This is a genomic window from Pantoea sp. LMR881 (assembly GCF_027157825.1).
GTDB lineage: Bacteria > Pseudomonadota > Gammaproteobacteria > Enterobacterales > Enterobacteriaceae > Pantoea > Pantoea haifensis.
Genome location: NZ_JAPVOK010000004.1, coordinates 114,578 through 172,248, shown reverse-complemented (window position 1 = coordinate 172,248; position 57,671 = coordinate 114,578). Strand labels below are relative to the sequence as shown.

General features: G+C 46.8%; 47 protein-coding genes and 8 pseudogenes. 27 read left to right on the top strand and 28 right to left on the bottom strand.

The features are described from left to right. Positions 1 to 382: 382 nt before the first annotated feature. The 9 genes from O3W44_RS21405 to O3W44_RS21365 all read left to right on the top strand — a co-directional run bounded on the left by O3W44_RS21405 (position 383) and on the right by O3W44_RS21365 (position 7,664). Positions 383 to 865, top strand: a complete 483-nt coding sequence (locus O3W44_RS21405) for a DUF2913 family protein (protein ID WP_331283456.1) — start codon at positions 383 to 385, stop codon at positions 863 to 865. Positions 866 to 1,672: 807 nt separating this feature from the next. Next, on the top strand, positions 1,673 to 2,230 hold the full coding sequence (locus tag O3W44_RS21400; RefSeq protein WP_269294754.1) for a hypothetical protein: 558 nt from the start codon (positions 1,673 to 1,675) through the stop codon (positions 2,228 to 2,230). Between the two features lie 8 nt (positions 2,231 to 2,238). Next, positions 2,239 to 2,586 (top strand): hypothetical protein, encoded by a 348-nt coding sequence (locus tag O3W44_RS21395; protein WP_269294753.1) that lies wholly within the window; start codon positions 2,239 to 2,241, stop codon positions 2,584 to 2,586. Positions 2,587 to 2,764: 178 nt separating this feature from the next. Then, positions 2,765 to 3,022, top strand: coding sequence for a hypothetical protein (locus O3W44_RS21390; protein ID WP_269294752.1), 258 nt, complete (start codon positions 2,765 to 2,767; stop codon positions 3,020 to 3,022). 197 nt (positions 3,023 to 3,219) lie between these two features. Next, positions 3,220 to 3,900, top strand: coding sequence for a hypothetical protein (locus O3W44_RS21385; protein WP_269294751.1), 681 nt, complete (start codon positions 3,220 to 3,222; stop codon positions 3,898 to 3,900). A 1,101-nt stretch (positions 3,901 to 5,001) separates the two neighbouring features. Next, positions 5,002 to 5,637 (top strand): RraA family protein, encoded by a 636-nt coding sequence (locus O3W44_RS21380; protein WP_269294750.1) that lies wholly within the window; start codon positions 5,002 to 5,004, stop codon positions 5,635 to 5,637. A 33-nt stretch (positions 5,638 to 5,670) separates the two neighbouring features. Beyond that, positions 5,671 to 6,324, top strand: coding sequence for an RraA family protein (locus O3W44_RS21375; protein ID WP_269294749.1), 654 nt, complete (start codon positions 5,671 to 5,673; stop codon positions 6,322 to 6,324). 10 nt (positions 6,325 to 6,334) lie between these two features. Next, a complete protein-coding gene (locus O3W44_RS21370) occupies positions 6,335 to 6,811 on the top strand; it encodes an MFS transporter (protein WP_269294748.1) in 477 nt (158 codons plus the stop codon). A gap of 37 nt (positions 6,812 to 6,848) precedes the next feature. Beyond that, positions 6,849 to 7,664 (top strand): MFS transporter, encoded by an 816-nt coding sequence (locus O3W44_RS21365; RefSeq protein ID WP_269294747.1) that lies wholly within the window; start codon positions 6,849 to 6,851, stop codon positions 7,662 to 7,664. A gap of 1 nt (position 7,665) precedes the next feature. On the opposite strand, the pseudogene O3W44_RS21360 reads toward O3W44_RS21365, so the two are convergent. Beyond that, positions 7,666 to 8,558, bottom strand: a pseudogene (locus O3W44_RS21360) (LysR family transcriptional regulator). A 328-nt stretch (positions 8,559 to 8,886) separates the two neighbouring features. Between O3W44_RS21360 and O3W44_RS21355 the strand changes: the two are divergent. Further along, a complete protein-coding gene (locus O3W44_RS21355; protein ID WP_269294746.1) occupies positions 8,887 to 9,876 on the top strand; it encodes a tyrosine-type recombinase/integrase in 990 nt (329 codons plus the stop codon). 311 nt (positions 9,877 to 10,187) lie between these two features. Here O3W44_RS21355 and O3W44_RS21350 read toward each other — a convergent pair whose 3' ends face one another. After that, positions 10,188 to 11,102, bottom strand: coding sequence for an Rpn family recombination-promoting nuclease/putative transposase (locus O3W44_RS21350; protein ID WP_269294745.1), 915 nt, complete (start codon positions 11,100 to 11,102; stop codon positions 10,188 to 10,190). A 253-nt stretch (positions 11,103 to 11,355) separates the two neighbouring features. On the opposite strand from O3W44_RS21350, the pseudogene O3W44_RS21345 reads away from it, so the two are divergent. Further along, a pseudogene (locus tag O3W44_RS21345) lies at positions 11,356 to 11,733 on the top strand (citrate-proton symporter); the annotation flags it as partial. A 1,853-nt stretch (positions 11,734 to 13,586) separates the two neighbouring features. Here the strand turns inward: O3W44_RS21345 and O3W44_RS21340 are convergent. Both O3W44_RS21340 and O3W44_RS21335 read right to left on the bottom strand, forming a co-directional pair. After that, the gene (locus O3W44_RS21340) at positions 13,587 to 14,648 is read right to left on the bottom strand and encodes a glycosyltransferase family 9 protein (RefSeq protein ID WP_269294744.1); all 1,062 of its coding nucleotides are present in this window, start codon (positions 14,646 to 14,648) and stop codon (positions 13,587 to 13,589) included. Between the two features lie 352 nt (positions 14,649 to 15,000). After that, positions 15,001 to 17,168: pseudogene (locus O3W44_RS21335) on the bottom strand (TonB-dependent siderophore receptor). Positions 17,169 to 18,295: 1,127 nt separating this feature from the next. Between O3W44_RS21335 and bamA the strand changes: the two are divergent. Both bamA and O3W44_RS25110 read left to right on the top strand, forming a co-directional pair. Then, positions 18,296 to 20,713, top strand: coding sequence for an outer membrane protein assembly factor BamA (bamA, locus tag O3W44_RS21330; protein ID WP_269294743.1), 2,418 nt, complete (start codon positions 18,296 to 18,298; stop codon positions 20,711 to 20,713). A gap of 340 nt (positions 20,714 to 21,053) precedes the next feature. Beyond that, positions 21,054 to 21,203 (top strand): GFA family protein, encoded by a 150-nt coding sequence (locus O3W44_RS25110; RefSeq protein ID WP_442954681.1) that lies wholly within the window; start codon positions 21,054 to 21,056, stop codon positions 21,201 to 21,203. Positions 21,204 to 21,709: 506 nt separating this feature from the next. Here O3W44_RS25110 and O3W44_RS21320 read toward each other — a convergent pair. From O3W44_RS21320 to O3W44_RS21295, 6 genes are all read right to left on the bottom strand, one after another. Further along, entirely contained in the window at positions 21,710 to 22,042 is a 333-nt protein-coding gene (locus O3W44_RS21320) for a hypothetical protein (protein ID WP_269294741.1), read from the bottom strand. Between the two features lie 22 nt (positions 22,043 to 22,064). After that, positions 22,065 to 22,358 (bottom strand): VOC family protein, encoded by a 294-nt coding sequence (locus O3W44_RS21315; RefSeq protein ID WP_269294740.1) that lies wholly within the window; start codon positions 22,356 to 22,358, stop codon positions 22,065 to 22,067. 367 nt (positions 22,359 to 22,725) lie between these two features. Then, positions 22,726 to 23,958, bottom strand: a complete 1,233-nt coding sequence (locus O3W44_RS21310; RefSeq protein WP_269294739.1) for an MFS transporter — start codon at positions 23,956 to 23,958, stop codon at positions 22,726 to 22,728. Between the two features lie 499 nt (positions 23,959 to 24,457). Then, complete coding sequence (locus O3W44_RS21305) at positions 24,458 to 24,628, bottom strand: hypothetical protein (RefSeq protein ID WP_269294738.1); 171 nt, start codon at positions 24,626 to 24,628, stop codon at positions 24,458 to 24,460. Next, positions 24,625 to 25,155 (bottom strand): tannase/feruloyl esterase family alpha/beta hydrolase, encoded by a 531-nt coding sequence (locus tag O3W44_RS21300; RefSeq protein WP_269294737.1) that lies wholly within the window; start codon positions 25,153 to 25,155, stop codon positions 24,625 to 24,627. Before O3W44_RS21300 ends, O3W44_RS21305 begins: the two co-directional genes overlap by 4 nt. A 490-nt stretch (positions 25,156 to 25,645) precedes the next feature. Next, positions 25,646 to 26,665: a LacI family DNA-binding transcriptional regulator gene (locus O3W44_RS21295; RefSeq protein ID WP_269294736.1), complete on the bottom strand. Its 1,020-nt coding sequence runs from the start codon at positions 26,663 to 26,665 to the stop codon at positions 25,646 to 25,648. A 701-nt stretch (positions 26,666 to 27,366) separates the two neighbouring features. On the opposite strand from O3W44_RS21295, the pseudogene O3W44_RS21290 reads away from it, so the two are divergent. From O3W44_RS21290 to O3W44_RS21275, 4 genes and pseudogenes are all read left to right on the top strand, one after another. Continuing rightward, positions 27,367 to 28,081, top strand: a pseudogene (locus tag O3W44_RS21290) (gluconate 2-dehydrogenase subunit 3 family protein). Between the two features lie 41 nt (positions 28,082 to 28,122). Further along, a pseudogene (locus O3W44_RS21285) lies at positions 28,123 to 29,894 on the top strand (GMC family oxidoreductase). A gap of 1 nt (position 29,895) precedes the next feature. Then, positions 29,896 to 31,206, top strand: a complete 1,311-nt coding sequence (locus O3W44_RS21280; RefSeq protein WP_269294735.1) for a c-type cytochrome — start codon at positions 29,896 to 29,898, stop codon at positions 31,204 to 31,206. Positions 31,207 to 31,532: 326 nt separating this feature from the next. Then, positions 31,533 to 32,057, top strand: a complete 525-nt coding sequence (locus tag O3W44_RS21275) for a VOC family protein (protein WP_269294734.1) — start codon at positions 31,533 to 31,535, stop codon at positions 32,055 to 32,057. Positions 32,058 to 32,471: 414 nt separating this feature from the next. Here the strand turns inward: O3W44_RS21275 and O3W44_RS21270 are convergent, their stop codons facing one another. Further along, positions 32,472 to 33,293 carry a flavin monoamine oxidase family protein gene (locus O3W44_RS21270; protein WP_331283455.1) on the bottom strand — a complete coding sequence of 274 codons (822 nt, stop codon included), beginning with the start codon at positions 33,291 to 33,293 and terminating at the stop codon, positions 32,472 to 32,474. A 30-nt stretch (positions 33,294 to 33,323) separates the two neighbouring features. Continuing rightward, positions 33,324 to 33,577 (bottom strand): annotated as a pseudogene (locus O3W44_RS24725) (NAD(P)-binding protein); the annotation flags it as partial. Between the two features lie 195 nt (positions 33,578 to 33,772). Here O3W44_RS24725 and O3W44_RS21260 point away from each other — a divergent pair. Together O3W44_RS21260 and O3W44_RS21255 are read left to right on the top strand one after the other, a co-directional pair. Then, complete coding sequence (locus tag O3W44_RS21260; RefSeq protein ID WP_269294731.1) at positions 33,773 to 34,243, top strand: GntR family transcriptional regulator; 471 nt, start codon at positions 33,773 to 33,775, stop codon at positions 34,241 to 34,243. After that, the gene (locus O3W44_RS21255; RefSeq protein WP_269294730.1) at positions 34,197 to 34,667 is read left to right on the top strand and encodes an FCD domain-containing protein; all 471 of its coding nucleotides are present in this window, start codon (positions 34,197 to 34,199) and stop codon (positions 34,665 to 34,667) included. Before O3W44_RS21260 ends, O3W44_RS21255 begins: the two co-directional genes overlap by 47 nt. Positions 34,668 to 34,713: 46 nt before the next feature. Here O3W44_RS21255 and O3W44_RS21250 read toward each other — a convergent pair whose 3' ends face one another. Together O3W44_RS21250 and phbB are read right to left on the bottom strand one after the other, a co-directional pair. Further along, positions 34,714 to 36,051, bottom strand: coding sequence for a CitMHS family transporter (locus O3W44_RS21250; protein ID WP_269294729.1), 1,338 nt, complete (start codon positions 36,049 to 36,051; stop codon positions 34,714 to 34,716). Positions 36,052 to 36,127: 76 nt separating this feature from the next. Next, complete coding sequence (gene phbB / locus O3W44_RS21245; RefSeq protein ID WP_269294728.1) at positions 36,128 to 36,871, bottom strand: acetoacetyl-CoA reductase; 744 nt, start codon at positions 36,869 to 36,871, stop codon at positions 36,128 to 36,130. 306 nt (positions 36,872 to 37,177) lie between these two features. Here phbB and O3W44_RS21240 point away from each other — a divergent pair, with 306 nt between their 5' ends. Both O3W44_RS21240 and O3W44_RS21235 read left to right on the top strand, forming a co-directional pair. Next, a complete protein-coding gene (locus tag O3W44_RS21240) occupies positions 37,178 to 37,783 on the top strand; it encodes a lactonase family protein (protein WP_269294727.1) in 606 nt (201 codons plus the stop codon). Beyond that, complete coding sequence (locus tag O3W44_RS21235) at positions 37,741 to 38,277, top strand: lactonase family protein (RefSeq protein ID WP_269294726.1); 537 nt, start codon at positions 37,741 to 37,743, stop codon at positions 38,275 to 38,277. Before O3W44_RS21240 ends, O3W44_RS21235 begins: the two co-directional genes overlap by 43 nt. On the opposite strand, the gene O3W44_RS21230 is transcribed toward O3W44_RS21235, so the two are convergent. From O3W44_RS21230 to O3W44_RS21210, 5 genes are all read right to left on the bottom strand, one after another. Further along, complete coding sequence (locus O3W44_RS21230) at positions 38,278 to 39,234, bottom strand: LysR family transcriptional regulator (protein ID WP_269294725.1); 957 nt, start codon at positions 39,232 to 39,234, stop codon at positions 38,278 to 38,280. A 12-nt stretch (positions 39,235 to 39,246) separates the two neighbouring features. After that, positions 39,247 to 41,895: an aconitate hydratase gene (locus O3W44_RS21225; RefSeq protein ID WP_269294724.1), complete on the bottom strand. Its 2,649-nt coding sequence runs from the start codon at positions 41,893 to 41,895 to the stop codon at positions 39,247 to 39,249. A 125-nt stretch (positions 41,896 to 42,020) separates the two neighbouring features. Next, positions 42,021 to 42,701, bottom strand: coding sequence for a transporter substrate-binding domain-containing protein (locus O3W44_RS21220; protein ID WP_269294723.1), 681 nt, complete (start codon positions 42,699 to 42,701; stop codon positions 42,021 to 42,023). Positions 42,702 to 43,207: 506 nt separating this feature from the next. Next, positions 43,208 to 43,861, bottom strand: a complete 654-nt coding sequence (locus O3W44_RS21215) for an arylsulfatase (RefSeq protein WP_269294722.1) — start codon at positions 43,859 to 43,861, stop codon at positions 43,208 to 43,210. Positions 43,862 to 43,915: 54 nt separating this feature from the next. Then, complete coding sequence (locus O3W44_RS21210) at positions 43,916 to 44,986, bottom strand: isocitrate/isopropylmalate dehydrogenase family protein (RefSeq protein ID WP_269294721.1); 1,071 nt, start codon at positions 44,984 to 44,986, stop codon at positions 43,916 to 43,918. 664 nt (positions 44,987 to 45,650) lie between these two features. Here O3W44_RS21210 and O3W44_RS21205 point away from each other — a divergent pair. Continuing rightward, positions 45,651 to 45,998, top strand: a complete 348-nt coding sequence (locus O3W44_RS21205; RefSeq protein WP_269294720.1) for a nucleotide-binding domain containing protein — start codon at positions 45,651 to 45,653, stop codon at positions 45,996 to 45,998. A 409-nt stretch (positions 45,999 to 46,407) separates the two neighbouring features. Here the strand turns inward: O3W44_RS21205 and O3W44_RS21200 are convergent, their stop codons facing one another. Beyond that, positions 46,408 to 47,289: a RepB family plasmid replication initiator protein gene (locus O3W44_RS21200; RefSeq protein WP_269294719.1), complete on the bottom strand. Its 882-nt coding sequence runs from the start codon at positions 47,287 to 47,289 to the stop codon at positions 46,408 to 46,410. Positions 47,290 to 48,004: 715 nt separating this feature from the next. On the opposite strand from O3W44_RS21200, the pseudogene sopA reads away from it, so the two are divergent. Both sopA and O3W44_RS21190 read left to right on the top strand, forming a co-directional pair. Further along, positions 48,005 to 49,170: pseudogene (gene sopA / locus O3W44_RS21195) on the top strand (plasmid-partitioning protein SopA). Beyond that, entirely contained in the window at positions 49,170 to 50,138 is a 969-nt protein-coding gene (locus O3W44_RS21190) for a ParB/RepB/Spo0J family plasmid partition protein (protein ID WP_269294718.1), read from the top strand. The pseudogene sopA and the gene O3W44_RS21190 overlap by 1 nt, the downstream one beginning before the upstream one ends. An 868-nt stretch (positions 50,139 to 51,006) precedes the next feature. Here O3W44_RS21190 and O3W44_RS21185 read toward each other — a convergent pair. Next, complete coding sequence (locus O3W44_RS21185; protein WP_269294717.1) at positions 51,007 to 51,408, bottom strand: VOC family protein; 402 nt, start codon at positions 51,406 to 51,408, stop codon at positions 51,007 to 51,009. A gap of 207 nt (positions 51,409 to 51,615) precedes the next feature. On the opposite strand from O3W44_RS21185, the gene O3W44_RS21180 reads away from it, so the two are divergent. Further along, positions 51,616 to 52,137 carry an SDR family NAD(P)-dependent oxidoreductase gene (locus O3W44_RS21180; protein WP_269294716.1) on the top strand — a complete coding sequence of 174 codons (522 nt, stop codon included), beginning with the start codon at positions 51,616 to 51,618 and terminating at the stop codon, positions 52,135 to 52,137. 45 nt (positions 52,138 to 52,182) lie between these two features. On the opposite strand, the gene O3W44_RS21175 is transcribed toward O3W44_RS21180, so the two are convergent. The 6 genes and pseudogenes from O3W44_RS21175 to O3W44_RS21150 form a co-directional block, all read right to left on the bottom strand. Next, positions 52,183 to 52,890, bottom strand: a complete 708-nt coding sequence (locus O3W44_RS21175; RefSeq protein WP_269294715.1) for an EamA family transporter RarD — start codon at positions 52,888 to 52,890, stop codon at positions 52,183 to 52,185. A gap of 300 nt (positions 52,891 to 53,190) precedes the next feature. After that, positions 53,191 to 53,835 carry a hypothetical protein gene (locus O3W44_RS21170; RefSeq protein WP_269294714.1) on the bottom strand — a complete coding sequence of 215 codons (645 nt, stop codon included), beginning with the start codon at positions 53,833 to 53,835 and terminating at the stop codon, positions 53,191 to 53,193. After that, positions 53,808 to 54,173 carry a saccharopine dehydrogenase NADP-binding domain-containing protein gene (locus O3W44_RS21165; protein WP_269294713.1) on the bottom strand — a complete coding sequence of 122 codons (366 nt, stop codon included), beginning with the start codon at positions 54,171 to 54,173 and terminating at the stop codon, positions 53,808 to 53,810. The genes O3W44_RS21170 and O3W44_RS21165 overlap by 28 nt, the downstream gene beginning before the upstream one ends. After that, the gene (locus O3W44_RS21160; RefSeq protein ID WP_269294712.1) at positions 54,170 to 54,574 is read right to left on the bottom strand and encodes a VOC family protein; all 405 of its coding nucleotides are present in this window, start codon (positions 54,572 to 54,574) and stop codon (positions 54,170 to 54,172) included. Before O3W44_RS21160 ends, O3W44_RS21165 begins: the two co-directional genes overlap by 4 nt. Before the next feature lie 17 nt (positions 54,575 to 54,591). Then, a pseudogene (locus O3W44_RS21155) lies at positions 54,592 to 54,732 on the bottom strand (3-oxoacyl-ACP reductase); the annotation flags it as partial. 238 nt (positions 54,733 to 54,970) lie between these two features. Continuing rightward, the gene (locus tag O3W44_RS21150; protein ID WP_269294711.1) at positions 54,971 to 55,180 is read right to left on the bottom strand and encodes a DUF2554 family protein; all 210 of its coding nucleotides are present in this window, start codon (positions 55,178 to 55,180) and stop codon (positions 54,971 to 54,973) included. Positions 55,181 to 55,770: 590 nt separating this feature from the next. Here O3W44_RS21150 and O3W44_RS21145 point away from each other — a divergent pair. Continuing rightward, a complete protein-coding gene (locus O3W44_RS21145) occupies positions 55,771 to 56,268 on the top strand; it encodes a DUF6790 family protein (protein WP_269294710.1) in 498 nt (165 codons plus the stop codon). A gap of 33 nt (positions 56,269 to 56,301) precedes the next feature. Next, on the top strand, positions 56,302 to 56,802 hold the full coding sequence (locus O3W44_RS21140; protein ID WP_269294709.1) for a hypothetical protein: 501 nt from the start codon (positions 56,302 to 56,304) through the stop codon (positions 56,800 to 56,802). Positions 56,803 to 57,475: 673 nt separating this feature from the next. Here the strand turns inward: O3W44_RS21140 and O3W44_RS21135 are convergent. Continuing rightward, entirely contained in the window at positions 57,476 to 57,670 is a 195-nt protein-coding gene (locus tag O3W44_RS21135) for a general stress protein (RefSeq protein ID WP_269294708.1), read from the bottom strand. Position 57,671 lies beyond the last annotated feature (1 nt).

Genomic DNA, 57,671 nt, shown 5'->3' with positions numbered 1-57,671 from the left:
GAACCTGACTATAAGCTAAAAATAGTTTGTTGCATATGCGATACGTTAGTCAGAGCGAGACAGACAGAAGGACCGCAACAGCGATGCACCTTTAAGCCAAAAAACCGTTTCCCTGGGTGCGCCGCACTGAATGACCGAGGCGCTTCGGCAGGCGATATTCTGTTAAATCTGAATGTAATAAATAACGGTTTCAGGGCTTTTCCCTTCAGCGAGGTGGTGGCTACCGGAGATGGCTACTGCCTCGTATGGCCTCGGAAACTGCGTAACAGAAGCATAATAAACAGATTCTGAACTGACTCAGGTTTAATGTTCGTGGCTTTCTCGAAAACTCACTCAATCATTTGAAATTATTTAAATTTAACGCGGAATAACCTGATCCTACATCTCTTGTAAGGTATGCAGAATAGCAGCATCGCTTCCCCGGGAAGTCGCTCCAGACATTGAGTGGCTACTTAAGCAAGGCCATCAATATGGCACTGGCGCAAAGCTGGCCGGCAAGCTCGACTATCTGTGGCAATCCTGCTCCGGCATACTTACTGAACAAAACGATCTCCAGCGCCTCATCTGTATAATTGAAGCCTCGAAGGACATGGACTGGATATACTGGTTGCTCTCTGACAAAGAACGGTCAGGACGTGATGCCATAAGCCTGAATCCCGGTGTTAACGGTATTTATATCCCGCAAACAAGCCTGGCCGCGGCGTTTGATGCTGAGAGCTGTCTGGTAAATCCGCTGATGGCGCGCCTTACAGGAAGCGTAGCTGGTCTTAAACAGCTTTTTGACCGCTGTGGATGGAAGTTTGTCACAGAGCGTAATGATGAGCTGAAAAACCTTTTTACGCTAATTACTGAAAATAAAAGATAAATCAGTGTCTGCACAAAATAAGTCGGGCTGAAAAATATCTGGAACTGGTCAATAAAACATCATTTGCTGATTGCAGTGGATATCATATAAATAAGAGAGCAGCGCACATGGATAGCCGAAGCAACCGTTTTCTGTTACGGCGTAACATTTGTATGAAAATAAGGTGCGCATAAAGTAGCAGTTAAACGCACTGATACCTTTAGCCACTGCTCACCGGCGGGCAAAATGGCATTTGCCGCCACAGACATGCTTTAGGGTCCCCGCTAAGTAGCCACCGCTACATATTTTTTTTCAGTCGCTGGCATTAAGTTGTCAGAGAACCTTATGGTCCTGAAAAAACATCTGAAGCCAGACGATATTGCTCATTTCCGGGTTCCTGGCCAGTAGCCACTGTCCTGGCGCACAAATTTGGCTGAGTTCAGCCAAAACTCACAGACGACGCTACGTAAATTCTGAGAGAAAAACAGAGGATTACCCCGCCAGAATTCACGTATCGCTGCCCGTTTTGCGTACAGAGATTGTCAGACTGGACAGAATTCTTCTACTGCAAGGATCCTGCAGTAAATCCTGACTTTATATAAACATAATTATATAAAGTTGGAAAAATTTCAAGTCTGCTAAATCGCTAAGTGTCATTGAGAGTCAATACCTTATGTTCATGAATTTCAATGAAAAAGGAATTTGAAATAGAAAAGAATATCGATTTGAGTTTAAAAAATATCTTTAACATTCCTAATCATTTTTTTGTTAACATTATCAGTATTTTATATAAGATAAGTCTGAATTATCTTACTTTTAGAGACCAAAATGTCTGATAAAACCATTGAATTTTTATATGAATCTATTAATGATACACAAGCAACAATTAGAGCCATTGACGTAAAAATTGGATTTTTGTTTGTTATAGTTTTTTTACCTCTAGCTGCTATAAGTGAAATAACTGCTGGAGCAAAACAACTTTGGGCATTAAACGTTTATTATGACTTTGCTCTGATTGCTACTACATTAGCATGGGTGCTTTCTATAGCTTTTCTTTTTAGTTGTGTTAAGGCACTTAACAAGATTGACAAACATATTACTGGAAACCAGCCTCTAGATATCTTTTATTCAGGAGGTGTTGAACCAATTTACTTTTTATCTCTTATGAAATCAAAAGATATACGTTCTAAATTAAAAATTGAGGAGTATATTTCACAACTCCCCAAAACAGATAGTGACTTGATAAATCATTTATCTTTTGAAAAAATGAAAGTGTCATTAATTAGAGAATTTAAATCTTGCAAGTCACGGATGTGCACTAATTTAATCCTTATATGGCTTAGCTTGGGGGTTGTATTATCAATATGTCTTAAATATGGAGTTTAATAAAAAATATGACCAGCGATGAAATTAAAAAAATATCCTTACTTATTAATGGCTCTTTAGATAAGGCAGAGTATCATTGGCAGAATGGTGGTTATCAGTTAATGTTAGAAAGCAGCGAGAGCCGCGATTTAATAAAAGCAAACGCACAGGATGAAGCCATATCCAGAATACCCGGGCATAACATTGTAAGATCTAATGAAACGATAATTGATGAATTTGTAGCTATGGTCGTAGATATGAGGGATTCAACTCAGCATTTAATGTGTGCGACAGCAAAAGATAGGGGGATATTTCCGAGTTACAACGAGTTTTTTATGAAACATCAGCACTTTTACCAGCACTTGAAGCAACTGTAAATTTGTCTAAAGGCTCAGTAACAGAGTACTTAGGAGATGGCATATTAGCTTTTTTCGCTGTGATAAAGATAATCCTGAACAAGCAATCTATTCCGCACATGCTGCGGCAAAAAACTGTTTAGAAAAGACTCGGGAATTAGTAAACGCGGCTCTAAAAGAAAGATATAATCTTGAACCCATGGATATTGGGATTGGATTAGCTAAAAGTCAGGCAATTATATCCTTAGCAGGATTAAAGGATGCACCACATCCTAAAGCTTTCGGAAAATGCGTCTTCAGAGCAACTAAGCTTTCAAGTGGTCGCAATATAATTTACATAGATGAAAACTTAGAGGCTTCATGGCCAACAGCAAAAGGTGGGAAATTAAAGTTCATCAAAAAAGCCACAGATATTAAAGGCGTGACCGCATTTTCAATTGAAAGAAATAAATTTTAATTTATTAAAAATGGATAATATGGAGTTCCTATGAGGAGTGGTAAAAGAAGCATAATTGAGCCTTTATCCCCGATTATTATCCCAGAAGTTAGATCTTACTGGGCCACACACTCTTCTACAGCATTTTGAAATGTATAGACCAGCATAAAAACCTTCAATACTCTCCTATTAAATTAACGGGATATCCGGACTGGTCTATGGCAATATTGAGAGGATCTCTTCCCGTTAATTTTTTTAGTATAATACAGAATCATATAAATAACTGGGGTGTACAATACTTCTTTACTAGCTTTTTTAATCAAAAATTAGGTGGCCATATAATAGTTGAACTTTTAGAAAGACTTGAAGATTCATATGGGGTGTGCTTTAGTAAAAACCTTGATGAATTCAGTTTCTTTGTTTCAGGGAATGATAGCACTCTCAGCTATAAATTGAGAGAAAGGTTCAGTACAACCTTTCCAGAATTCACTAAGCAGTATGATCCCACCTCATTGATAAATTATTCAGATTTATGCCTTATTGTTGAAAGTTCAATAGCAGAAGAAAAGGTTGCTATTTTCGGTGAGGTTGAAGGATTGCATGGCAACCAACTAAATTTAAGCTCGTACTGGAATAAGAAAAATGACTTGTGTGTTTTTGGCATAGGTGTTGTCGATGGAGAAGGTAGTGGCGTTTTTTTTAAAGAGTTAGAACACAAAGGTGTACATAAAGTTGTATTGCAATTTGAACGCTCGCATTATGTAGTCAAAGACTTCACTACAGTTTTAAATTACTACAATCATTTATTTCTTAATGGGCCTCGTGCTTATTTTCAACAGGTTAATGAAGAATTCGATTACTTCCTCAACTATCTTAGAAATAATTGGGGACCCCAATAGACTTGGTGTTTTCCTATCTCGAAAAATATATCGATGGGGGGATCTTGTTGGATACAACGATGGAGGCATTGCAATAATTACAGATTTGCACGCCTAAACATCTTAAAAGAATTTACGGGATGTTTACTTCTTAACTCAGTATCAACTTATGACATATTTTCAAAAGCTTGAGATAATGTCCATAAGAGGCAAACTAATGCCAAGAGTTAAGCCAAAAATGGTCAAGCCTAGGGACTGTTCAGTGCGCACTCACGCCTTTAATTTAACATAAATAGCAAAATGCGATTTTACAGTAGTAACCCTTCTGAACTCCTTTCACAAAACCTGACGAAAATTCATTATACTGAGCCGGACCGACATACAAGGTTATGGTTTGGGTTGTGCAAGATTTGGAAGCCTTGAGGCGGCTGCGCGGCATCAACGGAGATCCGGTCACGGCCTCATTCAGTGCGTTCATGCTCTTCTGCTACAGCATAAAGCTGTACGCCTTTTCAAACCTACTTTGCACCAGGTGCAGCCAGTTCTGTGGCATTATCGCGGACGTGGCGCAAGATATTTATATTTGCTGGGGCCCTGGCATGGACGCTACCAAGCCAATCAGTGGTCAATCATGCGCGTGAAAACGAGATCGACGTTGGAGAATTATCTGACAATAGCAGAGGACTGGAACATGATCCCTGCAAGTTCTATCCGGTTGTTGCAACACAACCAGCGTCTGGTCTGCTATACCCCCTTCACCAGCCGTTTTTTCTGCTATCAAATTACCCTCGATCTCCAAAACAAAAGTTATTGCAACAATCAGCACATATTAATATAGAGTTTCTCATTGCATCCCAAAATGGGTAGACGGTGAGCGGGGCCTTTTCTTTTGAGTCCTGTCGCAAAAAACATAATACATTAAGCCGTCTGGCTTCCTTAATTTTATAATACTTTCATAGCATTATAAATAATGGTAATTAAAGTTTTCAATCTCAACACCAGATTCAATTTTTTTGAATTTAGATTCATATTTAACCCATTGTCTCCTTACTCCTAATGAGAAAACATGGAAAAAAAGGAGACAATGATGACACTCACTAACTTCACATTCATTATCGAAAAATGCCGCCAGTTAACTACGCCAGAGCTTTCGGATGCACTGGATTACTTTTCTCTTCCGGGCTCACTACTGGGCATAAAACACGTAGCGGGAAAAAAACCATTGTTGGTCGTGCATGGACTGTGCGCTACGTCACAATTGATAACGATCAACCGGGCACCGTTGGCGATTTTATCGATCAGGTCAGTCCGGGAGACGTTGTCGTTATTGATAACGCTGGCCGTCAGGATTGCACCGTCTGGGGCGGAATTTTGAGCCAGTTAGCAATGCATAAAGGGATTGCCGGCACGGTAATCAATGGTGTCTGCCGAGATACTGCACAAGCGAACGATGCCGGTTATCCGCTGTATGCCTTGGGTAACTATATGCGCACAGGTAAAGATCGCGTACAGGTCGCCGCTTTATGCGAACCTATCTCTGTCGGCGGTGTGCTGATTAAACCAGGCGATCTGGTGGTTGCTGATATTGATGGCGTGGTGGTTATCGCTGAGAAACATATTGACGCAGTGGTGGACCGGGCTTTTTCAATGCAAAAAATTGAGCATGAAATTATCAAAGATGTCTTAAATGGAATGACGATCACCGAGGCGCGTAAAAAGCACAATTATCACCTGCTGCAGCGCAACCCGAGTAAATAAAACCACCTTAGCCAAAACTATGAGCATTTAATCATGAATAATACTGTTCCTTTGTCTTCAGAAACTATCGATCTATTAAAACAACTTGGGGCAGCCACAATATATGAAGCACAAGGTGCGTTTGGCGCCCTTGATTCAGGAGTTAAACCGCTCAGCCCGACGATGAAATTAGTAGGTCCGGCATTTACCCTCGATATGCGTCCTGGCGACAATCTTCTGATCCATTACGCTCTGCTGCATGCCCGGCCCGGAGACGTGCTGGTCATTGACTGCAAGGGCTTTATGGAAGCAGGTGTCTGGGGTGATGTTCTCACCACACAGGCCATGACGCTGGGGCTGGCGGGAATACTGGTAAACGGTGCTGTAAGGGACGCACAGGCAATAATTGATCTACAATTCCCGACTTTTGCCCGAGGTTTGTCTATTAAAGGCACGGGTAAACATCAGCCGGGCGTAATCAATGTTCCGGTGACCATCGACGGTTGCGTTATTCACCCCGGCGATATTGTAATTGGTGACAGAGATGGCGTCGTTATTGTACCGCCTGCCAATCTGGAAAATGCGCTTGTCCAATCTTTAGCCCGCGAAGAAAAAGAAACCACCTTCAAAGCTGCAATTAAAGATGGCGCTACCACCGCAGAATTAATGCAATTAGCCGAAACTTTCCAGCGTTTTCATTTAAATTAAGGAAAAATAAATGAGTGCACCTGTAGAACTCACTTCAGTTCAGCATAAATCGACCCACCATCGTTGGTGGGTCGCTGCCCTGTTTTTCCTGATCTACACGGTTGCAGCAGCAGACCGTGCGAATCTGGGTGTGGCGTTACCCTTTATCCGTAAAGAGTTCACCATGAGCAATGCGGAAGCAGGCGCGCTGGCCAGTCTGTTTCTTATCGCCTATGCACTGGTGCAGATACCTTCTGCCTGGCTAATTTCTCGATTTGGCGTGCGTAACGTCTTTACCACCTCCATGGTGTTGACCTCAGTGGCAACCGCCTTGACCGGCATGGTAGGTTCCATTTTGCATCTGAAAATGTGTAGAATGTTGCTGGGCGTTGCTGAAGGCCCGCTGCCAATTGGCGTGACGTCTACCATTAATAGCTGGTTTCCTTCGCGTGAGAAAGGCATCGCATCGGGCATTTTCTCTCTTCAGTTAAACTCGGTCCGGTGCTGACGCCAATCATTGGCTCACTGATAATTACCCACTGGGGGTGGAAAGAAATTTTTTATTCTTCGCCCTGCCTGGCCTCCTTTTGCCGGTACTGTGGTATTTCTTCGTAGCTGACAAACCAGAAAATTCACGCTTTACCAATGCAGCGGAAGTCGATCTGATTAATGAAAAAATAGAGGATGGAAATCATAAAAATGTGCCTGACAAGTATAAAAGAATCGCCTTGCTGGATACCTTTATTCGTGTTCGACCGGTCAAATCGCTGGTGAGCAGCAGACAGATCTACCGCTCCTGGAATGTATGGGGATGTAGCCTCGGCTATTGTTTTCAGCTCGGTATTTCCAGCCTGTTGCTGGCATGGATACCAACCTATCTGCTGACCGAAAAACAGTTCTCGATAATGGGCATGGGCTTTGTCGCAGCAGCACCATGGGTCGGCGCGGTATTAGGTAATATCTTGGGCGGTATCCTTTCCGATAAAGTTCTCAGAAAACGTCGAAAACCCGGCATGCTTATATCAGCTGTTTCGACCTCGTTAATGATGCTGTTTCTGATTTATATTCCTGCGAACCCCATTATTTGCGCATTACTATTGTTTCTTACCGGCTTGCTGTTGAGCATTGGTTTCTCAGCATATATGGTCTATCCGATGTCATTTATTGAAAGGAAGCATTTCCCCACCGCCAACGCCATCGTGAATATGGGCGGGCAACTTGGCGGAGCGGCGACGCCCTTTATTGGTGGTTTGATTCTGGACTATAATGGCTGGAATTCTGTTTTTGTCTTTATGTCTGTCATATCTATTCTCACATTTATTATTGTGCTAACTATTGATGAGCCGATGAAAACGACATGAATTAAGCCACAACGTTCTTTAATACCTCAATAAATTCTTTAATATAATTACCGCTGCTGTCTGGATTGCTGATGGCGTAAATATAGCTATTGACTTTAAAGTCCTCTATAGGGACAAAGAGAATATCCTTGCGATTATCAGGGATGGCTGACTTTCCAATTAACGTCACGCCTAACCCTGCGCCTACCAGCGCCAGTGCGGTATGGATTTCTATCGCGCGATGTGAAATTATCGGCCTACACTGATGAGAGGTAAAATAATGCAGTATTTTCTGAGAAAAACTGCTCCTGTCGTCTTTTGGATAACTGATAAACGGAGAATGGCAGAAATCCTGTAGCGTTAAAAAGGACTTCTTCGCCAAATAATGATCGCGGGGATCGCGGCAAATAAAGGATCAATCAAAATAAGTTGATGGTTTAAATTTTCCGGTACGATACAATCACCACTGAACTCGCGTGTAATACCTATATCAATGGTTTGATCAAGTATCATCTCCGGCTGATATTCTGACAATACTTCTGTAAGGTTCAGCGTAATATGATTATAATTTTCCGAAAATGTTTTTATAGATTCCGGTAATATATTAATCATAATCGAACGCGTAAAGGCAATGTTTAATACCGTGTCGGCGCGGGACATAAACGACTTGGTTTCATTTTGTAGTTTATGAAAATCATAGAGCAACTGCTGGGCTCGCGGATAAAAAAAATTACCTAGCTTGGTGAGTGACATTGGACGGGAGCTACGGTTCAGCAGTTCACCTCCCAGCTCTTGCTCCAGCGCTGCTAGTTGCATACTGATTGCCGTAGGCGCAATAAACAGCTGTTTCGCCGCCGCACTAGCGCTGCCGGATTCAACAATTTGACAAAAATAACTAAGCTGTTTGATATTCATTGTTTTACTCACGTAAAGTTAAGAGTTATTCATCTAATGATATGTGCCTGTTATTAAGTCCAGTTCTCTGTCCGCCTTGCGACGGAAATATTCAATTTCCTGCAAAGCCCATGCATTAAAACCAGCTTCAGTCCATTCTTTTAAATGCCGGGTTACTACAGTTTACCATCGCTATCAGTGAGATAACGCGACAAAGGTTCATTTTACTTATTAAAATGATGATTTGAAAAAGTAGCTTTACGCAAAGTGCATCGTCAGGGGATAATCCCGCCAGATTTCAGCACAGCGCGCCGGCACGGCGGCTTCACTTACGGCGACAAGGAACCACATGACTGACCCGGCTGATGACCATTTTTTGCCGCACAGGCTACAGCTTTCTTCTTTTGAAGAGCAGGATGCGTCGGCGCTGGCCGCGATTAATAACAGCCAGCCGCTGAACCCGGCGCAGTCTTACCTTATCGGACTGTCATCCGCCGCCAGCAGAAAGACGATGAGCTCTTTTCTCAATATCGTGGCAAAAATGCTCGGCTTCAGCGCCCTGCAGAGTTGCGCCTGGGGCAGCCTGCGTCGCCACCACATCCGCGGGCTGCTGGAAATGCTCTCGGCCAGCGGCCGGGCGCCTGCGACCATCAATACCTATCTCTCTGCGCTGAAAGGCACCGCCCGCGAGGCGTGGATGATGAAGCTGATGGATACGGAAAGTTATCAGCGAATCCAGGCGGTACGCGCAGTAAGGGGAAGCCGGCTGGCCCGCGGCCGTGCGCTGGCCGCCGGCGAAATTCATGCGCTGTTCCGCTGCTGTGAAGAAGACTCCGCCTGCAGAGGCCCGCGTGATGCGGCCATGCTGGCGGTCATGCTCGGCTGCGGCCTGCGCCGTTCAGAAGTGACTGACCTCGACTACGCCAGCATTCTGCTTCAGGAGCAGGCGCTGCTGGTACGCGGAAAAGGGAACAAAGAGCGGCTGGCCTTTATGCCGGAGTCGGTCTGGCGGCGCATCCATATCTGGACGGCGACGATTCGCGGCGAGCAGGACGGGCCGCTGTTTACCCGTATACGCGCAGGTGACAGTGTCACTTACGAACGCATGACACCGCAGGCGGTTTATCACATTCTCAGTGAGCGGCGTATGCAAAGTGGGATCGATGAATGCGCCCCGCACGATTTACGCCGCACATTCGCTTCCATGATGCTGGATAACGGGGAAGACCTGATAACCGTCCGCGATGCGATGGGCCACGCAAGCGTTACCACCACGCAGAAGTACGACCGCCGGGGTGATGAGCGTTTGCGTAAGGCTGCGGATAAACTGACGTTTTAAGGGCATCCTCAGCACGGCTTACAGCTCATGCTGTCAAACCACCTGCCGTCGCCTTTTTATACTGAATCGTACACAGGCTATCCCCGTTTTCTGTGGATAAAAAAGGTCAGCGACTGCAAAAACAACTGAGTCCTTTTATGAACGGGCCAGTTCTTTGACTCAGAAATGGCAGACAGGCAGGCAACAGGTTCTTCCGATGGTTACTGGCGTACGCCGGACATATTATGGGCGTTTGAGTCTTTAACAGACCGGCAGACGGGACTTCAGTTCAGTGTTGAACGGAAGCAAGATTTTCGTGACCGCGATGTCAGTCAGTGACGAGCCTGTTTCAGGTCTTCCTCAGTCAGACCGGTCACATTCATAACGGACTGGATGTCCATACCGTTCTCCAGCAAATTGCGGGCAATCTTTAAACTGGCTTCCTGCACGCCCTCACGTAACCCTTCAAGACGGCCTTCCTGTCGGCCTTTCTGTTCAAGCTGCTGCGCAATCGTCATCAGTTCATCCTCATGTTGTGGTACCCGCTGTGCCAGCTCACGAATAAAGGCTCCTGCGTCAGCTGTTTCACCCGCCTGAAGTATATAGTTTACCAGCGCATGCAGCTGCTGTCCGGTCATAAATTCTGAAGCCATCAACAGGGCCAGCTGATCCAGCACCTCTTTAAGGTCCTGCTGCCGGATATGCTTCTGCAGCAGAGTCAGCGCAGCCATGCTATGGTGCTGCATAATTTCCTCATCGGGAATGATTGTCACATCCACCAGTGGAAACCCGTCGCTGTAGAGCGTAGCGGCCGTTTCTGGTTTACTGAACAGTTGCAGCCAGTTCATGCTGTAAGGATAGGGGCTACGCTTGCCCTGGTAAAACAGTACAGGAATTACCAGTGGCAGGGTCTGGTGCCCGGCATCAAGATGGCGCTGCATCGCGGCCACGGCATAGCGCATCATGCGGAACGCCATATGCCTGTCCGGTGAGCTCTGGTGCTCAATCAGGACATGAACGTACCCGTCGCCTTTATTAGTTTTCAGAGAGTAGAGTACATCGCTGTAATATGGACGTAAGTCATCTTCAACGAAGCTGCCAGACTCCAGCCTCAGTGTCGATAAGTCGCAGATTGTCAGCAGCGCGGGCGGCAGATGCAGCGCCATAAAATCGCGCGCGGTCTGAGGGTGCGAGAGGAATGTTTTGAACACCGCATCATGCGGAGTTGGCGTGCTGTTGCTCTTCATTGGGGCATCATGGTTTATTCTTTTGCTGTATGTTATGACAGACACCTGAGCTAAAACAAACCCTGTTTAGATTAAGTTGTAGCATGCCTTCGGTAGAGAAGTAAGACAAAAATTCATACAACCGTGCGTAGTTTGCAGGTAATGCACATTTCATTAAGCAAATACGGAGGGCTGATTTAAGGCAGATTTATTGTTTGCCGGGACTTATCAACCTGTCAGGTAATTTTTAGACATAAATTACATACGTCGTTGAATACTGATGGGGATAACCTTACTGGCGCTTGCTATCACCCGGCCAGCGATGACGTGGCTGACGTCAGCTCCTGATTTTACCTGTATAACACTGGTGCTGTTGTGGTTTTCGTTTTTCCTCGGTATGTACAACAGTGCTATGGTGGCGGCCCTTACTGAGGTGATGCCAGTCTACGTGCGTACCGTTGCGTTTAGTCTGGCGACGGCGCTTTTCGGCGGCCTGACGCCGGTGATTTCAACGGCGCTGGAACAGATGACGGGCAGCAAGAGCGCGCCGGGCTGGTGATTGATGTGAGCCGCCTTCTGCGGGCTGGCTGCCACTGCTATGCTGTTTTTGCGTCTGAGCCGCGGTTATCAGGCAGCGGAGCAAAAAATCTGAGCCATCGAGACAGGTTCGGTTAGGCTACTCTGGACCATTCAGAGTTTTGCGGGGGTATCGTCTTTAGCCGTTTTATACGTTACGTAACATAACTGGTTATATAAATTACCTGCTCTTCGTCCGTTCAATTCTGATTAGCCAACAGGCGAGCATTTGCTCGCCTTCCATTAAATATTAGATGACATCATTTATCCCGCCATCAATCCTATCGCCGAGCCACTGATATAGCTGGTCACTTCACTGGCGAGAGTTTTCGGCCAGTCAGGCAACCTCATAAGTAGCGCGTTAATGAAAATGACATTGTTGAATTATAATTTATAAAACAGTTTTATGAATGTTTGAACAGTCAGATATCTCGCACGTCGGCCAGATTTCAGACTGATATTTTACCGTTTGGCCGAAGCGATCATCCAAAGAATGAGTTTATACATCCTGCATCAACTCTTGCGGCTAGCTTATTGCGATACAATGGAGCACCCGGGCATGGTGTTACGTCAAATGTTAGTATTGAAGGATCATACCTAGCCAACAGCGTTGGTGATAGCGCGAAATCGGTGCTGTATCAGGCGAATTTAACCAGTGAATAAGGGGCCGGTTCATAAGGCCTGTTTTTGGAGTTTCAGGCGTTATTACTGAGGTAAGGGACCATATTTGTCCGAATTGTCAAGTGAACTGTTTGTCATGCAAATATTTGATGAAAAAAGCAATGACTGATTAAAAAGAATTAACACAGGCAGACTATAAACTCTTTTAATGCTAAAGATTAGAATAAAACTCAGCCTTTAAAATCGCGACCGTTAATCACCAAAATTTTTTAAGGCTGATATACAGAACCATAAAGCCAACGACAATTAAAGGGAACCATAAAGGCGGGCGATCTTTTAACCATTTACTTTTATCATCTCTTTTCATAGCCGACTCTACTGATAAAATGAAGATATATTTCTTTGCCGAACTCCCCGTAAATAATAAAAAATTATTACAGGATTTCTTTTTTATTTCTCTTATTAGCTCTAATTTTAAATTTAGCAAGAGTAGTGCAGCCGTTCAAGTTATATAATAAAAATTCAAACTGGCATATTACGCCCCTGCTCTTTTTTACAAAAAACTTCCCATTCCATATGTATCCACACAACAATCATAATGCTATCCAGCACGGTCTGATAAGCAGGAGATATATATCCAAACGGAATGGACAAGAGAGAAGCTATAGACATGCTCACAGCAATCCTGACGCCCCATTTTATCATGACTTGCATATACCCCCATCATTAACTTGAATTTACTGGAAGCCCATACTGGCTGTTGCATTCAAACTAATCAAGGGTCAAAACAACCTCCATAAAGGATATTTTCAAAAAACTGCGTTTCTTTACGAATAATATTTATCTTTATGCTTCGCCTTTCTTACTCCCCGAAAGAATTTATAAAAAACTACCTCAGTGTTGTCGCTAATCTATATATTCCATTAAGTTTTACCCACTGCCTTAATTTTTTATACTATCCTTTCCAGAAATTAATACTTTCCTTAAAGTGCATGAAAAACTTCTTGTGTATGATTTACCTGCTGGAGAAAACCCCAGCGTTCCCTGTATTGAGGATACATTTCCTCTCAGCCAGATGTAAAGATACATCTGGCGCTTTTTTTGAGGATAATTTCAATTATTGAATCAACAACCAAACAAAACTCACCTGCTTTTATTTTTACAGTGAGTGATAAAGTGAAACTTAGTCATTTTCCTTCCTGCTCACTGTCAATTAAGAAACAGCCAATTCATTATATAACGCGATTAATATTTTTTCCGCGGACTGGTTCAAATATATTAATGGTTACTGTCTGTCCAATGATTTACTTACTTATCTAAACGACTTTCTTCAATCGCATGCCGGAAAGCAGAAAAAACGCGGGTAATTTCAAAGTCATCCAGAGAGTTACGTCGAACAGTAATGGTACGATGAAAACCCAGGTCCTGGATAGGCATACGTTCTACCTTTTCATATCCGTTTTGCAGAATGACTGTGCGTATCCGCGCCGCAATTGCTACCTGCAACAGGCAGCTATCCCCAGTTATGAGCACAGTCTGTGATCGGATCAGCGATACGAGACTAGCAACATCTGTGATGCCTGTGGCAATACAAAAGTAACCTGTCATGTCAGAATATAAACTATTGGCCAGCTTTATCGCTGTAATCTCGTCTGCCCTGTTTCCTATAAGGACAATGCGTATGCCCGGAAAATTGAGCATAAGAGCTTTAGCGAGTTCATGAAATCTTTTAAGAGGCCACTGTTCTTTTGTGCGCATTTCTGTCAAATGAAATGCAACGCTAAATGTTTTTCCAGTTTTGTCTCTGATAAATGCTTTCGGGAGGAACATTCTTACATCGCCTGTTATAGCACCTAAAGTGGCTGTTAATGCTAATTGTCGCTGTATGATATGTCCTGAGAACGAACCGGTATGGCGGCTGGCAAAACGCTTCAAAGTCACCGATTCGTCAGAACCAGAGTCCATATATATTTCCTTGCTGCCCGCTAATGCTGCGCATACCACATCAACAGGGGCATGCGGGCCAAGGGTTATTGTTATCTGTGGCCTGAATTTTTTCATAATCATATAAAAACGCAGAATCCCAGCTACATTAGTATGCCTGACGAGAACATGGCTGAACCAACCGTAACTTTTTACCAGTTGAACTATTTCTCGCGTTGTAATCATCAAAATTTTGGCTGAAGGAAATCTTTTCCGGACTGCTCTTAATGCGGGTGTACTAATTACAAAATCACCCACAGAGCCAACGCAAAAAACAGCGATTCGCTCAGGTTCATAAAATTGCTCCTCAGAACAATCAACACGGGAACGATAATCCGCTGTGAATTCGAGTAATTTTTCTGCCAAAAGGAGTTTCCAGCGTTTCATGAGATTTCCAGTAAACTGCCTGAGAAAAGACAACACTATGCATATTGTCATTAAGTAGTGTTTATAAGACAAATAAATAAAAAGAAGTTTCGTCCATGAGCAGGTGCTTACCTTATATTTACGCATTCCTGACGAAGAAGGGAAATCTAAAATCAAAATCAACCCTTACTTTTGTAAAAGCGATTGAATTCAATCCTGAATACTTTAAATCACAGCTTTTTCAATAAAGAGTTAAATCCGCACATAACAATTTCAGGCGTATACTGATGATGCCTGTAGCAGTGAGAATGGCAGCTTAAAGATAAAGGCACGTTCATTATCGAACGCGCCTGCATTATAATTTAAAAAACTATTAAAACTTTAAACCCAACTCCATATAATAAGTCCGGCCTGATTCATTATAAGTTTGAGCTCCTGCACCATAAAGGTATGCGCCCGTACTGGAATTGCCTGTAGTAGATGCATTTCCTGCACGATAGTGACGTTTGTCCAGCAGATTGTCAATTCCGGCTGTAAAAACAACATTTTTCGTCAGATTGTAAGTTGTGCTGGTACCAAATAGGGCATAAGGTGCGACCCCCCACTTTTCGCTGCCTGTTGCTTCCTCTCCTTTATAATTATATTTCTTCGGCTTTTGCCTCCCGTACCATGTCATGGTTCCCTGAACAGATAAATCATTCGTGGCTTGCCACTCCAGCGTTGAATTAATCGTGTACTCAGGTATAACTGACAGATAATCACCGGTTTTCTTATTTTTATTTTCAATGATATAGGTGAAGTTGTTTTTTATACTAATATTTTCGCTGACAGAAAAATTAAGTGTCCCTTCAAGCCCCTGAACAACAGCCTCAGGTATATTTTCCCATTTATAAACATCTGAAGTGCCGTTCGAATAATCAGCTGAATAACCCGCCTCTATTTTATTATGGTAGTCATTGCGATACCAGGTTATACCCGCCTGAGTCTTATTATGATGATACTCTATCCCTATTTCTTTATTTACGCTGGTTTCGGCCTTTAGATCGGCATTTCCCTGAAGGTAACAACTGCCTGAACTGGCGTAACAGCCCTGTCCGTTGCTGTAAAGAAGATAGTTAGGGTTGGTCTGGTAAAGATTAGGGGCTTTCCAGGCACGTGCAATGCCGACTTTCAGCGTAAAATCGTCGCCCAGCTCCTGAGAAATGTTAAATGAAGGGCTAAAGTTCGCTCCGGTGATGGTCTGGTAATTAAAACGCAGACCTGGAGTAAGGCGCGTTGAGTCAGTCAGGTCGATATTATCTTCAGTATAAAGTCCGTAAATATCAGCCGAGCTGTAGGGGCTGCGGTTAGTAGATGAAATACTCGATACGCTTCCACCGCTTGACGTTGTTTGTGTGTTGGACTCAGGATCTTTCATAGACTGGTGATTCATCTCAGCGCCGAACGTCAGCGTCTGGCTTAGCCAGGTTTCTACTGGAATGTTGATATCCGAATGCAGATTAGTGTCATTCAGGTAGATTGTTGAGAAACCTTCATCCGTTGTGCTGAAAATGCCTTCTGTGCCGCCCGCCAGACCTTCATTAAGGCGGGTGTTTCGGGTTTTTTCAAACTGTATATAATTGCTGGTCGTTATGCCATTATCCCATGCTCCACTATATTTCAGGCTTAAAGTCTGACGATAGAGTACATTCGTTTCTTTGCCGTAATATTTTTTAACCAGTGAGTTAGTATTTGTATTTTGGGTGTCACCTGCATACAAATTCCCTTGTCTGCTGTAACCCGAGTTGAGTTCAAGTGCCTGCATAGGCATAAACTCCCAACGCAGCGAGGCATTGATATCTTTATCAGTCACACCTTCACGTCCGGCCGGAACCGATCCGGCATAGCTTCCGGTGCGGGCAGCCGCGTGCCCGCTGTTAATGTCCTGCGCATCAGCCTGCGTTTTACTCCAGTTGCCGTACAGACGAAAAGTGACATTATCTGTCATTTCGCCACTCAGGTTGCCATTGAAACGTCGGGTTGCCCCTTCTGCCTTATGTTCAGGCACGTTGTAATAAGTATTAAGGCTGCCATGCCAGTCCTTTTCAGCGGGTTTAGTAACAATATTGACCACTCCTCCCATTGCTCCATTACCATACATAGCAGCAGCAGGCCCACGTATAACCTCAATGCGTTCAATCATTTCTGGCGGTACCCACGATGTGTCGCCGCGTGAATCTCTCTCCCTCGCCAGCCGTAACGGACAGAATTTTTGCTGCTGACTGGCATGCCATCAATAAGTATTAATGTATTTTCGGGCCCCATGCCCCGTATATCAATCTGGCGGTTGTTTCCCCGCTGTCCACTGGTAGAGTTACCTGTAAGATTTACGCCTGGCATTGTACGAATAATCTCCGAAACATCTCGCTGGACGGGATGTTTCTTGATTGCTTCGCTGTCAATAATTGAAACCCCCGGTGCCTGAAGCGTCTGTTCACGTGCCGTTACAAGCAGAGTATTTTCCTGCGTGTTTTTTTCAGGAGTGATATTCAATGGGGTAATAACGGTGACATTGTCTGCAGTTTTATTATTTCCATTTTTTTATCTTTTGACTCCGCATGGAGATAAAAAGAAGTAGTGCTTAGAAAAGCAATTACCCCCGCCAATAACTTATTTTTAAAAGAATATTTCTTACTAAATGTGTTCATAGCTGTATTTTATAGGAAAAGACAAGTCAAAATACTACTAACAATAATGATAATCAATATCATTTAAATCAAAAAAGGGTAATTCATGTAAGTATTTAGCTTATAAAATGAAAACATTAAGTAATTTAAAAAATCTGATGGAGATGAAAAAGTAAAAATTACTTTTACTGTCAATAAGATTTCATGTTGGAACTCCTTCCATGAAATAAAAACATGAAAATAAGCCACGCCTACCTCTTTAGGTAGAAAAGTTGTTCTCCCTTGGATTTAAGTGCCATATAATCATATGTTAATTTACTATGTAGAGTTCTTTTCTATTTGAAACTTTTTGACCAGTCAACAAAACAGATGATAGTCAAATATTCTACCCGAGCCATAACTGAAGTTCTCACGATAAATTACGTTAGGCGGCATATAAACTGATTTTTTAGCGCAAAATTTGAACAGCGCAATGACATAAAGGGAAGATTCTGTCCGTGCCAGGAACCGATTTAATTAAATAAAGTCAGTAAATTTTTTTCCATAATCAGGACAGCCTGGTGACTCTCTTGACGTCTCCTGATGCGCGGCTTGATTTTTACATTCTAATTTTTAAACATAACCTTTCCAGACTATACAATAAAAAATGAACTGCACCGATAAAGGCATTCAGCCCTCCACACCTATCCATACAAAAAAACCACAGAAGCAAAGCAATCTCACTTTATATCTCTATTGACTAATTAAACACGGGCAGAAAGAAATAAAGTAAGATATATTTAATTAATGCGTTATCATTTCCTATTATTTTGTAAGAAAAGCGAAAACATGGCTGCTCGCAGTGAATCATAGTATGCAAAACCTGTCTGTTAACGTGAATAATCAGGGCCACGCCAGCGATTAGTGATACAGGTATGATAATACTTATATTCACTTATCGCCTGATGCCACTTTTACGACATCTAATAATTAGACAGGCTGTAAGAGATTAATGAAAAAAACATGGTTGCCTTAATCATCCTGGCCAGTTCAGCAGCCTGGGGTGCAGACGATTTCGTGGTGAAGGATATTCATTTCGAAGGGCTGCAGCGAGTCGCCGTCGGCGCGGCTCTGCTGAGCATGCCGGTACGAGTTGGTGATACGGTCTCTGACGATGACGTCAGAAATACCATTCGCTCGCTGTTTGCGACCGGCAACTTTGAGGATGTTCAGGTCCTGCGAGACGGTAATACGCTGATTGTCCAGGTTAAAGAACGCCCTACCATTGCCAGCATTACCTTCACCGGTAACAAAGCGGTGAAAGAGAATCAGCTCAAACAAAACCTTGAAGCCTCGGGCGTGCGCGTTGGCGAAGCGTTAGACCGCACCACCATCTCTTCCATTGAGAAGGGCCTTGAAGACTTCTACTACAGCGTCGGTAAGTATACGGCCAGCGTTAAAGCTGTCGTGACGCCACTGCCACGTAACCGTGTCGATCTCAAACTGGTCTTTACTGAAGGTGTCTCTGCAAAGATTCAGCAGATTAACATTGTCGGTAACAAGGCTTTCAGCTCTGATGAGCTGATTTCCCGTTTCCAGCTGCGTGATGAAGTGCCGTGGTGGAACGTGGTTGGCGATCGTAAATACCAGAAACAGAAACTGGCAGGCGATCTCGAAACACTGCGCAGCTTCTACCTCGACCGGGGTTATGCGCGCTTTAATATCGATTCCACGCAGGTGAGCCTGACGCCGGATAAAAAAGGCATCTATATCACCGTAAACATCACCGAAGGCGATCAGTACAAGATTGCAGGTGTGATTGTGAACGGCAGCATGGCGGGTCACTCAGCGGAAATTGAGCACCTGACAAAAATCCCTGCGGGCGAGCTGTACAACGGCACCAAAGTCACGCAGATGGAAGATGACATCAAGAAGCTGCTTGGCCGCTATGGTTATGCCTATCCGCGCGTGGTGACACAGCCGGAAATCAACGATGCGGATAAAACCGTTAAGCTGCACATCAACGTTGATGCAGGCAACCGCTATTACGTGCGCAATGTCCGTTTTGAGGGCAACGACACCTCAAAAGATTCCGTACTGCGCCGCGAAATGCGCCAGATGGAAGGCGCATGGTTAGGCAGCGATCTGGTTGAGCAGGGCAAAGAGCGTTTAAACCGCACCGGCTACTTCGAAACCGTTGACGTCGATACGCAGCGCGTTTCCGGCTCGCCTGACCAGGTTGATGTGGTCTACAAGGTAAAAGAGCGTAACACCGGTACCTTTAACTTTGGTGTGGGTTACGGCACTGACAGCGGCGTCAGTTTCCAGGTGGGCGTCTCACAGGATAACTGGCTGGGCACCGGTAACACCGTCGGCTTCAGCGGGACTAAAAATGATTACCAGACCTATGTAGAACTTTCGGCAACCGATCCCTATTTCACGGTAGATGGCGTCAGCCTTGGAGGGAAGATCTCCTACAACGATTACAGCGCAGAAGATAACGATCTGGCGGAATATAACCTGAAAAGTCTGGATTTGGGCAGCAGCCTTAGTTTTCCCGTTAGTGAAAACAACAGTCTCAACGTTGGAATTGACTACGTTTATAACCACCTGAGCGATATGTCGCCACAGGTGTCCGTCTGGCGCTATCTTCATTCGCAGGGGATCAATCCTGGCGTCACCACCCGCACAGTTGATGACGATGGCAGCAGTGATGAAACCTTCAGTGCTAATGATTTCTTTTTCAGTACGGGCTGGAGTTATAACTCGCTCGATCGCGGTTTCTTTCCAACTTCCGGTGTGACCGCCGGGTTTAATACCAAAATTACCCTGCCCGGCTCGACCAACAGCTATTTCAAAAGCACGCTTAGCGCTAATGCTTATCTGCCACTCAGTGATGACCACCGCTGGGTGTTGATGGGACGCGCAAAAGCAGGATATGCAGAGGGTTTTGGTAACGGCGAAGTACCCTTCTACGACAATTTTTATGCCGGTGGTTCCAGCTCAGTACGTGGTTTCTCTTCTAATACTATCGGGCCAAAAGCGGCTTACTATCGCTGCAACGGCAGTGAGAGCAGTACAAGTACCTGTCCGGTAGAAAAATCTGATGATGCCGTAGGAGGTAATGCAATGGCAGTTGCCAGCGCAGAGCTTATTGTGCCCACTCCGTTTGTCAGTGAGCGTTACGAGACATCATTAAGAACCTCGCTGTTTGTCGATGCCGGAACTGTGTGGGACACCGGCTGGCAGAATACGGCAGAAACAAAGGCAGCCGGTATTCCTGATTACAGCGATCCCTCTCAAGTCCGCGTATCGACCGGCGTGGCGCTGCAATGGCAGTCACCACTCGGACCGCTGGTCTTTTCTTATGCGCTGCCGGTTAAAAAGTATGATGGGGATAAAGCCGAGCAGTTCCAGTTTAATATTGGAAAAACCTGGTGACAGGAGAATTAAAATATAATCAGGCGAAATCTTTACGAAAATTTTTAACTGGCGGAGCAGAACGTTAATTTAAATCGCTTTAGAATAAAAAGGTGAAATACTCAGGGAAAGAGTATTCGCAAAAAATCGTTATTATGCATGTATTTTCGGCCACTTTCGTGGTGGCCATTTTTTATTGGTATAGATCCATGCTATATATTTAAAACAGCATAATTCATTAAGTGAATCCTATAAGCACATCAAGAAAAATAGTTAACCTTTCGGTAATTTAATATGCTTGCCCCGTATAAACTACAACTTCATTTCTCAGCTAACCTCTAAGCATTATCACTATCTGAAGATGCTATTTACATTGCGGAGAAAAAGCATGGACCTCTTTACCGGTAGTTGCCTGTGCGGCAAAGTCAGATTCGAAGCCACAGGATCGCCATACCGTATTGGCTTGTGCCATTGTCTTGATTGCCATAAACATCACGGCGCACTTTTCTAAGCTGCCGCTATATTCCCTGAAAATGCAGTAACGGTCAGCGGCTCGTCTGTATTTGCACGTTTCGGCGATGAACTTGAAGTGAATCCAAGATTTCTGGATAAGCCAGATCAGCTAATGCCAACTTATGAAGCCTGGACTAGCCGCCGCGAGGCATGGTTGCCGCCTTTTCCGGTTAAATATCACTATAAAAAAACAGGAAAAGCTCAGAACGTTCTGCTGAATAATTCACAGAAAACGAACAAGCAAATCCATAACGCTGAGTCAGAGCATCATCTTAGACGTAAGTTATTTTAAGCTCTTTGGCATCGGCGGCGTACCGTGCGTATGGAAGGTTTCGATAGTTTTCAATCCCCATGCCTGCCCTTTTTTCCGCTCAGTTTCTGTCCACACTACATACAGTCTGCCAGTCCGGCGCCAGTATCAGGCGAGCGCCTGAGTTTGCCAGCTCCACGCGGTTGCCCGCAGGCTCCCAGACATAAAGGAAGAAAGTCCCCTGAATCGCATGCTTATGCGGGCCGGCCGGTCTCAATATGAACACCATTTTCGAGAAAAATATCGGCAGCGCGCAAAGTGTCTTCACAGGTATCTGTAGCATAAGTCACGTGATGTAGACGCCCTCTGCCTCCACCATGCTCTTCAGTACAAGCCAGGTCGTAACTTTTATTGTTTATGGTAAACCAGCAGCCGCCGATATGGCCATTATCCAGTAGAATCATCTCAGTCGCCAGCGAGCCGAGGCAGATTTCCATAGAAATTTTAAACTCACCGACATCTTCAGCCAGCAAATTAAGGTGATCGATACGGCGAGAGGAAGCTCCACGGCCATAATAACGTTGCACCAGATTTTTTAAGGACGGGCGTTCAGCGGCAGCGGACGGTATCGTAATAGATCTCAAATATATGACCGAAAGGATCCGCAAAGCGAAAGGCACGACCATGTCCCTGGTCATCATCTACCCAGCCGATTACTTCATAGTTGCTGGCCTCAATGGCCGCCACACGTCGCATCAACGCCGCTTCCGAGCTGGCACGATAGGCGATGTGCCCCACACCCGTTGTATGATGGCGCGTCAGCTTCAGACTATGAAATTCGTAATCATCCCAGGCTCGTAGCCAGGCATGATCCTCATTTTGAGGCCGAGACGGTAAGACCATATACATTGACGAAGAAATTAAGGCTTTCCTCAAATTTGTCTGTATAAATTTCAACGTGTGCAAGATGTACAATATCATGACAGGGTTCCGTAATTTAATTTGTCATGTGAACCTCCCTATTTGTGTAGGCGTACCGATGTTCTGTTTTTAAGTAAGAAATACGTTATCCGTCTTTTATCCAGGAAGAGAATGGCTTTTACCTTTGAAGGTATGAGTTCCCTTTATAACACGACTGAGATAACAAACCAGAAGGTACGAAAACAGCCAGGCCGAGTGCATTTAATCGGTTGATTGTCTGACTATAACCATCAGTACATTAATCTCGGCCGAACGCAGTGAACCTGACTATTATTTATTGTGGTTTGCGTTAATTAACCTCTGACAGATTAACGCCGGTCGCATTTGGCAGGCACAGTGCGGCAATGATCCCAATGCAGTAAGAAGCGATTGCCAGACCGCCCATTGCATATCCTAAATGAATCTGACTTGATACGATTCCTACCAGCGCAGGCATGAGTGAGCCGAAGCCGCGTCCGAAACTGGCGCAAAATCCTGCACCACTACCGCGAATGTGGGTGGGATATAATTCAGAAAAAGCGGGGGTTAAACCTGAAGCCAAACCGCCTTGTAAGGCACCGAGGAAAAATCCCAGACCAAGCGTCATATTAAGACTGACGTCAGCAAACATATATATACTGACAACAACCATTTGGCAGAGCAAAAATAGAATAATGGTTTTCCAGCGGCCAAACTTATCGCTCAACCTGCCGTAAATAAAGGGACCCAACAGTGAACCTAAAATATTTATCGCTAAATATCCTGACATTGACATCACTGGCAATCCTAATTCCATACGTAAATAAGTTGGCAGCCAGGTGATCATGATATAAGCGCCACCAAATATTCCGCTGGCTAATAAAGTTGCGGTTACGGTAATACGCCGGTGCTTTGCCTGGAAGATCTCCGTTATCTTTTTAGGTTGTTTATTTTGCGTCGTGTTTGAAAAAACAGATGACTCCGGCACCAGGCGGCGAATGAACCATACCAGGACAGCGGGAAGAATGCCGATCAGGAAAAACAGTTTCCAGGCAATTTCCTGCGGGAAAAAATTAAGTAAAACTGGCAGCACGGCTAATGAAATAGCGTAACCCAGCGCATATCCGCTCTGAATTGATGCGCCAACACGACCACGATAGCTGGCACGGATGACTTCGCTGATTAATACACCGCCAACGACAACTTCTCCGCCATAACCAAGGCCCTGTAAAAACCGTATGATTAAGAATTGCCAGAACTCGCCGCACAGCGCGGTGAGAGCAGTAAAGCAGGCAACCCATAAAACTGTCAACTGCATAACGCGAATGCGCCCCCAGCGATCGGCCAGCATACCTGCGCTCCAGCCTCCCAGCGCACTGCCAATCAAAGAGGCCGATCCTAAAATTCCGGCTTCAGTTTTAGTCAATATTGCCAGGCTTAATAATATTGGCATGACTAATGAATAAATCGTGCTGTCCATTGAGTCGAGAGTATAACCGCCCAGGCATGCCCACCAGGTTTTCTTTTCATTTCTGGTAAGTTCACCGTACCATCCTGTTTTCATTTTCCACCTACTGTTGGCTACAAAACTAAAATTTCGCTACCCCTTCAGGTAACATTAATTATTATCGGTTAACAATATAGAGTTAGGTGGAAATAAGGATTAATAACAGCGATTTCATGGTTTTTTGTGATCGCTATCGCGGTAAAGTAGCAATATAAAAAATAGCACGCACCTCACTACTAAAGTTAAAGGGAAAAGCCAATCATTAATATTTATATAGCCATGACTTTTATTTATCAGAACTCTTTACCTCTGGGTGCACTCATTTAATTGTTATAGACAACCACTTTTACGCACTTTACTAAGTATTTTATAAAAAACGCCAAAAACTTTTAGCCGGGATTTTCACGAAAACGCAAATGAAATAAAAAATATAAAGCATTTTTTAAATTAGCGTATGTCGCCAAATAACCAGACATCTAAAATAAAAAAACGCCGCAATCGCGATGCTTTTTATTCTGACATTTATTACCGATTTATAATTACTAAATTGATAAGGCTAATAAAAAACTGATCCTGCCCAGTCATAATGCGCATTTATAGCAGGTAATGTTTTTGAGACATAAGACGCCGCTTGTTTCACATCATCTTTTTCATCCCATACCGCATATTGCGGATAAGGATAAACAGGACGCGATGCTGCGTTGGCCGGGATGGTTTCCATTTTCATATCAGGTCGTTCCATCGCTGGAGGTTTTCCTCCCTGCATCGGGCCGGCTTCAAAGGCAGCTTACTACCCGCGCCGACAGGCTGACCGAAGCTGATTTTCTGCTGCGGTAAGGCCTGCCAGTTAGTGGCAGCGTCAGGTGCCTGGCCCTTTTCAACCCAGTTCATCACGGGCGTCAGGAAATCGACCAGACTCGGACCTTCTCCATTCGAACAATGGTAAACACCGGGCAGCAAATACAGACGTTCAAAGGCCTGGCGTTGTGGCTCGCCCATCTCTTTACCCAGCGCATTATGATACGCGATTGAGTTGAGAGGAGAAATATGTGGATCGGCCCAGCCGTGCCAGATGATTAACTTGCCGCCTGCCTTAGCGAACGCGCGCAAATCAGGATTAGTAGCATCATACAGATTGTGCAGCTTGCTAAACTCATTAAAAGTTTTCTGATCAAATTTCAGTTGATTGAGAGAAAAAGAGGGTACCGGATTCTTGACAAAATTAACGTAACGCAATGAAGAAGGTGAAATCATTGAGCTCATCTATTGATCTTATTGAAAACAGCCAGGCTTGTTACAGGGTTACCCGCCTCAGAGGGTAATTTTAGTTATTTCAGGTAGCTGGCGCTTCGCTCAATGGCCTGACACCTCCAGATTATGTTTGCCTATTTTGGCGCATCAGGTTTGTCAGCAGGCAGAGCTCCCACTAATCTGCGCATTTTTGCCAATATAATTTTTTACTACTGACTTCAGCACTGACGGAATGATCCCCCCAGGATATAAAAATCGCACGCTAATAAAATATCTGACTCACTTTTTTACGTAAGCCAGAAGAGCTATTAATACAGGATGTTGAATGCAAAGGTATCCTGATATATATTTTTTCCCCGACAGGCCGTCTTTACCGTAATCGAATCTGCTATTTACTGGATGATGTAGTAAAGCGATGGAATGCTTTCAAGAAATCTGGAAAACAGACAGGCTTTTGCCTGTGAGCTGAATACCGTAACAGAAGAGTAAAGCATCATTCCAGATTTTCAGCAGTCACGATTCTGAAAGCTACATTACCCTCTTTATACTCGTCGGCTTTATAACCGCTCTCTAAGTATCGGAGCATCAAATCTGTTGCAGTGACGGCATGCTCACGGGCATTTTGATCCAGCGTAAAAGAAACCATGTCTTGTTCGAGCAATTTTCGAGTAACTGAATAAAGTTCGTGAGTTATGTAACAACAATGGCCGAGAAGTTTGTGCTTTTTTAAAACATCACTGATTTCGCTGTTACCCACGCCAGTATTGTATATGCCCGCTATTTGCTGAGAGCCAGATAAAGCCTGTTCCAGTAATCCGCGTATAGTATCCCGCTGATCCAGTCCAGCCAGTACCTCGCGTATTTGTGATTGAGGAGCGCACCGCTCAACGACATTTCGAAACCCTTCTATACGCTGGCGATGCGCACGATAATCGAAACGACCGCTGACCATGATGATATCACCCGGTCTGTTGATAGATTTACTCATCAGCAGGCCTGCTGTACGACCGGCCTGCTGCTGATTGATACCAACATGACAAAGTCTGTCCACACCGGGAATATCAGTAGCAAGGGTAATGACAGGCACGTTATTCATCTGACAATAGTGAAGCGCATCATGTATAACCGGATAATCGTGGCCGAATACTATGATGCCATCACGTAGCGATGCACTCTTAATGATGAGCTGCGCCAGTTTCTCGGGCTGAGATTCAGGCACGAGTGTTCGATGAAGTGTGAGGCGTTGATATCCGAGATGACTTGCAACATCCGCAAACTGTCTGGCCAGTTGTTTGAAAAAATAAGAATCGTTACTGCTCAGAAATAGTTCAATCTGCCACGGATGTTTTAAATCTTCAGGAAGTAAACGCTTAAGGCCAATCTGCCTGGCAACATTTAATACTTTGCGTGCCGTCTCTGGTGACACACCTCCGCGTTCATTCAGTACACGATCAACAGTAGCAATGCCAACACCGGCTTTTTTTGCCAGCATTTCAAGAGTCAGCTTTTTCACCTGGTCATCCACAACACAGCGTCATTATTTAACTTTAAAGCAGTTTACACAGAAATTATGGCGTATTCATTTAAATGATCTGAAGTTATCTTTAACGATCAGGTTTATATACTGCGCAAAGTTTACTTTCAATAAAATTAATTTTATAAAAACAATCATATATGGAAGTTCATAGTAGTCTTACCTGCGTAATCCGCTTTCCTGCCCCATCGACAACAAACGTCTTCTTTTATTAATCACGCACACTAACCACTTTCAAAAAACCACCTTTCTTTTTGATTGTTAAAATATGTCCAGATAAAAAATGTATAATTTTACTAAAGATTCATTACAGATTATGAATAACAAAAAGTAATATACATCAAAAATATTGCAAAACTCACCAAAGTCACAGCGCAAAAGTTCAAAATAACAGCGGCATTTGCTTGCTTAATAAGCATGATGGAAAAACATCAACAAAAACCTTTTAAGCCTATCGGGAATTATTTATTATCCATGCGCTGTTAAAATTTTATTAAGCACTCATTAATTATGTGAAATCCTCTGAGTTATTCTATTAAGATAATTATAAAATAATTTGCCCAAACACTTAATTTGCTACTTCTATGTGGTGCGTATATTGCTGCGCGCAATAAAAGCAAACCTTCTTGAAATTAAGTGTGGCGGGCCTGAAAAATTTCAATCTCTTGAGCAGGGAAACTATGAAACGCAGAGAATTTCTGACGTCAGTGGCTGCACTGGGCGTTGCATCAACAATACCTGTCGCAAAAGCGGAAGTTGTAAATGGTGGGCAACCCTGGGAAGCAGGAAAGATCATTACCCCGCCTTCTCCCCTAAAAAAGGTGGCTTACAGTATTTCACCCAGCACGAATTCGAGACCGTAGGCGCAATATCGGAACGCTTCATTCCGGCAGACGAGATGAGTTTCAGCGGAAAAGAGGCAGGATGCGCAGTCTTCATAGATCGTCAACTGGCTGGCGATTATGGCAACGCTGTTGCCCTTTATCGTTTAGGCCGGTTCGTAAAAGGAACCCCTGAACAAGGACCTCAGTCCCCTTAACCCCAGCCCAACGTTACCGTCAGGGATTAGCCGCGCTGGATAAAGCGACCAGTAAGCAGTTTGGTCATGTATTTATCGGCTTAACCGGTGATCAACAAGATCACGTTCTACATGCCATGGAATCCAACAATTTTGATCTAGGCTCCGATGTAGAAACAAAAGTCTTTTTTGAGCTTTTGCTGCAAAACGTACGCGAAGGTTTCCTTGCTGATCCTATTTATGGCGGGAACAAGGAGATGACCAGCTGGAAGATGATCGGTTTTCCCGGTGCGCGTTATGACTTTCGCGATCTGTTAGCAAAGAAAGGGCAGAAACTTAACATCATTCCCACCAGCCTTATTGATAACACGTTGTAATTATAACGCGTTATATTGTTGAGCAATTACGAGTTTTTTAAATGAAAAATGTCCGTCCAAAAGCTGATGTCGTCATCGTCGGCCTGGGCTGGTGTGGCTCTCTGATCGCCGAAGAGCTAACCCGTGCAGGTCTGAATGTCGTTGCCATTGAGCGCGGCCCGTGGTTTGAAACTGCTACCGATTTTCCACCTTCAATCGATACCGATGAACTGCGCTGGGATACCCGCCGCAGCATGCTATTGCCCCCTGCTGTTGAAACAACAACTTTCCGTAATAACAGCAATGAAAAAGCCCTGCCTACGCGTGACTGGAACCTGAATGAATTAGGTTATAACGTTGGCGGTTCAGGCACTCACTGGGCCGGTATGGCATGGCGCTTTACGCCATTCGACCTGCAACCTTATACGCAAACGGTTACGCGTTATGGTAAACAACAGATTGCTGATGGCCTTATCCTGCAGGACTGGGGCGTCACCTATGACGAGCTTGAACCCTTCTACGACCGGTTCGAGAAAATAGCGGGTGTGTCGGGTAAGGCCGGCAAGCTGAATGGCGAAATTATGCCAGACGGTAACCCTTTTGAAGGCAACCGCAGCAGTGAATACCCCTTCCTCCGCTGGAAGGAATGCGCTTAACTGACATTTTCCGCGATGCAGCAAAATCGTTAGGCCAGCATCCGTTTATGGTACCGGCAGGCCAGGCGTCACGCGCCTATGTCAATCCGCTGGGAGTCAGGATGGGGCCATGTACTTACTGCGGCTATTGTCTCTATTACGGCTGTGGAAACTTCTCCAAATCAAGCCCTAACGCCTGTGTCATTCCTGCCTTAATGCAACGCGAAAATTTCACCGTACTGACTGACTCGGCAGTTGTGCGTGTCAATAAGTCTGCCGATGGGAAAACGTCGACAGGCGTAACTTATATCGATCGCAATAAAAAAGAGTGGGAACAGCCAGCTGATATCGTCATTCTCTCCGCTTTCCAGATGCAAAACGTTCGCCTGCTGCTCCTGTCAAAAATTGGCAAACCTTACGATCCGGTGAGTAAAACGGGTGTTGTCGGTCGTGCTTACAGCTTTCAGACGGTTTCAGGTGCCAGTCTGTTTTTTGAAGATGAAAATCTCAATCAGTTCATCGGCGCTGGCGCGTTGTCTCAGCAGGTTGATGACTTCAATGGCGACAATTTTGATCATACCGGCCTTGGATTTATCGGCGGAGCCGGCATACTCGTCGTTGCGCGTGGTGCCCGCCCTATTGGTAATGCTGACGCACTGCCTCCGGGTACGCCTCGCTGGGGTAAAGAGTGGAAAAAAGCTTACACACATGCCTTCCAGAACGGCACCTTCATTTTTGGCCAGGGAACCAGCTTTTCTCACGAAGATTATTATTTAGATCTTGATCCTGAATATGTGGATGACAACGGTAATCCCCTGCTGCGTGTAACCTTCGATTACAACGAAAATGACCGCCGCTCAGCAAAATTTATTGAGCAGAAAAGCGTTGAGCTGGGTAAAGCAATGGGCGCAAAAATTGTCATTGGCACTAACTCAGCGTCGGAAAAATACTCTCCCTACAATTTCGCCAGTGATCACACCATTGGCGGTGCGGTTATGGGAACAGATCCAAAAACCAGCGTACTGAACCGCTACCAGCAGAGCTGGGATATGCATAACCTGTTTGTGTTGGGCGCATCATCTTTCCCAAACAATGCCGGTTATAACCCAACCGGGACTATTGGAGCACTCAGCCTGTGGACAGCAAAGGCAATCCTTGAACAGTACGTTAAAAACCCTGGCCCGCTGGTGAAGGTGTGAGATGAAAAAAACAACAATTGCAGGAGGCATAACCTTCATCGCTGCAGCTGTAGCGGCAGGCATGCTGTGGCAAAACGGTGATACTTCTTCAGATAATGTTGCAAATACCAGCATACTGACCAGCCAGCCTCTAACCCAGGCAGATGCTGATGCCGTCGCACGCGGCAAATATATCGCCATAGCGGGCGACTGTGTGGCTTGCCATACCTCTCCTGGAAGCAAAGAGGCATTTTCTGGGGGTTACTCTATCAGCACACCTTTCGGCGGTATTTTTGCGAGTAACATTACCCCTGATACCGAAACGGGTATTGGTAGCTGGACTGAGCGTGATTTTTATCGTGCCGTGCGCCACGGAAAGGGTAAAGAGGGAGAAAACCTCTATCCGGCTATGCCTTATAATGCTTACGTAAAAGTGAGCGATAAAGATATGCACGATTTGTGGATGTATATGCGATCGGTTAAACCTGTCCATAACAACGTCCCGGAAACAAACCTCGGTTTTCCCTATAACATTCGTCTGGCTATGATGAGCTGGAACCTTTTATTTTTTAAAAATAAAGGGTTTGAAACCAATCCAGACAAATCAGCAGAGTGGAACCGCGGAGCATACCTTGTTGAAGGTCTGGAGCACTGTAGTGCCTGCCACACCGCTAAAAACCCTCTCGGTGGCGATCGTGATGCCTACTTGCAGGGAAGTAACCTTGCAGAATGGCATGCTCCCGACATCACACCCAATACCTATACCGGCATTGGGACGTGGAATAATGATCAGATCGTCGATTACCTGAAACTCGGCAGTAATCACGTTGCCGTAGCATCCGGGCCGATGGCAGAGGCGGTAACCAACTCGACTCAGTATCTTACTGACGGCGATCTGCATGCGATTGCAGTATATCTTAAATCGCTACCGGCTTCGGAGCTCAAGAAACCTGCGCCGGTCAGCCTCGATACTGCACAAATGAAAACGGGTGAAAACGTCTACTCAGCCAACTGTGCTGCCTGTCATAACAGTGATGGTAAAGGGATACCAAACCTGGCGGCCAGCCTTGCAAACAATCCTGCCTTAATGGCTGAAGACGCGTCCTCGATCATCACAACGGTATTGCAGGGCGGTCGCGGCGCAGTGACTAGAGGCAATCCAACAAGTGGGGCCATGCCAAGCTTCGCGTGGAAGCTGTCTGACGATCAGATAGCAGCTGTCTCAACGTATATACGCAACAGTTGGGGCAATGCAGCATCTGCAGTACCTCCACTAAATGTTAAAGAAGAGCGCGAATTGCTGAAACTTCCGTCACAAATGCCTGAGAAATAGAGGGTTAAAGTTCCATGCTTGCCTGATTATTTACTTCGAAACTGGCATAAAATGCCGACCTTATAACAGGGTCGGCGTTTTTTTAATTTCATAAGTTGTGAGGGCGGTCTTAAGCCATCATCATTTCGCTAGCGCATCTACATTATTTTTGGCAGGAACTTACTAAACCCGGTCTGGCAACAGTGGTGTTAAACGCAATGTCTTTAGGGTAATAAACCCATATGCCTCTTCCTCGACAACGGGCGAAACGTGACAATCATCACGTTTGTGCCAGGCTTATAACCTGATCAATCGATCAACATGGATAAGCAAGCTCAGGAGAAAAAATGACTATTCGCGGTATTGAACATATTGGCATCACTGTTTCTGATTTAACTCAGGCCGAGCAGTTTTTTATCGAGGCTCTCGACGCTTCGGTCCTGTATCGCATTGTACCGCCTGATAATCCTAACCAAAAAGTTGAAGGCGAAGAGATGCAACCACTAAACGGTTTTCCCTCAGAAATGAAGGTTACTGGTTTAGCCATGCTGAGGGTGGGAAACGGGTGCAACGTGGAATTGTTTCAAACTCAACCCACGACCTGTGACGTACAGGCTCATCCAGGCCAGCCGGGTATCAACCATTTTTCACTGTATGTTGAAGATATACATCAGGCTGCTGAAAAAATGCGCGCCAGTGGTGCCCGGATGTTTGAAGGACCCTCCGATTGTTTCGCACAGGAGAAAGGCAAAGGGAATCAGACGTGGTTTGGCATGACTCCGTTTGGCGTATTGATCGAACTGATTACCCTTCCGTCAGCTATACATTATGACAAAGATGTGACTCAGCTCCGCTGGATCCCTGAATCCTGATACAACTGGTCTGAGCAATGGCATTAATCATGCAACGAAGAATATTAATTACTGGCAGCCTTGCGACGTTATGTTTATCGCGCCCAGCCCTGGCTTTGGCTGAAACAGCCTTAAACTTCACTTTGCAAGGTGCCTTAATATCCGTATGGTTAATCAACTTCGTGTCGGTTAAATGAAATGGCGAATTGTTTATCAATTTCCCGAATTTAAAAGGAGACTTAAATTTGCCAGTACTGATATGTGTCAATAGTAATAGACTCATAAGGCTTGCAATATAATAGTGTTTTTATAATTATTCTTTTTAAATAACAAAACTGTATTTTTATTTCAACGTATCCAGATATTCTTTGATGAAAACCAACCCGAAACAGGTTGGCGCAAGAATTCAATACACCTAAAAATCTTACTGTTCTGTTAGCATTTAGATTTATTCAAATATTCAGTAACAGCTCGCCCTGACGAAGCCACTGCTCCTGCCAAAAATCCGGGTTCTGTTTGGCTAAATTCACTACCCGCCAGCGAAATATAATGACGCCACTCACTGTTAAACCATTCATCGTTACCCGCTTCAATTGGTCCGCTACCCAGTTCATCATCAGCCGTTGAGGTGAAAAGATCTTCTGCCCAGTCCTTTATAAAAACTTGTAAAGGAGTAGAAGCTTCTTCGCCAAACAGGCGTTTTAACTGTTCTGTTGCAGCAGTCATAATCGTCTTTTGCCCCACTTTTTTTCGCTGTGCGGCTGGCATTCCAATAAATCCCAATAGGGCGGCATTACCCGAAGAAGTCGTGGCATCGTGAATCTCAATAAGCGGTCCGGCCATACTCTGTGCCGAGCCAGAGAGGCCTGCTTCACGCCAAAATGGGCGCTCATAAACGGCAAAAAATTTTGCGTGTGGTGCCATCCAGGTAGGCGTGTTTTTCCAGCGACGCAGGGTTTCAGTATCGGGATCCGGAGAAAATTTTACATTAGATTCAATTAGCCTTGGCGGCATTGCAAGGATCAGATGTGATGAGGCGACCTGGAGTTCTGAGTCGTCTTTACCCACTAAGGTGGAGATAACACGCTGACCTTCTAATTCAACACGAACAAGCCGGGTATCACACTGAAGACTGTCAGCAGATAATTGAGACGCGAGCGCAGAAATCAAAGTAGCGTTTCCGCCAACCAGTCGCAAAGCTTCCGGTTCAGGCTGAGCATTAGCAACCGTAAAGCGACGTGGTAATTCCCGTGACATCCTGTGGAAAATGACGTCGCCTTGACTATATTGCGGAAATGAAGCCAGATTAAGCTCGGCAACCAGGTCACGCATGGATGAATGAGTACGAGGCCAAAACCATGAAGCCCCCAAATCGAAACCTTCTTTCGAAGGCTCACCTTTAGCGTTTGCTGTCAGAATCCTTCCCCCAACCGGTCACGGGCTTCAAAAAGTTTAAATTGAATGCCGGAACGGTTAAGCAGCCGCGCTGCATTAAGGCCTGCAAGGCCGCCACCGACAATGATGACCGGGAAATATTCCATTTTTTTCTCCACTCAATTAGAAGCGTGACGAATTTACACGTTTGAAAATTAAAACTATGCGAACAATGACAATAATTTTTGTACAAGGCAAAGTATTCTGCTGTACGCACAGCCCTTAAATATTGCTTTTGATGCCAACTAAATGCAATAATAATTTATGATTTTGCATTTATTTTTACCTCATTGAGTGTGCAAATGAAAATAAGCGCCCTGACAGAAAGGCTTTCACAAAAAATAGTAGGCTTGATTGATACTGGTAATATTGCTCCGGGTACACATCTCAGCGTCCCAAAGCTGGCAGAAAGCTTTGATGTATCACGTTCGCCTGTACGTGAAGCACTCCTTTATCTTGAGCAAAAAGGAATTTTGCAACAGAAACTCAACCGTGGTTTTTTCGTTAAAGAAGATTATGCTCCCCAGCAATCTGTAGAGCCCTCGACTATTGAAAGCACTGATCTACCAGAATATTATCAACTGGCAGAAGACTGGCTACAGGATAAAATTGAAGCTGAAGTTACTGAGTTGTTTCTGATGAAGCGATACAGCATGACCAAAAGTCAGCTTTCTACGGTACTGGCGCGAGGGATTAGCGAAGGCTGGGTAGAGCGTAAGCAGGGTTATGGCTGGCGCTTTTTGCCTGTGGCAAAAACCAAAGCAGCAGCTTGAGCATATTTTCAGTTTCCGTATGGTCATCGAACCAATGGCCATTCTTGAGCCCACTTTTAACGCTCCTCAGGAAAAAATCAACGAAATCTGGCGCGAACTGGACATGCTGCTTGAATCGGGCATTGAACGCCTTTCACCCACGCAGTTGCAACTGGCAGGATATCGCTTTCATGAAACGGTGATCGGGTTCTCTAATAATCCGTTTTTTGAAATATCTTTGCGTAACGTCAACCGTATGCGTCGCCTGATGGACTATAGAATTATGGATGACCGCAGCCGCTATTATGCTGAAGTGAAAGACCATATGCGTATTCTGTCATTGATTGAATCAGGTCAGCGAATTGAGGCGTCATACATGATGAAACAGCATTTAGCCGTGGCGCTGGAAAATAAAAAAATGCGCCGTATCAGCGCAGAAGTTTAAATGTAATCTTAAGAAAAAAGGCTCACACAGTGAGCCTTTTTTATATTCAGCCTGCGACGGAATAAACAGGATACAGGCCCAGCAATAATCCTGAAGCCAGGAAAACCATGCACAGCAGGAATGCCCACTTGAACGTATATTTCTGATGATCGCTAAACTCCACGCCAGCCAGACCCACCAGCAGATAAGTCGACGCCACCAGCGGACTGAGCAGGTGCACTGGCTGCCCTACCAGCGATGCACGTCCAATCTCAACCGGATCGATGCCGTAGACTTTAGCGGCTTCCGCCAGCACTGGCAGAACACCGTAATAAAAAGCATCGTTTGACATAAAGAAAGTGCCGGGCAGGCTGATAAGGGCGGTTATCGGTGCCAGATACGGCCCCCACGTTTCCGGCAGAACATCAAGCAGTGAGGTGGACATTGCCGTTACCATACCAGTACCGGACAGAATACCGGCAAAAATGCCTGCAGCGAGAAAAATTGACGTCTGGTTTAGTGCGGCCGGAGCATGTGCGGCGATGCGCTGACGTTGTGCATCCAGATGTGGGTAGTTAATCAGCAGTGCAATAGCGAAAGCGACCATAAACAGCACAGAAAGTGGCAGCAGCTCCATTACCAGTGATGCCATCAAAACAATTGTCAGGGCAGCATTCAGCCAGAACAGTTTTGGCCGGCGCAGCTCTTCATTAACCTCATTGATTGCTGGCAAATAGCTCTCAGCATCCTCTTCGATCACCGCCCCATTGCCGTTAGTTTGAATGCTGAGTTTACCTAAGCGGCGCCGCTCGCGGATCCCGATGTACCAGGAAAGCACAAGTACTCCAACAAGACCACATACCATGGACGGAATCAGCGGAATAAACAGATCGCTCGATTCTACTTTCAAGGAGGCTGATACCCGAGCCAGCGGTCCGCCCCAGGGCAGCAGATTGGTGACACTGGCGGAAAGAAAAACCACACACGTCAGGGCTAACGGATCGAGACGAATACGCTTAAACAGCGGCAGCATCGCGGTAACACAGATCATGTATGTTGTAGAGCCGTCACCATCCAGCGACACCATCGCGGCCAGCAGCGCCGTGCACATAACAGCTTTAACCGGATCGCCATTAATTATGCGCAGAAAAAAGCGAATAATTGGATCAAACAAGCCAGTATCAAACATGGTACTGAAATAAAGAATCGCAAATATCACCATAATAGCCGTGGGTGCGACTTTTTTAAGGCCATCTATCATCATGTCGCCCATTTCACCGCCGAAACCTGCGATGATGGCAAACATAATCGGAATAATTGTTAATGCGACCAGTGCGGAAAGTTTTTTCGTCATAATTAAGATCATAAAGACCACAATCATGCCGTAACCCAAAAAAGAGAGCATAAAGCCTCCTACGCATATATTGCTATATGCGTAATTAAAGTTGTCGTCGTTTTTAAAAAGCGTTATGACGTTGTTATTAACTCATATGCATGCCGCCATTAACGGAAAAATTAGCCCCGGTCGCGTAACCCGCTTCATCCGAAGCCAGCCATGCGCAAATTGACGCAATTTCTTTTGGTGAGCCCAGGCGACGCACGGGAATTTCCTGTACGATTTTGTCGATAACCTGCACGGGAGTAACGGTCTTTAGTTTGCTGGTAGCAAGATAACCCGGTGATACCGTATTAACGGTGACGCCACGCGCTGAGACTTCACGCGCCAGGGCGCGGGTAAAACCCCGTACAGCATATTTTGCGGTTGAGTAGTTAACCTGGCCAATTGTCCCAACCTGCGCATTGAGAGAAGAAATATTAATAATGCGTCCCCAGCCACGCGCCATCATGCCATCAACAACCTGGCGCGTGACGTTAAACAGCGAGTTCATATTAATATCGATAACGGCTTTCCATTCTGTCGGCTGCATATCACGGAATAAAACATTACGCGCCGTGCCGGCGTTATTAATAAGGACGTCAATATTACCGACTTCTGCGCGAATTTTTTCAAAGGCTTTAACTGTTGAATCCCAGTCTGCAACATTGCCTTCAGAGGCGATGAAATCGAAGCCCAGCTTTTTATTATCCTCAAGCCAGCTTTGCTTTCTTTTCGAATTGGGGCCGCAACCGGCGATGACCTTAAAACCATCTTCAGCCAGGCGACGACAAATAGCCGTTCCGAGGCTCCCCATTCCGGATGTGACATAAGCGATACGTTGGGTCATACCCTTCTCCCAGATGCATATTTTTAATGGCGTTTACTTCCTGTTAACAGTAAGCGACGCGCCATGATTTTCTGCAACGTAGCATTGTTGAAAATGTGAGCGAGATCGTTCCTTTTATGCATTTGGGTGCAATTAAATGCAATATTTGTAAAGAAGACTTTTTGTTCCATTAAGGATGCAATATTTTTATAAGGCTTATAAGTACTACAGAATGGCGGCGAGACATCTATCGAGCTTTTTTTGAGGGCAAAATCACACTAATTTAATTGCACTTATAATAATATAAATGCAAAAAAGGAAGGTATTATGACGACTTACGCCTATGTGGGTTGCCGCACGTCCGTCTGGCGGGGTGCGCGTGGTAAAGGAATAGAAGTTTTCTGCATTGATAAATCAGGCACATGGCAATTCCTGCAACGCGTTAAGTCTGTTCAGGATAATCCATCATGGCTGACGCCAGACCCTGTTCGTAACCTGATGTATGTGCTCCATGGTGATGGTGACAGAGTGGCAGTGTTCGCACGAGATACTACTACTGGCCTGCTTACGCTATTAAACGATCAGACGACCGGACCGCATCATCTCCACCCGGATTTAGATCCAAAGCGTCGCAATAATCCGGTAAGCAGCGCCCTTACCCCGGATGGCAGTGCATTACTGATTGCGAACCACGAAAGTGGAAATATAGCAACACTGCCCATTCACCAGAATGCTCTTCTGGCTCCCTCTCATCTGGCAGAGATTCGCGGACATGTTACGGAACCCGAACAAATTCCTTCCCTGTCGCGACCCCACGAAATTGTCTTTGCACCTGAAAGTCCTTTTTTGCCGTTCCCACACAAGGCCGCACAGCGGGTAATGGCATTGATATGGTTCGCCTGTACCAGTGGAAACACGCCCAGGCAATCCTGACCGATACGGTGCAGCTTCCGGCAGGAAGCTGGCCACGTCATGCTGACTTTCACCCCAGCGGCAAATGGCTCTATGGCATCAGCGAACTCAGCAGCACAGTTACCGTTTTGGAGGTCGACCTTATACAAGGCAAACTAAAACTCATACAAACCTTGAGTGCCTTACCGGAAAATTATTCTCTGCGCAGTGATGCAAGTGAAATCGAAGTCCATCCTTCAGGCCGATTCCTCTATGTATCAAATCGTGGTCATGACAGTATCGCGGTTTTTGCTATAGATGCGCAAAATGGCTTGCTCACACTAATCGGCTGGATCGCTTGCGGAGGTAAAACGCCACGTTTCACCACGCTTTCACCAGACGGCACGCAGTTTTTCAGTGCTAATGAGGACTCAGATACCATTCAGGTTTTCGACGTTCATCCTGACACCGGTATGCTGATCAAAACGGATACGGTTATCGAAACCGCCAGCCCGACCTGTATCTGTTTTGCCTGATTATTTGCCTTCAGGCGAGCCCGTAAGCGTCGCGGACTCATCCGCTTCATTCGTCTCTTCTGCGCCTGCTTTAACAGCAGGAATGAGGCTTTTAATCAAGGTTTTGACCGACGGCGAAGCGTGAGAAAAGTTTTTAACGCCTATCAGTAAATCGCGTTTTGCCCAGGGTTCTGCAAGCGGAATGCTTCTTAGACCGCGATGCAGCGACGAAGGGGCAATTTCATTCACAGGCAGCACGGCAATGCCAGGCTGGTGGCTAACCAATTCTGCCATTGAGACAAAACTGCTGACGCGAAGAGCCATCGTCAAAACTTTGCCCAGCTTGCGCGCTTCCCGCTCAAGGATATGGCTCACCGCGCTGTCACGATGCGGCCCGATAATTTTTTCGTCGATAATGTCAGTCAGTTGCAGCGAAGCCCGTTCTGCCAACCGGTGTTCCGGCCAGACCAGAACCGCGAGTTGATCCTGCTGCCAGGGCCAGGCTTCAATGCCTGCGGCAGCGGTCCAGCTTGAAAAAATCCCTACATCCGCGCTCCCCTCAATCAGCCCCTGCACCACGCCTATTCCGGTATGTTCTTCTATATCAATGTCGGTCTGGGGATAATGATTAAGAAACTGCCCTACCGCGCGAGGCAGATAATGCATCAGGGCCGCGGAAATGGTGTAAATTCGGATATGCCCGCGTATGCCCGCCGCGTAATCACTCAGCTCTTCTTCCATCTGCTCCAGGTTACGAAACACCTGCCGGGCGTGGTACAACAGCGAATGCCCGGCAGGGGTCAGCTCAACGCCCCGGGGCAAACGCAGCATAAGCTGTGTTCCTGCCTGTTGCTCCAGTTCGGCAATACGTTTGCTTACCGCCGAAACGGCAGTATGTTTGCGGTGTGCTGCGCGGGTTAGGTTTTGCTCCTCCGCTACCGCCACAAAAATAGATAACGAGACAAGATCGTAACGCATGGCTCTGTCCATTCAGGGGTTCAGGGTCTGCTGGATAACATACGGTAAAATGCCGCCATGTTGCAGATAACGCAGCTCCTGTCGTGAGTCTATGACGGCAATCAGCGCGATTTCCATCAGCAGCCTGCCTTCCCGCCTGATACGCAGCGTCAGCGGCGTACTGCCCGGTTGCAGCGTATCAAGGCCGGTAAAGTCCAGCGTCTCCTGACCGTTCATCTGCGGCAGACGTTCTGCTTCCCCGCGGGCAAAGTGAAGCGGAAGGATCCCCATACCCATCAGGTTAGTGCGGTGGATGCGTTCGAAACTTTTTGCCACAACCGCTTTTACACCTAACAGGGCCTGTGCTTTGGCCGCCCAGTCCCGGCTTGAACCGGCACCATAGCGATCGCCCGCAAATACCACCAGCGGTATGCTGCGTGCCAGCCAGCTTTGTGCCGCTTCATAGGCGGGCAGGATCTGCGCGTGTTCGGCATCCCAGGCAAACCCTCCTCCACCGCGCCGTGATTCTGGCAGCAGGCGGTTTGACAGTGCTTGGTTGGTAAATGCGCCCCGCACCATCACTTCATGGTTGCTGCGGCGCGTGGAATAGAGGTTAAGATCCTGTGGGTGCTCATGGCGTTCAAGCAGCCACTTACCCGCCAGGCTGTTGGCAGAGATCGCGCCTGCTGGCGAAATATGGTCTGTGGTCACATCATCACCAAACCACAGGAACGGACGTGCGCCGGTAAGCGACAGCGGTTCACTGGCATCGCGCGGCAGTTTTTCCAGATAACCCGGACGTCTGAGATACGTTGAACTCTCTTCCCATGGATAATGTGTGCTACCCGGTGCGGCTATCTGCTGCCAGTGTGGCGTACCCTGCCAGATAATATCGCGCCGCTTAACGTAATGATCGCGCTTCATGATGCGTGTTACCCATTCCTGCACTTCTTCGCGGCTGGGCATTAAATCGCGCATATAAACGGGCTGCTGCTCTGCATCTACGCCCAGCGGATCTTTCAGCATGTCATGTGAAATATGACCTGCCAGCGCCCAGGCAATAACCAGCGCGGGTGAGGTCAGATAACCATGCCCCAGGCTCGGATTGACGCGACGCGGAAAATTACGGTTGCCGGAAAGCACACATACTGCCTGTAGCCCGTCATTCACCAGTTCTTCCATAGCAGGTTGCAGCGCACCTGAACTGCCAATGCAGGTCATACATCCGTAACCCGCCACGTTATAGCCCACGCTCTCCAGCTCGCTCAGCAAGCCCGATTCACTGAGATAATCGGTGACCGCACGTGAGCCGGGCGAAAAAGAGGTTTTTACCCAGGGTTTAGGCTTAAATCCATGGCGCGCCGCATTGCGGGCAAATAGCGCAGCCTGAACAACCAGCCACGGGTTGGCGGTTGTGGTGCAGCTTGTGATAGCGGCGATCGCAATTGCGCCCTGACGAACAGGCTCCGGGTAGGCCGGATGCAGCCAGCTACGCTGGCGGGTATCAGCGGCAAGGCTTTCGTTAAAACTTTCTGCCGCATAGCTGAGCGGGATTTGCTGATGCGGATTGACGGGCCCTGCCATGCCTGGCTCAATACTGCCGAGATCAAGGGTAATGAGCTGAGTAAAGGTCGGCTGCGGCAGCTCCGGGCTGCGCCAGAGGTGCTGAGCCTGCATGTAGGCAGAAATTATCGCCTGCTTCTCTTCGCTTCTTCCGGTCATCTTCACATAGTTCGCGCTGCACTGATCAAACGGGAAAAAGACCACCGTTGCACCGTATTCCGGTGCCATATTGGCAATAGTTGCGCGTGACTCTAAGGGAATATGGTGCAGCGACGGGCCGGTAAACTCGACAAATTTGCCCACAACGTTCTGTTCCCGCAGCAGGCGGGTAATATGCAGGGCTAAATCACTGTCACTGACGTCCCCGGACAGCTCCCCACAAAGGGCGATCCCCACAACTTCTGGGAAGCGCAAGGTCACAGGTTCGCCGAGCAGCGCCGCCTGACCTTCCAGACCGCCAACACCCCAGCCGAGGATCCCCAGCGCGTTAATCATCGGCGTATGGCTGTCTGTGGCAATCATATAATCAGCGTGCAGGAGCGGCACCGCCTCACGCTCATCAACGGTTACAACTTCAGCAATAGCTTCCAGGTTCATCAGATGAATAATGCCAGTGCCGGGTGGGATAACCCGAAAATTCTCCAGGCTCTGCTCGGCCCAGCGGATAAAACGGTAACGCTCGGCATTGCGGCGAAAATCAAAGCGCAGATTTTCTTCAAGGGCATCTGCTGAAGCATAGCTTTCAACAATAACGGAATGATCGATGGTCAGTACCGCCGGGATGAGTGGGTTGATCGCTTTTGCATCGCCTCCCAGTTCCGCCGTCAAATCGCGCATTGCCGCAAAATCTGCCAGCGCAGGCAGACACGTCGTGTCATGAAACATCAGGCGATCGGGATAAAACGCCACTTCCTCATAAGCTGATGCGCCCGACAACATACGTAAAAAGCCCGGCAGCGTATCAGGCGTGCGCAGCGCAACATTCTCAAGCAGAATTCTCAGGCTGTAAGGCATGCGCTGCAACTGCGCTAACGGTACAAGGCTGACTAAATCAAGAAACTGATAGTGGCGGTCATTGATGACCAGATCTGAGCGATTCAAAGTAGAGGGCAGTGTCATAAAAACCTTCCGTTACCGCAGGGGTGATATGTTCTTGTACGGATAACGATAACAGGCTATTGCAGGCGGGAAAATTGAACAATCGATAAGCTAGCGTTCTCATTTGGAGAACGCTAAAAACAGATTTACTGTTCAGAGAGTTCACGATCGATAATCTTTTGCAGTGAGCCGTCTTGCTGCCATTGTGTCAGCATGTTTGCGATTTTTTCATGTAACTTGCTGTTCATTCGCGCCACGCAAATAGCCTGATTAATCTGCCCAAAGTTATCAGGTAATACGCGATAACCTGGATTTTCCGCAGTCGCACGCTCAAGCGGCTGGCGAATGCCCGCTGCCATATCGCCTTCTCCCTTGAGAAACGTATCTATCGCTGCCTGCGAAGAGCTGAGGCGGTTAAGCGTGGCATGCTGAAGCTGGCGCGTCAGGTATAAATCGTAAGCGGCACCTTTGCCTACGTTAATAACTACCCCCTCTTTGTCCATCTGCTCTACGCTCTGCCAGCCGCTCTCTGCCTTCACCAGCACGGTGCCCTGGATAGCGATGTAAGGCTGCGTAAAGCGCAGCACCTCTTCCCGCTTTGGATCTATCGCCAGAAAAGCGATATCCCAGGCATCATTTTGCGCATCCTCTACCACCTTCCCCGCCGTCGGGTAGGTAATAAGTTGCCGCGTCGCGTCCATTTCAGCGGCAATACGGCTGGCGATCTCAACCGTTATACCGCCAGGCTGCCCGTCAGGAAGTGTTTTAGCCAGTACGGCATTGCCGAGATTGATTGCGAAACGTAGCGTGTTAACGGTGGCTGACATGCGGTTCCTCCAGGAAATTGTCATTATTGATTTGCGGGCCAGGTTTGAAATTAAGACGCTGGATCTTACCTGTGTCCTTAATGATATAAGCGATGGTGATCGGGATAAAAATACCTGAAGCTTAGCCCCACGGCTTCAACAGAAGCGGACATAACTCCCACAAGCGATCCGCAGATGCATGAAGCAGCCAGCTGCACTCAGCTATGCGGTGCGTCAAGGCAGCAGCATCTCTGCGGGGGTTACGTCGCCCCCGCCAAAGTTAAAGCCGCCCGTCTCCCCAGCACGTCCCTTTGTCGGTGACAACCGCTACTCCGCGTACGTCGTGACTAAAGCGAGCAAGCGAATCCAGCAGGCACAGTTATCTGTACCGTATGAAGAGGGTTTCACAACACTATGCCGCCGAATACCTGACTCCTTTTTAAATGCCTGGTAATCGTCAGGCGCACAGGCAAAATGCCGGTCAAATGCAATCACAGCTATTTTCTGACATTCAGTCATCTGTATTGTTAACGCATTAAACGTTTTAATTTTGCGACAGCTGCCTGTGGGCTGCTTAATACCGGACAGGTAACCGCTGACTTTAGCTCTTCAAACGCCACTTCCATGGAAAAATGGGCTAACACAAGCACATCAGCATGCTGATGCATGCGGCCAGCCTCAACGATAAGCTGATTATGCCGTGCGGTGTTACCGGCACTTAATGCGTCACGTGCGCCAGCAACCACAACGGTCGTGATGGTTGCCTTCGACTGTTTGACTGCCGCCATTTCGCGAAACTCCGCTTCCATAGCGGGAACAGCAGGCGCGAAGGTTGCCAGCATGACAATGTTATTACTCTTCTCCAGAACCGCTTCGAACATGGCTTCGTTGGGTTTAAGAATGGGTAATGCGTGCGTTTCTGCACTGGCATCAATGGCTTCGCCGAACGCGGAGCAGGTAAAAAGAATGGCTGCAGCATTAATGCTGACCGCATAATCCACGAGCAAATCGATACGCTGATAAAATTCAGGGGTGAGTGTGGTGACTTTGCCACGATCGTGGCTCAGCACATCATCCAGCAGATTACTGATCTCAGCGTCGGGCCACTGGCGCGCAAAGGTTTCATTTACTGGCGCAACCGCCAGCGATGTAGCGTGAATCAGCACGATGCGTTGGCTCATTATCCTCTCCATGAAAACAGGCTGCCGTCGATGACGGCAGCCTTATGTCGTCAGTTACGCGCGAATTGCGGCAGCCACTTTCTCAGAAAACGCTTTAGTACCGCAGTTACCGCCCAGATCCGGAGTGCGTGTTGCCGGGTTTTCCAGCACTTCATCTACCGCACGGTTGATCTCTTCCGCCGCTTTGAGGAATTTTGGCTGGTTATGCTTCTCGGCATACCAGGCCAGCATCATTGCCGCAGAGAGTATCATCGAAACCGGATTGGCTTTGTCCTGGTTCTGGATATCAGGGGCAGAGCCGTGCTGTGCCTGCGCGCAGCAGTGCGTATCGCTGGCCATGATTGAACCCGCAAGGCCCAGGCTACCTGACAACTCGCTCGCCAGATCGCTGATAATGTCGCCATAGAAGTTAGTGGCTACCAGCACGTCAAAACGTTCTGGATTACGCACCAGATGCGCGGTGGAGGCATCGACCAGCAGATCATCCAGCTGTACTTCCGGGAACGCTTTCGCGACATCACGCACCGCTTCGAGGAACAAGCCATCCGTCATATGGAAACTGTTAGCCTTATGAATAGCGGTGACTTTTTTACGGCGCTGCATCGCCAGCTCAAAAGCTTTACGTGCAATACGCTCAGAACAGTGGCGGGTAATTTTACGCGTGGAAAGCGCCATATCCGGGCTGGGCATCACTTCACCCCAGCCGCGCGTCATATTGCGGTCAGGGTAAAAACCTTCGGTCGCTTCACGCATAATGACCAGATCCATGGTTTTTCCCTCTTTCATGTTAGAAGTCAGAAACGGACGGGTACGTGCCGGACGCACGTTGGCATAGAGATCAAGACCGATACGGAAACCGGCCGAGACGTTACGGCCCCCTTTTTCAGGCGCCGGATAATCTGCGTGCGACTGTGTACCGAGTATGATGCCGTCATAGGTTTTTGCTTTTTCTAAACTCTCCTGGCGCAGCGTTGTGCCGTGCAGTTCAAGGCTTTTAAAGCCGACATCTTCATAATCAAACTCAAAACCCAGGCCGAAGGCTTTATCCAGTGAGTTCAGCACCGTTACCGTAGCTGAGGTGATTTCAGGGCCGATACCGTCACAAGGCAGAACCAGAATACGCATATACACTCCAAGTAGTGGGTCAGTTTCAATTGCATTTTTATATCAACAAATGCATTGATAGCAAGGTGATTAAGATCACATTTACCATACAAAAAAATTATTTTTTGATGAAGCCGTTGATTTTTATCATATTAACCGCACACTATGTTTCTTCTTACATCATAAGCGATGAAAGCTTGAATCAATTGCATTACCAGTTATCTGAGAATGCGGATTAGCCGATATTTTGTGATATGCACCACAAATCACCTATACTGATATTTGCTTTTATTTGAACACAAAGGCAGTGATACCGAATTAAATCAGCGTGTCAGAATTAACTATGACGAAGTCAGGTGTGATTGCCGATGACTTTACGGGGCCACCAATACTGCCAGCTTTATGGCCAACGCGGGCTGGAAAGGGTGCTGTTTAATGGCATACCTGCCCGGACATATGAAGTGTGGATGCCTGTGTCATTGCGCTCAAGAACCGTTCTGTACCCGTTCAGGATACGGTCGCTCAGTCACTTGTGATTTTAGACGGGCTAATCTGCGGCAGTTATTTAATTATTGTTCGACCTTCGACTCTACCGAACAAGCAATACTGGGCCAATGACAGATGCATTGATGAAAAACCTCGTTACAACGATGATGATTCTCTGTCTGGCCGTCCCTGACATCAGGTGCACCGTTCGGTATGCAACATCATCCCGTTACGCCATGACCCAATCGTCACTGAAGAGGCTAATGTGCGCAGTCGGCTGGCCTGTGTAGTCAGCGAAAAGACTGAACGCTTCTTTTCTCATCTCGCTCAGGCGCTGAGCGAATCAGGTTCCAAAAAATTCATCGTTGTCGGTGGTGAAACCTCGGGGGTCTTCACGCAAGGCCTGAATATTCGCGGCTTGATCATTGGCAATACCGTTGCGCCAGGCGCGCCGTGGACACAGGTTCTGGATGAAAAAGAGAGGTTCATTCTGAAGTCTGGCAACAGCGACTTTTTCCTGAAAGCACAGGAGCATTTCCATGAATGAAACACAATGTCACCATGATCGGGTGCGCTACGCCCGCTCGCTGTATGAACGCGGCTACAGCAACGGCGCAGGTAGCATTAGTCTGAAATTTATCAGCAAGAACACAGCCTGAAAATGGAGTGCAGATCAAACCCTGTGTCGTAACATGCGAGGTAAGACGAAAATATGTGTCACAACATGCATGATGAGATAAAAATATGTGTCACAGCATGCAGACAGGAAAAAAATGTGTCACAGCATGCTGGAAAAGCTTCAGGGCGGGTTGCAATATGTCGCGGCGCTCCAAAACATGTGTCACAGCATGCAAAACTGCCATCCTGACATGTTGTGACACAGACTTTTCCTGTTACGAACGCTGTCTGGCATGGTGTCACCCATGCTTTGCATGCTGTGACACATCATTTGCATGCTATGACACATCTTTTTCATATAACTCTTTGAGTTTTTTGTTTCTTTTATGAATAAACAAAAATGATTCCCTCCCCTTTTTCACAATGCTGTATTCGATATAGCCAATCTTCTCCATGGCTAACAGCGCATTTTTTATCAGGCGGTTCTGCTCTGGAACAGGTGAAGTCAGCAACAGGCGTTCGCGTATACGGGAAAAAGAAATCGGGGCGGGATTATCTGGCAGGCTCGCAATATAAGTATACAGAGTTTGCGCAACTTCTTTACCTTTCAGATAGTTATAAGGTCTTTTTCGTAATAAAATTGTATAGTCAATCTCATATAACTCCCACAACCGCTCATCCGCTTCGAGGGTTACCGTGTCTTTTTCCCGATCGAGAAGTGCTGTTTTAAGCAGTTGCGTAAAAAACATTTTCCCGGTGCCTTCACGACGTTTGAACTGGACAACTTTGGTACCGAGTTTTGCTAAAGAGTCAAAAATTTGATCGCGAAGTCGGTGATTTATCTGGCGGGAATCGTACTGACAAAGCTGTGCAAATTCTTTAAAAGGAAGCGTAATCTTATTGCTGTCACGCCCGTACTTACTGAAAGCGCCGATAACCCCCATCCATACGCTGAAATCTGACGTGATATTAAGACGTTCGCCACGGATCTGGATATCGTTATAGCCTTCTCTGCGCGCAAATTCGAGCGATGAAAAGGGTTCAGAAACATCGATAATGTGTTCTGATCCTTTCTTAAGCGCCCGCGTATTAGGCACAAATACGCCAAGCCTCAGCAGGATCGCAGGCTGCACCGAGGATGTACTTGTGACTGTGAGTATTTTTTGCTCATCCTCTGCTGAGGCCAGTAAAGAATCATGAAAAAAGCTATTGTCAGCCAAGGGGTTATCCTCTTTATTCACAGCTGCGACGTCACAAAGCATAACGTTCAAAGTTTACATGCTACGACACATGTTCCCGCATGTTATGACACATGTTTTGCATGCTGTCACACATGATTTGCATGTTATGACACATGTTTTGCATGTTGTGACACATGCAAATCCTCTGGAAGCCGCGCCAGCTCTGGCCTGCGAGAGACGGGGATCTGTTTGGATCTAATAGGGATCTAATAAGGATCATTATTGGGATCTAAGCAGTGAATATGTGGAAAAGTCATGTTCATACGTATAACTGAACCTCTTTAGATAAAACGCTGATAAAACCAGCAAGTTCAGTAAATTAAGTTCTGTACAAAAAGCCCATCAGGAAAAGGAATATAGAGCAACGCTGGTTAGCGGATAGAGATGAGAAAATACAGACAGCCACCAGAGAATGAGATTGAAAAACGCTATAAGCTCTTTAATTCTGATGCTCCCTGCCAGCCCTGCTCTGCCTCTTCGTTAAGAAGCTGCTTTGCGCCAATTGTGCGCCAATTGCATTAAGCTTCTTTCCGGCTGCATGACCCTTGTTGGAACAACAGGCATCCGCATAAAAAGACTTTGCTAATTAAACCTGGCTTTGCAATTTTTAAGGCAATTTGCAAATTTGGTGTTGCTTTGCTTCTTTTTTCAAGATTTAATGTCTTGATGCAAAGTTAATGGTAAGGAACGTTTAATGGGATTAATGGACACGCTTAATCAATGCATTGCTGCCGGCCATGAAATGACCAGGGCAATAGCTGTTGCACAATTTAACGATGACAGTCCTGAAGTAAGAAAAATTACCCGTCGCTGGCGCGTTGGTGAAGCAGCAGATCTCATTGGCGTTTCATCACAGGCAATAAGAGACGCAGAAAAAGCCGGACGCCTTCCTCACCCGGATATGGAAATGCGGGGTCGTGTTGAACAGCGAGTGGGTTACACAATTGAACAAATTAACCATATGCGTGATGTGTTCGGTACCCGCCTTCGCAGGCCAGACGGAAGCTTTCCCCGGTTATTGGTGTAGCAGCCCATAAAGGTGGCGTCTACAAAACCTCTGTTTCTGTTCATCTGGCTCAGGATCTCGCTCTGAAAGGGCTTCGGGTATTACTGGTTGAAGGTAATGATCCTCAGGGTACCGCATCGATGTACCATGGATGGGTGCCTGATTTGCATATTCATGCTGAAGACACCCTCCTCCCTTTCTATCTGGGCGAACGTGATGATGCTTCTTATGCAATTAAACAGACGTGCTGGCCTGGACTCGATATCATTCCATCCTGCCTGGCTTTACACCGTATTGAAACGGAGCTGATGGGGCGTTATGACGAAGGGAAGTTGCCAACTGAACCTCATATGATGCTCAGGCTCGCTATTGAAACTGTGGCTCATGATTATGATGTTATCGTGATTGACAGCGCACCTAACCTGGGAATTGGAACAATTAATGTCGTCTGCGCCGCAGATGTTTTGATTGTGCCAACACCAGCTGAACTTTTTGACTACACATCTGCTCTGCAATTCTTTGACATGTTACGGGATCTGCTTAAGAACGTTGACTTACAAGGATTTGAACCTGATGTCCGCATCCTGCTGACTAAATACAGCAATAATAATGGCTCGCAGTCACCCTGGATGGAAGAACAAATACGAGATGCATGGGGAAGTATGGTTCTTAAAAATGTTGTGCGTGAAACGGATGAAGTGGGTAAAGGGCAGATTCGGATGCGTACAGTATTTGAACAGGCCATCGATCAGCGTTCCTCTACCGGGGCATGGAGAAATGCACTGGCAATCTGGGAACCGGTATGCACTGAAATTTTTGATCGCTTAATCAAGCCTCGTTGGGAGATCCGCTAATGAAACGTGCCCCCGTTATCACCAAATCGTCTCCTGCGGTTACATCTGCAAATTCAACGGCTGCGCCTGCGGCTCCGATGGTGGATTCTCTGATGAGCCGGGTTGGCGCTATGGCAAAGGGTAACGCCATAACGCTTCCGGTGTGCGGTCGCGAAGTCAGATTCGTATTAGAAACAATACCCGGCGAAAATATTGAAAAAACCACCCGGGTCTGGGGCGGAAATGAGCGCGATCAGGATCTGCTGACTAAACAGGCTTTGGATGATCTTATTCCTTCTTTTTTAGTTACCGGTCAGCAAAATCCCGCATTTGGTCGCAAAGTTAACGATTCCATTGAAGTTGCAGATGGAAGCCGACGCCGTATGGCTGCCATTCTTACCGCCACTGAATATCGCATTCTCATTGGTGATCTTGACGACGAGCAGATGGATGCGTTGTGTAAGCTGGGGAATGATTACAGGCCAACAAGTGCTTATGAAAGAGGAAAACGCTATTCACAACGGCTTGCTAATGAATTTAATGGAAACCTAACTGCCCTTGCTGATGCTGAACATGTTTCCCGAAAAATTATCAGCAGATGTATCAACGTGTCCCGTTTACCTAAAGAAGTTATCGCGCTTTTTTCTCATCCTGGTGAGCTGTCAGCAAGAGCGGGAGAAAATTTGCAAAAAACCTATTCAGGCAAAGAAGAGATACTGCTGGAAAAAGTGCGCATATTGTCTGAAAAACAACAAGCAGGGGGTTTACTTGAGGCTGACAGCATCATTAACTTCTTAACTAAAGCAGTAACTGAATCTGAAGACAGCCGGTCTTTGTCATTTGTAAAGCGAGAGTTTTTACCTGGCGCTGTTGCTCAATACAAAGGAAACAAAGTCATTTTTAACCTGGACCGGTCGAAGCTGCCTGAAAATTGTATTGAAAAAATTGAAGAAATGCTGGAGCAGCTGCAGGCCTTTCAATCCAGATAATATCCTTTATAACTTTAAGATTTCCGGTTCTCATAATTTAACCGGGACCGTGGTCTCAGCACTCAACCGGGACCGTGGTCTCAGCACTCAACCGGGACCGTGGTCCCAGCACCCAACCGGGACCGTGGTCCCAGCACTCAACCGGGACCGTGGTCTCAGCACCCAACCGGGAACGTGGTCCCGGCACCCAACCGGGACCGTGGTCCCAGCACTCAACCGGGACCGTGGTCTCAGCACCCAACCGGGAACGTGGTCCCGGCACCCAACCGGGACCGTGGTCCCGGCTGTGCAGCTAAAGCCCAAATTTCGATAAGCGGCATAGTAAGTTTTGCACGCAGCAGATTTGAAAAGGCAGGCTGGCCGAAAGCAGACTGTATACGTTAATCACCGCTCTGCCGTCAGAAAGATAGCGTGATTTTTTATACCTCCTCCGGACAGGTGATTTAATGAACATCATTACCTGCTCATAAATTAGCGGGATTGCCTCCTGTGCTCTCGCCAACAGGCTGCGCGGAACGGTACTAAAATCAGACTGCGTCTGAACGCTAAACCAATAAAATGTGCAACTGACACAGCCACAAAGGCTGCATTGAAAAAGTTTTCTGCAACGGTGAAGACATGACTGCCGACGTGCCTTTGACTCTGGAAAAATCACCGTTTTTCCCTTACGTCGGCTGGAAATTTTCGTCAGGAAAACGCCCTGCCGCTGGCTGAAGCGTGGTTTACGATCCGGGATACCTGGCCGGGCGAAGCGACGCCCACGATGAGCAAAAAGCGGACGTAACATGCGGTATGTAGAACTTAGAGAGTTAAAGTCACTCACTTGAATGGGCCAGCTACACATTGAAAGCGCAGCCGGCTAGGCGGTTTAGCTTTGTCTGTTCTGATAAAGATCCCAGCGGTTGCCGTACAGGTCTTCAAATACAACGACTGTACCGTACTCCTCTTCGCGAGGCTCCTGACAAAATTCAACGCCTTTTGCTTTCATCGCGCTGTAGTCGCGCCAGAAGTCATCGGTCTGGAGAAACAGGAATACCCGCCCGCCACACTGGTTGCCGATAAAGTTTTCCTGTCTCTCGTTTGAAGCGCGGGCCAGAAGAAGATTGCAGTCGCTTTCCGGGTTTGGTGTAACCACGACCCAGCGTTTCCCTGGCTGTGGCGTATCCTCAACAAGGGTAAAACCCAGCTTATCTGTGTAATACTCAATTGCCCGGTCGTAGTCATCAACCACTATGGCCACATACCCCATGCATCGCTTCTGCGTTCTCATTTCTGCTCCATCAGGTGTCAGGCATAATTGCCAGGATACTCTTTTTATCACAAACGAGGCTAATTCACTGTCCGGACCTGCTAGGAGTGAAAGCAGACGGCGAACATTCGAAAATTGATCACATCTTTATGGTGATACAGTGCAGGCATACCTTAATTACATCTGCCTGCATTTAAAATTCATTCAGACATATATTATTTTACAAACATGTCTATAACGGTTCATCTTCTGCCCGGTTTAACTGCAGGCAAGAGAGAAATTGAACCTCTCGGGCAAATTACCCCGGAAAAGTTTGATCTCCAGTTCACCACGAATATCAGGGGCATCACCTTTACCGTACAGAAAGCCTTGCCGCTTATGAAGCCCGGCAGCAGCATTGTTATCACAGGCTCAACTGCTTCTATTAATCCCGGGGAAGGACTGAGTGTCTATGGTGGTACCAAGGCCGCCTTACGCGCTATGGTTCGTAGCTGGATACTGGATATCAAAGGTGCCGACATTCGCATTAATATCCTCAGTCCGGGTCCGGTTGATACGCAGTCCCTGCGCGATTTCCTTCCAGAACCGGTGGACGCAATCCTGCAGTCTTTACGCGACCGCAGCCCGCCTGGTCGCATTGGGCGGACTGAGGAAATTGCAAAAGCTGTAGTTTTCCTTTCCAGTGATGCCGCCGCTTATATAAATGGTGCAGAGATATTCGCCGACGTGGTGCTTCTCAGATCTGACTGAATTACTAAAGAAATAAGCTCTGTGGACAGGCGTATGCCCGACGATTCAACGTTTTCTGCTGTAGTGCGCACTGGCTTTCACTTTTTTATACCCGTCAGCTATCAGAGCCAGAACGGCGAGCCATATCGGGATATACGTCAGCAGCGATGCCAGGGTCAGTTTTTCTTCTGGCAGAAAAAGTGACACCAGAAATAACAGCAGGGGCTCAACATAGGACAGCATGCCAAACACCGTAAACGAAAGGCTATTGCTTGCAAGCAGGAAGCAGAGTAATGCAGAACCGCTCAGTAATCCCAGCCCTGCCAGGGTGACCCATCCGCCGACAGGCCCTGCGGGTAACCATTCTTTTCCGCTTCCCTGATAAAACAGCAGAGCAATTGCTGGCATTACAAGTAGTAAGTTTTCTGCAATTACGCTAAAGAAAGCGTTATTTTGCAGCTGACGTTTAATAATGAAATACGGCGTATATTCCAGCACAACGACAAGCGCCACGAGCGGAAGTGAACGCACCATCATAATTTCAGCCGCAACGCCGCAGGCCGCCAGCAGTACAGCAATTTTCTGCCACCCTGACATCGTTTCACCGTACAACGCTCTGCCGGTTAGTACCATGACCAGAGGCAACAGAAAGTACCCGAGTGCAAGTGACCGGCTTTGCCCGTTGACGGGTGCCCAGCAGAAAATAATTATCTGCAGGCCAGGAAGCGCGGCGCAGGTAAGTGTTGCAATGAGCAGCCGTGTACTTTTTATCACTGACGTTAAGTAGTGCCAGAAACAACCCAGATTTTTTTCGAAAGGCCAGTGTCAGAATCAGCAACAGCACGGTTGTTACTGAGCGCCATCCGGCTATCTGCCATCCGTTCAGCGGGTGCAGAAAAACGCTGTAATAGCAGAGTACGGCAAACAGCACTGATGACACTAATGACAGCGTAATGCCCTTGTGTGCAGTCATATCTCCCCCATGGAAACGTTTACGGGAAAAAACAAGGCGGTGATAAAAATACGAGCACCAGCCAGCAGAGACCTCCTGACCGGTGCGACTTATAAGCAGAATCAGGACAGCTGAATTGACGTACCCGAAATTGTCAGTGCAAACTCAGCACCAAACACGATTGCCGGCGTCTGAAAGCCGGGGAAGCTGTCAACGCTGAGAACGCGCCTGGCAGCCTCAACGGCCGCAAGCGGCGTATAGGAATATCCGTTAACCGTTTCGATTAATGCCCGTTGCGTATTTCCGTTCGAGCCGGTGACTTCGGCTACAGCGCGTGCGCGGCTGGCATCACGTTCCTCCTGTCCGGGCTCGTCAGGAAGCAGGGATAAATCCCCCTCCGGGAAAGCATCGCCGGTCACATGAACAAACATTTCAATATCCGGAATACCGGTTGAATGCCATGCCGTAACCAGATCGCCAAAGGAAAGCGGTGCACAGGCGACAGGACCCTCACCAAAATCAAACCAGCCGGGCTGGGTATTTTCTTTCGTCATCAGAGCACCGTTAACGCGCTCAAGCAGACCGGCGCCGATAATTTCACCAGCGCTGGCAGCAGAACCCCGGGATATAGAGCCGGCCACCTGTAAGGCAATGCGCAGCCGCCGGGGTTCATGTACCTGTCGTGCAAGGCGAACCGCCAGACAGTCAGTCGGCACCACATCCCAGCCTACGCCCGGCATCAACATGCTGCCAGCCCGCGTAGCCATATCCCCAGTGATTCAGCCAGCCGGTAAACGTTAATTTCCGCCGTGATATCGAGGTAGTGAATGCCCTGCGCGATACAGGCACTCATCAACGATTCTGCCGTGCCGGCGAACGGTCCGGCACAGTTCAGCACGACGCTTACGCCCTTCAGCTGGCGAATGACTTCACCTTTATCCTCAAGGCTGAATACGCGCATCCCGACATCAAGTGATTTTGCGAGCGCGGCCAGAGGCTGCTCTTTTCTGCCGGCAACAATGATGTTGAGGCCTGCAATTGTTGCCTGTGCGGTAATCATGCGCCCCGTATAACCGGCTGCGCCATATATCAGTATTGTCTTCATCGTTGAGGGTGCTGCCAGTCTTTGTAAACAAATTCCAGGCTGTAGCCATCAGGATCGAATACACCTGCAGCGTAATAGCGGGGATCGTAGTGAAGCCGGGCGCCAGGCGCACCGTTGCCTGTTGCGCCAGCTTGCATGGCTGCAGCATAGGCTTCATTCACCATTGTCTGATTACGGGCAACGAACCCGACGTGCACGGCAGACGGAGCCACGACGCCTTCGCGGAGCCAGAAAAAAATCCGGCCCTGGGCACCAAAACCTTTTGAATCCGGATGCCCCAGAGGCCCGTCTTTCCCGTCATAATCATGACGTACCGTGATACCAAGAGGGGCAAACGCTTCAGTATAAAAATTAACGGAACGGTCAGTATCGCTGACCGACACAAAAACATGGTCAAGCATAAAAACTTCCGAATATTTCAGATTTGATAGCCGCCAGCGACCTCAATTGACTGTGCGTTAATCCAGCCATTACGTTCACAAGCCAGCCCGGCAATAACACGACCGACATCATCAGGTGCGCCCACACGGCCAAGAGAAGTCTGCGAGGCCAGAATCTGCTCAGGAACTTTTAGTGAAATTTGCCCTTCAGACTGCGCGCGACGATTATAAAATACGGCGGGAAAGGCCGACCTTTTGACCTATGAGCGTATTATTATTCTCAGACAATCTGGGTTAACAATTGAACGTACAGCAACACTGGCCAGACGCAGCATCAGCCAAGTAAAATGTGTCTGGCCAATCGATAAAACACAAAAGAACTCGTAATACACCCGCTGAGATAAGGATGGTTTCATTTCAGTCAGATTGAGCATGTGAGTGGTTTTTATTACGTAAATCATCAGCTGAATCTTCAAATTTCGAGTGAATATCGTCACTGTCACCGCTGTGTCGAAGAACATGATCTGCATTTTGCACTTTATAAAAAAGATGGCCGTTTGCTTTTGCAAAAAGCTGCCCTGAAAAAAGCGACATTAAAATTAATATAACTGACAATGGTTTTCGCATTTTTTACCGATATTGGTTGCGGTGTGACACAGTTTTTATGCGTTATCACTTTAGTTTTTAAACGAAGAGCAAACGGAAATCATTCAGACCTACAGCCGATTTTAAGCAAGCTCAGCCCTGCAGCAGGCTGGTGTCAGCGAACTAAATGACCATGGAAAGGCCGTTCAGGAAAAGAGCGGTGAAAAACCGCCGTAAGAAGCTATACCCTGCACATATCGCACCTTCTGGTTTGTTTCAAAAATCCCGTTGCCATGAAAATATGCCGCGTGAAAAGTCCCATCTCAGATTTACGGCTTAAATGACTAACGAATATTCAGTGCAACTGCCTGGAGTTAAAGTGGCACTGAACCTTTTTAAGATAAATCTTACCGGGGAAGAGGTGTTTAGTGCTCTGGAGATTTCATCAGAAGCAGCCTGCGGATGTCATGCCTGCACGGCGAAGAACTGAACTGTCTCCGCTTTACGGGTTGAAAAAACCAGGCACCGCACGTTTTGCTGGGCCAAAAACGAGCTGAGCGCCGGACTGAAAATCACATAATCAGCAACAGGGGACATAATTCACATAAATAAATTACCGGAGAGACAGATTTATGATTGCCAGCATGATTCGCCTGGTTTTAACTAATATTCCTCTGGTGGCGTTTATTCTTGCGCTGCTGCTAGCGGTAATTTATACCCGAAAAGCTATCAGCCGCGCTGAGAATTTCCTTTCCTGGTTACTGCTGCTCTCGGTAGGTTTCACTTCTCTGTGGGCTGGACTTTATCACACGCTATTGCCGCAAACCGCAGCGGCATTTATAGGCTGGCAGAGCAGCCCGTTTCAGTTCGAAATGGGTATGTCGGATATTGCCCTGGGCATCGTGGCTATAGTGTCCTTCTGGCGCACCCTTGAGTTTAAATTAGCAGTAGTGATGTGGGTGGCGATTGAGTTTGCCGGCCTCGCTTACGGGCATTTTCATCAAATTGCGCGTGCCGGAGATTACCAGGCCGGGAATGCGGGGGTCTTGCTGGGGTTAACGGTAATCCAGATGGTATTGCTGCCGCTGCTTCTTATTCTGGCTTTTAAGGCCAGGCACAACACCCGGTAGTGATATCACGACAGGTTTTGGCTGGAGAACAACATGAACCTTTTGTCCGGTTTTTTATCAGGCACCCCGTTCTGGGTTTACCTGTTGTTTATTTACCTGATGCTGCGCGGTATCAAGGCAAGGAAGCCTGGTGAGGTCACGCTGGGAAAACTGACAATAGTACCGTTGATTTTTACCATTATGGGACTTGTCGAAATGCAGCGTCTGTATGGTTTCAGGCTGGAGTCGGTCGCTCTGTGGCTTTTGTCACTGATTACAGGTATGGCCATCGGTGCCCGCTTCGTAAAACTGAAAGCCCTCACTGTCGACCGACGGCGCGGGATTATCAGCCGCCCTGCTGATTTAACCGTACTGCCTGTAATGCTGGTGGCGTTTGTCAGCAAATATGCTTTTGGAGTATTGCAGGCTACAGACCCCGGGCTGGCTACACGGCCTTGGGTAATGGTTTCAGAGATTATCACGTACGGCCTGTTTGCTGGCATATTTGTCGGCAAATTCAGCCGATACCTTCAGGCTTACCGGGCTGCACCTTGACATGAAGCTGGTTAAGCCAGCGGAGAAGTTCATCAACAAACCCCGTGCAATTGCATTCCGGGCTTTCCGGCTGTGCTCTGATGGCAAACTGCAGGGTCGACTTATGCAATTGGCTTACAGTCCGCCATGAGCGAAAAGCGGGCATCAGAGCTGAAAAATGAACGGCAGCCAGGCGGCTTCGCTTCATGCCTGCCTGTTATGAGTGTGGTTTACAGATACTGTTATGCAACTGAACTGATTTCAGTGTTGCTGGCGGGTATGTACATGCCTGAACCAGAAGCGCCGCAGATAAAACCGCACCACCCTCAGCACATAAAACGGCGACTTTATCAGGTTATCCGCCTGCTCCGTTGCCGCCAGCCTGTCCCGCTCACAGCTTTCACAGGTGCAGTAGAAGTAATGCCTTTCCAGGCTTGTCAGCGGAGCCAGGCATCTGATGCAGTAGTCGGTCATATCCGCTCACCCTGACTGAAAGGTTCCGGACCCGCAGAGGACTTCTGACGTTTGCCGGTCAAAATTTACTGCCGGGCAGCTTCAGCTCAGACTTTCTTTAACTGCCCGGCTTTGCAGAGAAGGATGATATCCGGCGCAACAGACTGTGAATCTGCCTGTTCTCACATTTATCCGGGGTGAGACTACTCACGCCCGGATTGTGGTTTTAAGGTTTTACCGCTCAGGCTGCGGTGTCGTCCGGTGCTCTGCCTTTGCCTCTGCGGCTGACAGCGCCGCCCTTGCGTCCCGCCAGGACAGCACGTTCATGGCTGTTCCTGAAGTTTCCGCTGCTGACCTGTCCGCCTTTTCTGCCTGCCTCAGCGGCCCGCTGCGGATTTTCCGCGAAGTTTCCTGCACCACCACGTCGTGTTGTCATA

Bases quoted from the DNA above. Each gene is read 5' to 3' on its own strand.
- phbB (WP_269294728.1), bottom strand. From the start codon at position 36,871: ATGACCCAACGTATCGCTTATGTCACATCCGGAATGGGGAGCCTCGGA.
- O3W44_RS21350 (WP_269294745.1), bottom strand. From the start codon at position 11,102: ATGAAGAGCAACAGCACGCCAACTCCGCATGATGCGGTGTTCAAAACA.
- O3W44_RS21225 (WP_269294724.1), bottom strand. From the start codon at position 41,895: ATGACACTGCCCTCTACTTTGAATCGCTCAGATCTGGTCATCAATGAC.
- O3W44_RS21260 (WP_269294731.1), top strand. From the start codon at position 33,773: ATGAAAATAAGCGCCCTGACAGAAAGGCTTTCACAAAAAATAGTAGGC.
- O3W44_RS21180 (WP_269294716.1), top strand. From the start codon at position 51,616: ATGTCTATAACGGTTCATCTTCTGCCCGGTTTAACTGCAGGCAAGAGA.
- O3W44_RS21250 (WP_269294729.1), bottom strand. From the start codon at position 36,051: ATGCTCTCTTTTTTGGGTTACGGCATGATTGTGGTCTTTATGATCTTA.
- O3W44_RS21380 (WP_269294750.1), top strand. From the start codon at position 5,002: ATGCCGCCAGTTAACTACGCCAGAGCTTTCGGATGCACTGGATTACTT.
- O3W44_RS21170 (WP_269294714.1), bottom strand. From the start codon at position 53,835: ATGGCTACGCGGGCTGGCAGCATGTTGATGCCGGGCGTAGGCTGGGAT.
- O3W44_RS21235 (WP_269294726.1), top strand. From the start codon at position 37,741: ATGGTTCGCCTGTACCAGTGGAAACACGCCCAGGCAATCCTGACCGAT.
- O3W44_RS21240 (WP_269294727.1), top strand. From the start codon at position 37,178: ATGACGACTTACGCCTATGTGGGTTGCCGCACGTCCGTCTGGCGGGGT.
- O3W44_RS21145 (WP_269294710.1), top strand. From the start codon at position 55,771: ATGATTGCCAGCATGATTCGCCTGGTTTTAACTAATATTCCTCTGGTG.
- O3W44_RS21255 (WP_269294730.1), top strand. From the start codon at position 34,197: ATGGCTGGCGCTTTTTGCCTGTGGCAAAAACCAAAGCAGCAGCTTGAG.
- O3W44_RS25110 (WP_442954681.1), top strand. From the start codon at position 21,054: ATGCTATTTACATTGCGGAGAAAAAGCATGGACCTCTTTACCGGTAGT.
- O3W44_RS21230 (WP_269294725.1), bottom strand. From the start codon at position 39,234: ATGCGTTACGATCTTGTCTCGTTATCTATTTTTGTGGCGGTAGCGGAG.
- O3W44_RS21280 (WP_269294735.1), top strand. From the start codon at position 29,896: ATGAAAAAAACAACAATTGCAGGAGGCATAACCTTCATCGCTGCAGCT.
- O3W44_RS21210 (WP_269294721.1), bottom strand. From the start codon at position 44,986: ATGCGTATTCTGGTTCTGCCTTGTGACGGTATCGGCCCTGAAATCACC.
- O3W44_RS21185 (WP_269294717.1), bottom strand. From the start codon at position 51,408: ATGAGAACGCAGAAGCGATGCATGGGGTATGTGGCCATAGTGGTTGAT.
- bamA (WP_269294743.1), top strand. From the start codon at position 18,296: ATGGTTGCCTTAATCATCCTGGCCAGTTCAGCAGCCTGGGGTGCAGAC.
- O3W44_RS21340 (WP_269294744.1), bottom strand. From the start codon at position 14,648: ATGAAACGCTGGAAACTCCTTTTGGCAGAAAAATTACTCGAATTCACA.
- O3W44_RS21300 (WP_269294737.1), bottom strand. From the start codon at position 25,155: ATGATTTCACCTTCTTCATTGCGTTACGTTAATTTTGTCAAGAATCCG.
- O3W44_RS21140 (WP_269294709.1), top strand. From the start codon at position 56,302: ATGAACCTTTTGTCCGGTTTTTTATCAGGCACCCCGTTCTGGGTTTAC.
- O3W44_RS21370 (WP_269294748.1), top strand. From the start codon at position 6,335: ATGAGTGCACCTGTAGAACTCACTTCAGTTCAGCATAAATCGACCCAC.
- O3W44_RS21375 (WP_269294749.1), top strand. From the start codon at position 5,671: ATGAATAATACTGTTCCTTTGTCTTCAGAAACTATCGATCTATTAAAA.
- O3W44_RS21385 (WP_269294751.1), top strand. From the start codon at position 3,220: ATGGCAATATTGAGAGGATCTCTTCCCGTTAATTTTTTTAGTATAATA.
- O3W44_RS21135 (WP_269294708.1), bottom strand. From the start codon at position 57,670: ATGACAACACGACGTGGTGGTGCAGGAAACTTCGCGGAAAATCCGCAG.
- O3W44_RS21390 (WP_269294752.1), top strand. From the start codon at position 2,765: ATGGATATTGGGATTGGATTAGCTAAAAGTCAGGCAATTATATCCTTA.
- O3W44_RS21150 (WP_269294711.1), bottom strand. From the start codon at position 55,180: ATGCGAAAACCATTGTCAGTTATATTAATTTTAATGTCGCTTTTTTCA.
- O3W44_RS21315 (WP_269294740.1), bottom strand. From the start codon at position 22,358: ATGGTCTTACCGTCTCGGCCTCAAAATGAGGATCATGCCTGGCTACGA.
- O3W44_RS21165 (WP_269294713.1), bottom strand. From the start codon at position 54,173: ATGAAGACAATACTGATATATGGCGCAGCCGGTTATACGGGGCGCATG.
- O3W44_RS21215 (WP_269294722.1), bottom strand. From the start codon at position 43,861: ATGAGCCAACGCATCGTGCTGATTCACGCTACATCGCTGGCGGTTGCG.
- O3W44_RS21270 (WP_331283455.1), bottom strand. From the start codon at position 33,293: ATGTCACGGGAATTACCACGTCGCTTTACGGTTGCTAATGCTCAGCCT.
- O3W44_RS21190 (WP_269294718.1), top strand. From the start codon at position 49,170: ATGAAACGTGCCCCCGTTATCACCAAATCGTCTCCTGCGGTTACATCT.
- O3W44_RS21160 (WP_269294712.1), bottom strand. From the start codon at position 54,574: ATGCTTGACCATGTTTTTGTGTCGGTCAGCGATACTGACCGTTCCGTT.
- O3W44_RS21355 (WP_269294746.1), top strand. From the start codon at position 8,887: ATGACTGACCCGGCTGATGACCATTTTTTGCCGCACAGGCTACAGCTT.
- O3W44_RS21220 (WP_269294723.1), bottom strand. From the start codon at position 42,701: ATGTCAGCCACCGTTAACACGCTACGTTTCGCAATCAATCTCGGCAAT.
- O3W44_RS21305 (WP_269294738.1), bottom strand. From the start codon at position 24,628: ATGAAAATGGAAACCATCCCGGCCAACGCAGCATCGCGTCCTGTTTAT.
- O3W44_RS21395 (WP_269294753.1), top strand. From the start codon at position 2,239: ATGACCAGCGATGAAATTAAAAAAATATCCTTACTTATTAATGGCTCT.
- O3W44_RS21400 (WP_269294754.1), top strand. From the start codon at position 1,673: ATGTCTGATAAAACCATTGAATTTTTATATGAATCTATTAATGATACA.
- O3W44_RS21310 (WP_269294739.1), bottom strand. From the start codon at position 23,958: ATGAAAACAGGATGGTACGGTGAACTTACCAGAAATGAAAAGAAAACC.
- O3W44_RS21275 (WP_269294734.1), top strand. From the start codon at position 31,533: ATGACTATTCGCGGTATTGAACATATTGGCATCACTGTTTCTGATTTA.